Source organism: Bradyrhizobium sp. 149, assembly GCF_023073915.1.
GTDB lineage: Bacteria > Pseudomonadota > Alphaproteobacteria > Rhizobiales > Xanthobacteraceae > Bradyrhizobium.
The window spans coordinates 1-55084 of the sequence record NZ_JADPKK010000009.1; the positions used below are offsets into that span (position 1 = coordinate 1).

The following is a 55084-nucleotide window of genomic DNA, read 5'->3' on the forward strand; positions in this document are numbered from 1 at the left end:
GTTGTTGATGTAGTATTTCTGCGGGTCGCTCATGGACTCGCCGACGAGGCTAGCCGCCGCGAAATGCATCACCGCCGCGATGTTGTGGTCGGCGAAAGCATGCGCCAGCGCTGCGCCGTCGAGCAGGTCGCCGGTAATCAGCGGGCCGGCGACGAAGCCGCGATGACCGGTCGACAGATTGTCATAAACGACGGGCCGATAACCGGCGGCAGCCAGGGCGCGGCAGGCATGCGAGCCGATATAGCCCGCGCCTCCCGTAACGAGGACAGTGGGTCGGTCGGTCATGTCGTTGTCTACTCAGCGATTGAAGGGCCGGTTGCGACTGAACAGCAGATAGATTGCGCGCGGGTTGGTGGTCAAATAGCGCCAGAACAGGCGGCGGGGTTCGAGCAAGGTGCGCCAGGCCCACTCCAGCCCGATCTTCTGCATCCATTGCGGCGCGCGGGAGCGGCTACCCGACAAAAAGTTGAACAGGCCGCCGGATGTCTTGATGACGCCGACATTGGTCAGCAGCGGCGTGAATTCCTCGACGAATGCCTGCTCGGAGGGCACGCCGAGCGCGACCCACAGATAATCCGGCGCGAGCGCGTTGATCTCTTCGACTTTCGCGCGCAGGGCCTCGCCGCGCAGATAGCCATGGCTGTGCCCGACGATCTTCAGGTTCGGATAGAGGTTGCGGACATTCTCGACCGCTGCGGCGTTCTCGTCTTCGCTGGCGCCAAACATGTAGAAGGTGCGGCCGACCGCTTCAGCCTTGCGTGCAACGACGTGAAACAAGTCCGTCGTGGCGACGCGCTCGGGCAGCGGAAACCAGGATTGCAGCCTGGAGACCGCGACCAGCGGCTGGCCATCGGCGTTGATGAGGTCGGCGCCGCGGAACAGGCGTTCGGTCTCCGGTTCGGTCGAGCACCGCGCCAGCACCTCGCCATTCGCCGAGGTCAGGTGCAGCGGACGCCCGATGCGATGGCGCGGATCCGTTGCCTCGATCATGAAATCGGCGGTTGCTTCCAGGTCGAGCGCGGCCATGCGAAGGCCACCGACGGTGATCCGCGGCACGTCCGCGGTTGCGGCCCGGCCCTCCAGATTGATGCGGCGCTCAAGCATATTGTCTGCCTCGCTGGCGCGCTTGGGCCGTAGGGGTGAGTTCGTCGAGCACGACGCCGACGAGCTTCCGCTCGGCGCGGCCGAGCGTGTTCAGGATCTCTTCCAGGCCGTCGTTGATGTCGAAGCTGGTCGGCAGCACCGCCACCAGCGCATCGGCATCGTCGAGCAGCTTACGGCTGTCGGCCGTGACTGGAGCCGCGGGGCCGTCGAGGATCACGAGGTCATAGCCGCCGGCGGAGCGCGCCTGCTCGACGGCCTTACGGATGGCGTCAGTGGCCTTGCCGGCGTCGCCTTCGGCGGCCGGCAACACCGAGATGCCGTTGAGTGTCTTGATCTCGCGCGCGGCCTTGCTTCCGATCGAGAGCCAGCCGAGCTTGCTGGGTTCGCTCTTGCCAGGACGGTCGAGCTTGTTCGAAAGCGAGTGCGCCTGATGGTCGGCATCGATCATCAGCACGCGGGCGCCGTCGCGCGCGGCCGCGAGCGCGAAATTCAGCGCGGTCACGCTGCGCCCGGTGGTCTCACTGGCGCCGACCAGCGCGATGACCGGCATCGTCTTGCCGCCGGCGCGCCGCGCCACCGCGGCGCGCATGTCGCGCCAGGCGTTGAGCAGCGTCGTCAGCGGAAAGCCGGGGCGCAGCGTCGGCCAGCCCAGCCGGGTGAGGTCGACGCCACCGCCGGTGGCGAGAATGGCACCGAGCGTGTGGATGACGTCGGCCTCCTGGAGGCGGGCGATCAGCGGCTTTTCGATCGAGGGCATTTCGGCCATCGAAGGTTGCAGCGGTGGGGCGGCAAGTTCCGGCAGAGCCTCCGCGACTTCCGGGGTCCGGGAAACTTGCAGAGGCCGCGCAGTCTCCGGAGCCCGCGAAGGCTCTGGAGCTCGTGGAGCTTGTGGCAACGGAGTGCGATTGGGACGGGCTGGCGCGGGTGCCGGCGCGGACGCACCGGCGAACAGCAGTTCGGCCCCGACGAACCAACTCGAAGCAGCGATCGCGCCGAAGATGAAGCCGATCATGGCGAACAGGCTCATCGCCGGCGGGAACGAGCGCCGCTGCGGCACCGTCGCTTCGCCGATGATTCGGGCCGCCGAGGTGTTCAGCGTCTCCTGCTCCTCGGTCTCGCGCGAGCGCTTGAGGAAGGATTGATAGACGTCACGGCTGGCATCGGCTTCGCGTTCGAGTTCGCGCAGGCGCACGGCGGCCTGGCTGAGCTGGACGCTCTGCCGCTTCTGCGCCTCCAGCGCCCGACTGAGCGAGCCTTCAAAGTCGCGGGCGCGCGTCAAATCGTTCTTGGCGGACTGGGCGAAGCGATCGATCTCTTCGTTGATGGTGCGCTTGAGATCCTCGACCTGCTTCTCGGTCTGGCGCAGCGCCGGATGGCGCGGGCCGAGCTCGCCGGCCTGCTCCGCATATTTCTTGCGCGCGTCGGCATATTGCGCGCGCAAGTTCGCGATAGTCGGCGATTGCAGCGCCTCGGAGTTCGCGCCCGCATCTGCCGCGGTGCGTCGGCTCGCTTCGATCTGGTCGAGGCGCGCCTGCGCATCCATCGTCGCCGCTCGGGCGGCAGAAAGCCGCTGGTTGCTGGCGGAAAGCTGCTGGTCGCTGATCAGCGCGTCCTGGGTGCCGACGAAATTGTTCTGGGCCTTGTAGGTCGCAAGCACCGTCTCGGCGTTGCGCAGCCGCTCGCGCAGCTCCTTCAGGCGGCCGGAGAGATCGTTGGTGGCGCGCCGCGCGGCCGAAGCCTGTGAGTTGCGGGATTCCGCGAGGTAGGCGCTGGTCAGCGTATTGGCGAGCATCGCGGCCTTGGCCGGATCGATCGACCAGACCTCGATGTCGACGATGAAGCTCTTCTCGGTCTTTCGGATCGTGATGTGCCGGTTCAGCGCCTCGAGGGCCGCGAGCTGCACTTCCTTCTTCTCCGTGGCGGAGGGCGCGCCGGGCTGAAGGCCGATCAGGCCGAGTAGCGACGACATCAGGCTCTTGCCATCACCGCCGCCGCCGAATTCGGGATCCTTGACCAGATCAGCCTGCTGGATCACCTGGAGCAGCACGCTGTTGGAGGTGATCAGGCGCGCCTGGCTCTCGACCACCATCGACATGCCGGAGACGTCCTGCGCGCGGGGCGTTAGCTCGCGATCGACGAGCTGAAGCTCGCGGGGGTCGACATAGAGCTGGGCGGTGGCGGTGTAGCGGGGCGTGAGGCTCTTGCCCACGGCGACGGCAAGCGTCGCACCGAGCAGCGCGGCAGCGGCAATCGCGATCTTCCGCCGCCAGAGTAAATTGACGAGCTCCAGCACGTTGAAGCCGGCCTGAGGCCGCTGCTGCGGGGCCTCCGGTCTGGCTCGATCTATCGGCTGGTTATAGTCAAGCATGATCCCCAGCTTTCATTCCAACTGTCGCGTGCTGAGGGGTTACTCTTCGCTCTACGCCACGCACCTCAGATATAGGTGCCCACTCAACGCAACAGGGAAAATTAACCATACTCATTGAGGGACTATTCACCGAAATGGCAAACAAAGCGTTTAAGCGCATGCCACTCTTCGATGCGTCTCCCTGACGCGTGCGATGGCGGCGTCCTTCAGAGATTAACAGTTCGTTACGACGTGCGGCGTGGCTGCGAGGCTTCGCTCGTGTTGCGATCGGCAGCGCGCGCGACATGGCCGTCAATTTTTCCGCAGGATGACATGATAGTCACCGCGGCGGACGTCGGTCCCGCGCGGAAGCACGGCGTTCAGCACGGCTGCGCCGGCATCGACCAAGGCTGCGAACAGCGGCTTGCGCCGGCGCATCTCGGGATAGCGCGGGCTCTCGACCTCCCGCCGGTAGATCATCTCGAGGCCGTTGGCGGCGGCGAACGCTTCGAGCCTCGGCAGTGACACCAGGGGATGGAAGAAGGTCGGGAACGGCGGCTCGCCCGGCAAGCCGGCATCCTTGATGCCGCGAACGTGCCGGTAGAACCAGACGTGGAACCAGTGCGGCGAGTATTTGGTGACGACCCCGGACAGCGAGCGCGGATTGGGCGCGCCGATCAGGATCATCCCGCCGCGCTTGAGTGCATCGCGGAAGTTCAGCAGTGCGGCGTCGACGTTGGGAAGATGTTCGATCACGTTGTAGCAGATCACCAGATCGAAGGTTTCGCGCCCGAAGCGGTAGGTCTGGACGTCGCCGAGGATCGCTTCGTCCGCGTAGCTGTTGTTGCGGACCTGGTCCTCGTCGATGTCGACGACGGTGACCCTGCTGCGGCTCAGCAATTCCGGTGGCAGAACGCTGCACGAGCCGCCGCCGGCTTCGTAGGTGGCGAGTTGCCCCTGCGGCAGTTCGCGGCGCAGTACGTCGTGGACGGCGAGCAGACTGTCGCGCGCTTCACCGGGGACGAGATCGTGCAGCGCCTGAGTGTGGGGAATGTCCGCGGGAATCTGGATCGGCATGGCTGTCGCGAAATCGATCGTGGCTGGCTTGTTCATTGTTTCTGACCGCGCTTGTTCGACTCAAATTACAGGAAAAATCTCGTGTGCCCGTAGAGCTAATCCGGTGCCGCGGGGCTTCACCCGTCGCGGTGCTTACGGCCGGGTTAATGAACATGTGCGTTAACTAAGGTATCCGCCGTGGCGACCGCGATCGGAACGGTGGAGTGCGAATTGCAGTATCACGCGCACAAGGTTTCGCAGCAGAAACACACGAAAGCGGTTAAGCGTATGGTGTTGCACCGGGACGGCCAGAGATCGGCGGCGTGCCGCCGTCGCGATCCTCGGGCCGGCCGTTCATTTTGGGACGTGCCTGTCCCGGCGATGTGCCGTGGCGGGACGGCGCCGATCCGCAGGGTCGAAGCAGGGCTTTTTCAATCTATCTCGGACATCTAGAGCGTCATGACCTTGATCCCGACAGACCTGTCCGCCGCGCTTATCTCGGATGCCGTGCGCGATCCGGCCCGGGAGATCGCGGCGAGCTCCCGAATTATCGACCTGTCGGTTGGTATCGTCGTCTGCATCCCCTGCTTCCGCCGCCCACAACACCTGCGGCTGACGCTGGACTCGCTTGCCAGCCAGCGCACCCCGCGCTCCTTCGCGGTCGTCATGGTCGAGAACGACGCGGTACGGCGGGAAAGCGCACCGGTGGCCGCGGAGTATCTCGTCGATGGCAGGCTTCAGGGGGTCTGCCTGGTTGAGACAAGGCAAGGCAACGTCCAGGCGATCAACGCCGCTTTCGAGACGGCGCTGGCGCTGTTTCCCGCCGCGACCCGCTTCCTGATGATCGACGACGACGAGATCGCTTCGCCCGATTGGCTCGAACTGATGGTTCGCACCGCAGAGGCGACCGGCGCCGACGTCGTCGGTGGGCCGGTGCTGCCGCTCTTTGACGACGACAGCAAGCCCTGGCTTTCGCGTCATCCCGTTTTCTGTCCCGCCTATGATTACAGCGGGGCGGTGCCGCTGATCTATGGCTGCGGCAATTGCCTGATCACGCGTGCGGCGTTCGAGAGGTTCGCCCGTCCCGCCTTCGACCCGCGCTTCAACTTCCTCGGGGGCGGCGACTGCGATTTCTTCGTGCGATGTCGCGATGCCGACATGACGTTCCACTGGACGGCGGAGGCAGTCATTACCGAAACGGTGCCGCAAAGCCGCACCAGCTTCGGCTGGATCGTGAAGCGGGGCCTGCGCATCGGCGCGATCAACTATCGTGTGCAGTCCAAGGCCGCGCAGGGCGCCGCGGCGCGAGTGTGGGTGTTTGCGCAGACGTTCGTGCGGTTGCCGCTGTCGCTGGTGCGCGCGGCCGGTCTGCTGAAATCGTCGAAGGCCGTCGTCGCGATGCATCCCGTGATGGTCGCGCTCGGCTCGGTGCTCGCCGCGTTCGGCATCGAGCCGAAACCCTATAAGGCCTCGAAAATCGCGTCCTGACGTCGAGGTGGCGGACTAAATACCAAAGCGGGCGAGGGCGACCCTGACCGCGGAACGGGGCAGCGATTTGAGCGAGCGGCGCCCGACCATCGCGAGATAGGCGAAAGCCTGGCGATATCTGCCGAAGCGGACCGCTTGCATCGCCGAATACGTGACGAGATGAACCTCGGCGGCTTGGCGCAGCCCGGCCGCCATGCCCGCGGGCAGTCGCGCCACGATCAGCCCGTCGTCGAACACCCGCGCGATCGCCGGAAAGAAATCCTGCGGCGTCCGCACCGCGGCGTTCATTGTGTTGGCCGTGTGCAGGCGGTAGTCGAGCAGAAGGTTGGGCGCAAACTCGAATTCGCCGATCGCGGCAAGACGGCACCAGCAGTGCCAGTCCTCGCAATATCGGAGCGAGACGTCGAAGCCGCCGATGGCGCGGAAAGCCTCTGCACGCGCCAGCGCGATGCCGCCATTGACGATGAAGTTGCCGGCCGCGAGCCGCGCCAGCACGTCGCCCGAGGGTTTGCGGCGTCCTTTCAGCAGATCCCGACGGCCGATCTGCTGTCCCTCGCTGTCGATCGTGTTGTAGTCGCCGTAGACGAGGACCGCTCGCGGCGCACCCCGCGCAGCCGCCAGCAGCGCCGCGACCGCGCCGGGCCGCAGGCGATCGTCGGCATCGAGGAAGAGCAGCCATTGGCTGCTCGCATGCTGCGCGCCGAGATTGCGGGCTGCCGATACGCCGGCGGCGCCGTTGGTCATCAGGCGCAGTCGCGGATCACGAATGGCGCGGACGATGGCGGTGGTGTCGTCTGTCGAGCCGTCGTCCACGACGATCACTTCGCTGACCTCGGCTTGCGCCAGTGCGCTGGCGAGGGTTTCGCCGACATAGGCCGCAGCGTTCTTGGCCGGAATGACGACGGACACCGATGTGGTTGAGCCGACCTGCAGCGCCAGGCGCGCCGCCGGAGCGACGCGCGATGTGGCCGGCAAATCGAGAATTTCTTCCGCGGTGATCAAGCTAAGGCTCGCCTTTAAGGGTCTGTTAACCAGGGCGCGTCTGCCGAATTGGGATGCGATCGATCGCAGCCCTGGTCGTAGGAATGATACTCGTATTGGAAAAAAATCGTCGCCGCGAACACCGGCGCAGCGTCGGTTTCGTAGATTAGCGTTAAGCCGCCGGCATTAAGCCTGTGGCAAATTTGGAAGAGTGCGACAGCCGGTGCCATGCGAGAATGCGCACCGGACTGCCGCGGATGGACCAAGTGCCCGCAAAGACATTCGACTACGATCCCGACGACATGGTCCTCAACCTGTTCTACGAGGACAAGGACGATCGCTGGTTTCCCGGCGACCGGCATCTGCGGCGCATGGCGCGCCGCATGCTGCTCGGCGAGCCGCGCATGAGCGGGCAGCTCCGCGTGTTCCTCAATCTCTGTACGGGGCTCGATCGGCTCGGCATCCGCTATCGCGTCAACGACTATGGCTACATCGCTCAGCATCCGGGCGAACTCGCCTGCATCATCGGCCGCACCTTCCTGCTCGACAAGTTTGCGTGGAAAAATCCGATCCTGCTCGGCGTCGCCGCCCACAATCATCCGCTCGACGATCCCGACCTGTTCAAGCGCCTGCCGGTCAAGAAGGTCGTGGTGCCCGGCCCGTGGTACGCCGACATGTATCGGCCGCATTGGCCCGACACGGAAGCCTGGCCGGTCGGTATCGACACGGATCTCTGGGCGCCGTCGCCGCCGTCGCAAAAGACCGTCGACGTCCTGATTTACGACAAGGTCCACTGGGACCGCGAGCGCTACGCACCGGAGCTGATCGAGCCCGTCCGCGCCCGGCTCACCAGGGAGGGCCGCTCGTTCACGGAGCTGCGTTACGGCAGCTACAAGGAGGAAGACTATCAGGCCGCTCTGGCGCAATCACGTGCGATGATCTTCCTGTGCCAGAACGAGAGCCAGGGCATCGCCTATCAGCAGGCCTTGTCCTGCGGCGTGCCGGTGCTCGCTTGGGATCCCGGCGGCCCCTGGCGGGACCCCGACTATTATCCGCATCGCGTCCAGTTCGCGCCGGTGTCGTCGGTGCCGTACTGGGACGATCGTTGCGGCGCCAAGTTCATCGACATCGCGGGCTTCGAGGCGGGTTGGAACGATTTCTGGGCCGGGTGCGCCGCCGATACGTTCGATCCGCGCGGCTTCGTGCTCGACAATCTCACGCTGGAACAGCGCGCACTTCAATATTACGAGATCGCGCGGAGCATCGTGCGGCAGCAGGCGGTGCCGCAGAGCTCCGGCGGACTGGTTGACGGATGCTTAACAGGGACCGGCTAAGACTTGGAGCTTCCTCCGGCTTCACCAACAGCCCCGAGCCATGGATCGCAGCGCCACTGACATCACCGACGTCGAGGCCCGATCGTTCGGCTACGTCCTGCGCGATGGGCTTGCGGGGGTCAACGCCGTCGGGGCGGCCCGCTGCCTCGTCGCGGTCGCAGCCCTGCTCCTTGTGCTGGTGACGCTCGATCCGTTTCCGGACCTGCGCAGCGAGGATGTCACCACTATCGTCGGCGGGCGCATGGCGCTCACCTATGTCTCATGGGGCCTGCTGGCCGCGGTCGCGGTCCTGTTCGTCGCCGCAACGGATGCGCCTGCGCTGAAGACCTTGGTGACGCCGCTGCATCTTTGTTTGGTCGGCTGGCTGTTGATGAACATCGTCTTCTCCGAGAACCGCGGAATCTCGATGCAGCGCTTCGTGCTCGCAGCCAGCGTGATGTCGCTCGCGGTGCTGTTGCCGTTGCTGCCGCCGACGCAGCGCAGCTTCAACTTGTGCCTCGGCGGCGCCGCGCTCGTCCTGCTTACGCTCTGCTATCTCGGCGTCTTCCTCGCGCCGCAATATTCGATCCACACCGCACTCGACGTCACCGAGCCGCAGCTGGCCGGCGACTGGCGCGGCAGCTTCGGCCACAAGAACATCGCTTCGCCCGTGATGACCATCCTGGTCTATGTCGGCGTTTACCTGTCCGCTGTCGGCTCGTTCGTGATGGGCCCGGCGATCGCCGCGCTGGCCGGAATGTTTCTGATCTTCACCGGCGGCAAGACGTCGTCGGTGCTGTGCCTTGCGATCTACGCGCTCGCGTCCCTGGTCTGGGTCACGCCAAGCCTGTGGCTGAAGCGAATCATCTGCTTCGTGCCGCTGATCATGATGAACCTGCTGACGGTCGGCAGCGTCTTGAGCCCGGCGCTCGGAGCGATGACGCGGCTGCTTCCGCTCGATCCCACCTTCACCGGCCGTTCCGCCATCTGGGAGTTCGCGCTCGCAGCCGTCGCCGAGAAGCCGATCATCGGTCACGGCTATGCCGCCTTCTGGGACGATGTGACCGCGCGGCAGACCGCCCAGGGCGCCGAATGGGCGACGAGCGCGGCGCACAGCCACAACAGCTATCTCGACCTCGCGGTCACCATCGGCCTGCCGGGGCTGGTGCTGGTGATCCTCGTCTTCGTGCTCGCGCCGCTCGGCAATTTCCAGTCGGCCCGGACTCACAACCACAGCGGTGCGTTGGCAAAGCTGTTCCTGACCGTGTGGCTGTTCGGCCTGTACTACGGGGCCACCGAGACCTTCCTGCTCGAACGGCAGAACCCGATCTGGTTCATGTTCGCTGTCGCCGCCGCCGGCCTGCACTTCCTGGCTAGGTTCCAGTGCGTCGCGCAAATGGAACCGGAACCCTGACGGCGTATCGCAGGCGGCTCAGTGGCATCGGCTTAACGATAAGCAGTGACGCAACTTGTGGTCTGCGACAAAACATAATCTATCAGGAAACACTCAGTAATCGTATGTCCCGCGGATGACGTTCCTCAGTGTCGAGCAACCAGATGGTCTTGTGTTCAGCACGTCGGGAATCGCGATCGATTTCGTGCGTGACTGGCAGCAGGCCGCATCGCGCCTGAGCGCAGGCCATCGCACTGCATTCCAGCATAGTTACTGGCTCAGCGCCTGGTACGAAGCGTTTCACGACCTCGCGCCGCTGATTGCAGTGATCTCCGATGCCGCGACCGGCAGGGACATCGCGGTGGTGCCGATGATCAGCCATCTCAGGCGCGGCATCCGCGTCGTCGAATTCGCCGATTGCGGCGTCTCCGACAACAACGCGCCGGTCCTGGCGCTCGATGCCGTATTGGACGCGGCAGCGACGGATGCGATCGGCAAGGCGCTGATCGACGCATTGCGCGCATTGCCGGATCGTTTCGATCTGCTGCGCCTGAAGAAGATGCCGACCCATATCGCCGGCAATCCGAACCCGCTGGTGTCGCTCGGCCGGATCGGATCCTGCTCGCTCAACGGCAACCTCGTGCTGACGGGCGACGACTATGAGGACTACCAGGCCTCGATCAAGCGCATGCAGATGCCGCGCTGCTGGCGCGTCTTCAGCCGTCACGCCGGCGCGCGATTCGAGATCGCCACCGATGTCGCGCGTGTGCGCGAGCTGCTGGACGTGATGGATGTCCAGCAGCAGGCACGCATGCGAAAGCTCGGTTCGCGCTTCGTCCTCAACGACCAAGCCCATGCGCAATTCTATCGCGCGGTCGCCCGTCAGGGTGTCGCGGACGGTTACGCCGTCATCTCGGCGCTGGTGTGCGACGAGGCCGTCGTCGCCACCACGCTCGGCGTCAGGTTTGGTGCGACCTATTTTCTCTTGCGCATCAGCCACGCCGGAGATTCATGGTCGAGCTGCTCGCCGGGACTGCTCGTGACCGAGCGTACCATGGCGGCGCTGCATGCAGAGGGCGTGCGCCGTTTCGACCTCAGCATCGGCAACCAGGACTACAAGCGCCGCTTCGGTGCCGAACCGGTGCCGCTGACCGATGTCAGCGTTGCGCTGTCCTGGCGCGGCATGCCCTTCGCGTGGCGTGACCACGCCGCGCAGGGCCTGCGCCGTCACCCCAAGCTCGCCGCTCTCGCGGCGCGGGCCATGGGCAAGGGGACGCGCTGACGCCGCCTCCTCGCATCAGCCGTGCCGCTAGCCGTGCAGTTTCCTGGCGGTCTCCGCGATCTGGCGGCCCTGATAACGCGCGCCGGCGAGCTCGTTGGCGCTGGGCTGGCGGCTGCCGTCGCCACCGGTGATCGTGGTGGCGCCATACGGCGAACCGCCTGTGACTTCATCGAGCTTCATCTGGCCGGCGAAGCCGTAGTTCAGGCCGACCACGGTCATACCGAAATGGAGGAGGTTGGTGATGATCGAGAACAGCGTCGTCTCTTGGCCGCCGTGCTGGGTCGCGCTCGACGTGAAGGCGCCGCCGACCTTTCCGTGCAACGCGCCCTTGGCCCAGAGCCCGCCGGCCTGGTCGAGGAAGTTCGCCAGCTGCGATGCCATCCGGCCGAAGCGAGTGCCAGTGCCGACGATGATCGCGTCGTAGTTCGCGAGGTCCTCGATCGTCGCGACGGGTGCGGCCTGATCGACCTTGTAATGGGAGGCCTTGGCGACCTCGGCCGGCACCAGATCGGGCACGCGCTTGATGTCGACGGTAGCGCCGGCTTCGCGCGCGCCTTCGGCAACGGCATTGGCCATCGCTTCGATGTGGCCATAGGCGGAATAATACAGGACGAGAACTTTGGTCATGATGGTCTCCGTCGAATGATGAGTTGAGTTATTCTGTGAGATTGGCGCTTACGCCGCGTCGACGAGCACGAGCTCGGTGTCTTCCAGCGCGGTGATCTTCAGCCTCTCCTCGTCGCGAATCGCGGCGCCATCGCGGGCATTGACGCGCACGCCGTTGACCTCGACCGAGCCCGCCGCGGGCACGAGGTAGAGGTGCCGCGACTTTTGCGGCAGGTACTCCGCGCTCTCGCCCGCCTTCAGTGTGGTGGCGAGCACCCGCGCATCGGCGCGGATCGGCAGCGCGTCGGTATCATCCTCGAAGCCGCTCGCGATGGTGACGAGCTTGCCCGAGCGGTCCCCTTTCGGAAACGGCTTGGAGCCCCAGGTCGGCTGTCCCCCACGCGCGGTCGGCTCGATCCAGATCTGGAAGATGCGTGTCTTGGTCGGCTCGAGATTGTACTCGGAGTGGCGGATGCCGCTGCCGGCGCTCATCACCTGCACGTCGCCCGCCTCGGTGCGGCCTTCGTTGCCGAGGCTGTCCTGATGGGTGATCGCGCCCTCGCGCACATAGGTGATGATTTCCATGTTGGCGTGCGGATGTGCGGGAAAGCCGGTGTTCGGCGCGATCTCGTCGTCGTTCCACACCCGCAAGGCGCCGTGACCCATGTTGTTGGCGTCATAATGGCTCGCGAAGGAGAAATGATGCTTGGCGTTGAGCCAGCCGTGATCGGCGCCGCCGAGCTTTGCAAAGGGTCTGAGTTCGATCATCTGCGCCATTCCTTATGTTGGACGAGTGGCGCCTGGATCAGGCGCCGAAACCGCCGTCGACGTTGAGCACCGTGCCGGTGACGAAGGAGGCCTCCGGGCTTGCGAGGAAGACGATGCCGGCCGCGACTTCCTCGGGGCGGCCGAAGCGCTGCAGCGCGTGCTGCTTGCGCTGGGTCTCGGCGAACTCGCCGCCGTCCTTCGGATTCATGTCGGTGTCAATCGAGCCGGGCTGCACCACGTTCACGGTGATGCCGCGCGGGCCGAGGTCGCGCGCCGCGCCCTTGGTGTAGCCGACCACGGCCGCCTTGGTGGCGACGTAGTCGGCAAGGCCCGGGAACGAGGCGCGGTCGGCAAGCATCGAACCAACAGTGACGATGCGGCCGCCTTCACCCATCAACTGCGAGGCGGCGCGGATCGCCGCGATCACGCCATGCACGTTGGTGGCATCCTGTCGGGCGAGCGCTTCCGTGTCGGCATTGGCATCGTCGATCGCGCCGCCGCTCGCGACGCCGGCATTGTTGACGAGGATGTCGAGATGGCCAAACTCCTTGGCGACATCGTTGACGAGCTGCGTCACGTCCTTCGCCGAGGCCTGGTCCGCCTTGAAGGCGCGCGCCTTGACGCCCTTGGCCTTCAGCTCGGTGACGACCGCTTCTGCCTTTTCGGGAGAAGCGACGTAGCTGATGGCGACATCCGCACCTTCATCGGCGAGGGCGCGGGCAGAGGCCGCGCCGATACCGCGGGAGCCGCCGGTGACGAGGGCAACCTTGCCTGAGAGTTTCTTGGTCATTGGATTTCTCCATTCCTGAATTTCTGATGACCCTTGGATAAGCTTCCGCTTGTGGTATAGAAATAGAAACTGTTGAAACACATTGTTTCCGTTAACAGCCCAATTGGATCCGCTGTCATGGCCAAACTCCCGGATTTCGAGGCGCTCGCAATCTTCGCAAAAGTCGTGGAATTACGGTCGTTTGCAGGGGCCGCGGGGGAGCTCGCGATGTCCAAGGCGACGGTGTCCAAGGCAGTCACGCGCCTCGAAGAGCGGCTCGGCGCCCGGCTGTTCAACCGCACCTCGCGCCGGCTCGCGCTGACCGATGCCGGGCATAAGCTGGCCGAGCGTGCGACGCGCCTGCTGTCCGATGGCGAGGCGGCGGAGAACGAGGCGCTGGCGCAGTCGGTGGCGCCGCGGGGCCTGGTGCGGCTCGCGGTGCCCATGACGTTCGGGATCAAGGCGGTGGCGCCGCTGCTGCCGGAGTTCTTCGAGGCCTATCCGGAGGTCTCGGTCGATCTGCACTTGAGCGATGCGACCATCGATTTGATCGGTGAGGGCTTTGACATGGCGGTCCGGATCGCGCGGTTGCCGGACTCTTCGCTGATCGCGCGGCGGCTCTTTACCATGCCGCGTTTCACGGTGGCGGCACCGTCCTATCTTAGGCAACATGGGCGGCCGACGCATCCGATGCATCTGGCCGAGCACAAATGCTTCAGCTACGCCTATCTCTCGACGCCCAATGTCTGGCACTACACCAACTCGGCCGGCGAGCAGGCCAGCGTGCGCCCGGGCGGACAGCTTCGCGTCAACAACGGCGAAGCGGTGATGCCGGCCCTGATCGCCGGCCTCGGCATCGCTGAACTACCAGAGTTCATCGTCGGTGAGGCGATTTCCTCCGGCGAGGTCGAAGTGATCCTGAAGGACTGGAAGCAGGCAGAAGGCGCCGTGCATCTGGTGACGCCGCCCGGCGGCCCGCGCCCTGCCCGCGTCGAGGCACTCGGCGATTTTCTCGCGGCGAAGCTGCCGGGGACGTGCAAGCGGCGGACGCGCGGAAAGGCTAAGCCGTCGTAGAGCGAGCGGCTTCAACACCCTCGTCATTGCGAGCGCCGCGAAGCAATCCAGACTCCCTCTGCGGCGACACTCTGGATTGCTTCGCTGCGCTCGCAAGATGACGGAGTCTGAACTACGACACCTTCACGCCATCCTTCGCGACCATTCGCAAGCTCGGCTTCAACGTCTCTTCCAGTTGCGACTTCAATTCATGAACACGCGGGTCGCTCGAGCGCCTCGCGCAAACTGCGTATTGGTGAACGGATTGCGCCAAGGCGCGTCGCGCTTCCGGCGTCCGCGTCATTTCGGGCTTTGAAAGCCGCATCACGATCGCCGCGAGATTCACCAGCATCTCGTCCAACGCCACGTCGATGGTCCGAAGTCTATTCATCGCTCCACTCCCTGGGACGCAACGATGGGTCCAGGGGGACGTTCCTGACCGGGCGGAACATGGATAATGCTTCGTAAATCCCGCCGCGCGGCTTGTTCTTGCGGACGGCCACGCTAGGCTGGCAGCGAAACAAGAAAAACAGGGGGAAAGCTGCCATGGACCGACGCGACGTCCTGCGCGCCGCTGCCGCATTGCCGTTGTTGCCTGCGTTGTCGAGCCCGGCTTTCGCGCAAGCCTATCCCGCTCGCAACGTCACCATGATCGTGCCGTTTCCAGCTGGCGGCCAGGCGGATCTCGCAGCGCGCCCTGTCGCACAGGCGCTGGAGCGAATCCTCGGCAAGACGGTCATCGTTGACAACCGCGCCGGGGGCGGCGGTGGATCCGTCGGCAATGCCGCGGCGGCGCGCGCCGAGCCCGACGGCTACACGCTGCTGATGACGCTGTCCTCGCTTGCCGTGCTGCCCGAGGCCGATCGGCTGTTCGACCGTCCGGTCGCCTACGAGCTCTCGCAGTTCATGCCGATAGCGCGGGTGCTGGCCGATCCCACCCTGCTGGCGGTGCCGGCCTCGGCGCCCTGGAAGACGGCGCAGGATTTCGTCGAGGACGCCAGGAAGCGCCCGGGCCAGATCACCTACGGCTCGTCCGGGCCTTATGGCACGCTGCACGTGGCGATGGAGATGCTCGCAAACAGCGCCGGCATCAAGCTGCTGCACGTGCCATTCCGCGGCGCCGGTCCCGCGCTGACTGCGATCCTCAGCGGCACCGTGCAGGCGATCGCCGCGGCACCCGGCACGCTGAAGCCGCAGGTCGACGACGGCAAGCTGCGCGTGCTCGGCAATTGCGGTGCGCGGCGCATCGCGAGCTTCCCCGATGTGCCGACCTTCCAGGAGCTAGGCTACAAGGACGTCGAGATGTACATCTGGGCCGGCCTGTTCGCGCAGAGCACGCTTCCGGCCCCGATAGCGACCCGGCTGCGCGAAGCGATGGCGCAGGTGATGACGAGCCCGGACGTGCTCAAGGCATTCGAGACGTCGGGCAGTCTGGTCGCCTATCAGGACGCGCCGGCATTCGCCGAGTTCATTGCCACCGACAGCGCGCGGCTGATCGCGGCGGTCAAGAAGATCGGCAAGGTGGAGTAGGTTCCAAACACCGCTTTCACAATTTTTTGTTGGTCCAGAACCTCCCCACGTCTCATTGATTGAAGACAGTTCGAGAGACTGAAGAAGGATCGGGACATGCGGACAGAGCGGATTGTGCTGGGTGTAGCGCTCGCGATCGGCGGCATCGTCGCACAGAGTGCTGCGTCCGCCGAAGAATATCGCGGAACCATGGAACAGCAGATGGCCTGTACGCCCGACGTGTGGCGGCTATGCAGTGACCAAATCCCCGACGTGAGCCGCATCACGGCCTGCTTGCGGCAGAACACACCCCAGCTTTCCAGCGGTTGCCGCGCGGTGTTCCAGTCCAACAACCAGATGCAGCCGCAGCAGCAGGTCCCGAACAATCGCGTCGCGCCGGTGCCGCGATACAACAACGCGCCGCCGCCTCCTCCTCAGGCGCAACCGCGTCGCTATGACTATAGCGACGATTAGGCTCTGACGAGCGCATGATCCGGAGTGACCGTGGTAGGCGCGACGAGGCGGTCGTCCCGTCCAGTTCAGCGCTCTGTCCTGCTGTCTGATTCAGGCCGGTGTCCAAGCGCCATGCGCAAGACCACACTGAAGAGAATGGCTGCGACTGGCCAATGGAACCAGATCTTATGGCCAGTGAAAAGATTGATCATGATCAGGAAGGCCGACACCGTGAGGGCTGCTGCAACGGGGCGGGGCAGCTTTGCAAGCCAATCCGACACGACATTCATCGCGGAAGATGGCTCGCGCCTGTCGTCCAGCCGCGGAGCACGTGCTCTCTCTGAGAGAGTTGTGCTGCCCTCGATCGGGGATCTCCCTGGCCCGGCGGCCTGTCCGCCCAAGGTCAGGCGATAGCTGGTCAGGGGAGCAATGTTCTTCATAGGGCGCTGGCCGAGACAGTCGAACCCAACAGACAGTTTGTTGTGCACCTGATCGTAGACGGAGCTCGAGATCACGACGCCGCCGGGTTCAGCGAGCTCTTGCAGGCGCGATGCGATATTGACCCCGTCGCCATAGATGTCGGAGCCGTCCACCATCACATCGCCGAGATTGATGCCGATGCGAAACCGCATGGGGTTCGCCTGAGGTGCGTCCGAGTCCTGACCGGAGATTTCCTGCTGAATCTCGACCGCGCATTGCACGGCCTCGACGACGCTGGCGAACTCGGCAATCACGGCATCGCCCCAGGTGTTCACGATGCGGCCGTCATGGCGCTCGACCAATCGCGCAATGGCCGTGCGGTATCGGCGGAGCGCCTCCAACGTTCCGGTCTCGTCCGCTTCCATGAGACGGGAATAGCCGTACACGTCAGCGCACAGCACGGTGGTCAGTCGTCGTTTCACCTTGTCGTCGGTCATGGTCGCTAGGCTACCCTGCCTGACCGGCAAATGCATCAGGCATCCCGCAGGTGCCTTATGGCCTGACCTCGCAGACATCGACCCATTCAGCCGCGGTGAGTTCGGCCATCCTGTCGGGCGTGATGCGCACTGCGCTGTGGGTCGAGCCCGCGGCCGGCACGACCACGTCGAACGCCTTCAGAGACACATCGCAATAGACCGGCAGCGGCGACTTCAGTCCGAAAGGGCAGACGCCGCCGACCTCGTGGCCGGTGATCTCCGCGACCTCTTCCAGTCCCAGCATCTTCGGCTTGCCGCCGAACGCAGCCTTCACCTTCTTGTTGTCCATGCGCGAAGTGCCGGCGGCGACGATCAGGATCACGCGCTCGCCGATCCGCAACGACAGCGTCTTGGCGATGCGTCCGGGCTCGACGCCATAGGCCTCGGCGGCCAGCGGCACGGTCGCGGAGCTGATCGGTGATTCGATAACGGTGATGTCAGGGGCTTTTTCAGCGAAGAAATCGCGAACGGATCGAAGGCTCATTCCAAACGGCTCATTGCGGGCTTATGGGCGGGCGGCGATGCCGGGGAGCTCGGATAGGGCACGGACGCGGTGATCCGGCGCGAAGCCGAGTTCGTCCATCTGGGAGCGGATCGCCTTGAACATCGTCAGCGGTGCCACGAGTTCGTTCTCGACGCAAGCCAGCGCCATCGCTTCGGGCATCACCCGTTCGATCCAGGCAACGTTCAGTCCGAACGCCTTTGCGCCCGCGACATCCCAGGGATTGGAGGAGACGAACAGCACCTCGTCCGGCGCCGTGCCGAGCACCTCGCCGATCAGCTCATAGGCCTCCTGGCTCGGCTTGAAGATCTTCTTCGCGTCGACGCTGATCGTGGCGTCGAGCAGGGCGTCGAGGCCGGAGTTGCGCACGAGCGCATTCAGCATGTCCGGACTGCCGTTGGAGAGGATGGCGAGTTTTCGCGGTTTCAGAGCCGTGAGCGCGGCCGTCGCATCCGGATAGAGATCGAGATGCAGGTATTTTTCAATGACGCGCTCGAATGCCTCGTTCTCGTAGGCGAGCCCAAGCACGCGCAGCGTATAGGCAAGCGAGTCGCGCGTGACGGCTGCAAAGTCCTGGTAGCGCCGCATCAGCGAGCGCAACCAGGTGTATTCGAGCTGCTTGATCCGCCAGATCTGCGTGATGATCTCGCCGTAACCCGGAAACGCATCCTCGGTGGTCTCCGCGACCGACTGGATGTCGTAGAGCGTTCCGTAGGCGTCGAAGACGACGGCTTTGATCGTCACGCTGACCTCTTGGTTATATCCCCAGCAGCTTACGCGCGTTGGCCTTCAGCACCTTCGGCCGGATCTCGTCGCGGATGTCGATCTTGGCGAAATCCGACAGCCAGCGGTCCGGCGTGATCACCGGCCAGTCCGAGCCGAACAGCATCTTGTCCTGCAGAATGGAGTTGATGTAGCGGACGAGGATCGGCGGGAAATATTTCGGCGACCAGCCGGACAGGTCGATATAGACGTTCGGCTTGTGGGTCGCGACCGACAGCGCCTCTTCCTGCCAGGGGAAGGAGGGGTGGGCGAGGATGATCTTGAGGTCGGGGAAGTCAGCCGCGACGTCGTCCATGTACATCGGGTTGGAATATTTCAGCCGCATGCCCATGCCGCCGGGCATGCCCGAGCCGACGCCGGTCTGGCCGGTGTGGAACAGCGCGATCGCGCCGCCATTGTTGATCTCTTCATAGAGCGGATAGGCCATGCGGTCGTTGGCGTAGAAACCCTGCATGGTTGGGTGGAATTTGAAGCCGCGCACCCCGTATTCCTCGATCAGCTTGCGCGCCTCGCGCACCCCGAGCTTGCCCTTGTGCGGGTCGATCGAGACGAAGGGAATCAGGACGTCGAGATGGTCGGAGGCGATCTCCAGCATCTCCTCATTCTTGTAGCGGCGGAAGCCGGTCTCGCGCTCGGCGTCGACCGGAAAGATCACCGCGGCGATGTTCTTGGAGCGATAGTAGGCCGCGGTCTCGGGCACGGTCGGCGGATGCTTGTGCGGCGACTTGAAATAGTCGGCCATCTGCGCCTGAAAATCGTCATAGCCGTCGTCGAGATGGGTGCCGCAGGGCTCCTCGGCATGGGTGTGGATGTCGATGGCGACGACGTCGTCGATATTGGGCAGCTTCAACTTCGGCATTGGTTTCCTCCCGACGGGTTGTCGAATTGATTATATGATATAACGAACTTGGCAAGGCGTTGTGGGACAAGGCGTCGTCGGAGGTGCAGATTGGGACCGATCCGGCCGCTTCTACTGTGCATGGGGTTGTTTTCAAGAATTTGCTGGGTGGCAGCGGGGCAGTTAACATTGACATCCGGTCCTCCCATGCCTTAAGAACCGCCCCGTCCCGGGCGGTCGGTCCGCCAGCGGGAAAAATCTCATTTTGCCTCATTCGCGCGTGCCGAAACGGTAGTGCCGAACACGGCCTTTCGAACGTTCAGGATTCTGCCATGAAGGTCCGTAACTCGCTGAAATCGCTGCGCGGTCGCCATCGCGCCAACCGCCTGGTCCGCCGCAAGGGCCGGGTCTATGTGATCAACAAGGTGCAGCGCCGCTTCAAGGCTCGCCAAGGCTAATCTCAGCCAAGGCTGATCTGGCGGCTGATATTGCCGGACGCCCGCGCGCGCCCCCGCAAGACCACGGTTTCACACGAGTTTGACGCCGCCCTGCTTTGCAAGGGCGGCTTTGCGCGTTTACACTTCGACCATGGCAGTGAGATTCCTCTTCGCGCGCACCCTATGTCTGGCTCTTGTGCTGGGAGCCACTGGCCTTGCTCCGGCGCTCGCCCAGCAGATTGATCCGCCGGCCCCGCCCGGCAAGCAGAAGAAGCTTCCGGAAGCGCCGGCCAAACTGCCCAAGGTCGATCGTACCAAGAATCTCGATTTCCTGTTCGGCGCGCTGAAAGCTGCGCCCGACGAAGTCAGCGCCAAGCATGTCGAGGCGCGGATCTGGGCGATCTGGATCCAGACGCCGAGCGACACTGCGGCGCTGTTGATGGCGCGGGCCAAGACCGCGGTCGACGCCAAGAAGATCGAGGTTGCGATCAAGCTGCTGGATTCGGTCATCAAGCTCAGGCCCGACTACATCGAAGCCTGGAATCGTCGCGCGACGCTCTACTACATGCAGAACGATTATGGCCGCTCGCTCGCCGACATTCGCGAGGTGCTGATCCGCGAGCCCCGCCATTTCGGCGCGCTCGCAGGCCTCGGCATGATCATGCAGGAGGTCGGCGACGAAAAGCGCGCGCTCGAGGCCTACCGCAAGGCGCTCGCCGTCAATCCGCACCTGGAGAAGATCCCCGACCAGGTCAAGGCGCTGACCGAGAAGGTCGAAGGCCGCGATATTTAGCGGACAAGTCGATCATTGATCGAGCGAATGCGGCGCAGGCGGATTAACCACGATGACACGCGGCGCGTTAGAAGGGGTAGGGGTGGCGCCGCTGCAGGCCTACTTTCATGGCGGGAGCACAGCCATGAAGCGTTTGATCTTTGCAGGTATATTGCTGCTCGCGTCGGGCACGGTGAGCCTCGCCGACGGGCTGTTCTGGGTGGTCGGCAACCGCGCCACCGGGAAATGCAACATCGTGACCAGCAATCCCGTGATCATCGGCGACGTCTGGTTCGGTGACGGCCCCTACAAATCGAAGGCCGATGCCAAGCTTGCCCGTTCGACGATCCGCGCCTGTCCCGCACCCACGCCTGACGAAGAAAAGGACGAGGACGGGACAAACTAGGTCGAAGCGACCTAATGCAAAACGCTGCCTTCGCGCTCGGCGAGGCCGTGATCGACTGCTGCGGCGTAGGCCTTTGCAAGCTCCGTCTCGAGATGCTCGTTGATCAGCAGCAGCGCGCGCACGGCACCGCGCAGGTCGCCGTTGCAGCTTGCCACGATCTCGTCGATCGCAGTGTCGTTGGATCTCAAACTCATCGAAATTCTCCGGTTCAAATCAGGATAAATCCTGCCGGCTTCCCGCATCCCCTTGGAGTTGCGAGCAGGATCGGCGCCCACCCGCGTCTAAATGGCGGAACCGACCATGGCGATTATAAGGAAGCCGCGATGACGGCTGCATGAAGCTGTTCCGAAGCTTGCTTGCTGCGAGGAAGGGCATTGATTTTGCTGCTTTTTTCCTTCTGGAATTATGCACATATCCACAGCCCCTCCATTTCAGTGGAGCGCGGCGTCGCCCCGGGCGAAACTGCCGCCCGCACGCCCCGTAACTGCCCTGTGCCCTGGATCGCCCGGATTCCATCCATGATCGTGATGTCTGTCGTGACTGCGCTGGTTCTGCTGGCGCTGGTCACGCAGGCCGGCGTCCTCGCCGTGCAACGCGCCTTTCCACCGCAGGGCCGCATGATCGAAGTCGATGGTGCTGTACTTCACCTCGTCGATATCGGGCCGCGCGATTCGGGCCTGCCGATCGTGATGCTGCACGGCGCGAGCTCCAACCTCGAAGCGATGCGGCGGCCGCTCGGCGACCTCCTCGCCAGGAACCATCGCGTCATCCTGATCGATCGTCCCGGCCATGGCTGGAGCACGCGGGCGCGGCGGCAGGATTCGACGCCCGAGGTCCAGGCGCGGATGATCGATGAGGCGCTCGGCAAGCTCGGAATCGATCGCGCGGTCTTCGTGGTGCATTCCTGGAGCGGCGCGCTCGGCGCCCGGTTGGCACTCGATCATCCCGGCCGCGTCGCGGGCCTTGTGATGCTCGCGCCCGTTACCCATCCGTGGCGCGGCGGCGTCGGCCGCTACAACGAGGTCATCGCAACGCCCGTGATCGGCCCGCTGCTCGCCTACACCATAACCCTGCCGCTGGGGTATTTCCTGAGCGAGCCCGGCGCGCGCAATGTCTTCCTGCCGCAAACGATGCCGGATGGTTTCGTGCAGGACTCCGCGACGCCGCTGCTGCTGCGCCCGCGCGAGTTCATCGCCAATGCCTATGATCTGGTGACGCTGAAGGCGGCGGTTACCGCGCAGGTGGCGCGCTACGGCGAGATATCGGCGCCGGTCACGATCATCGCCGGCGAGCCCGACAAGACAGTGAAGACCAACATCCACGCGCGCCCGTTCGCCGCGACCGTACAGAATTCGAAGCTGATCGTGCTGCCTGATCTCGGCCACATGGTGCAGAACGCGGTGCCGGATCTCGTGAAGACGGAGATCGAGACGATGCTCGGGAAAATCGTCACGGCGCAGGCGGCCGCCGATTAGAGCGTTTCGAGCGAAGCGGATACCGGTTCGCGTGAAGAAAACGCGTCGAAACAACAAGGTGGAGCTTCGGTTCTGATTCCATCAGAACCGAAGCTCCAGCGGCCGCCGCTCACGCGCTTACTGCTTGATCTTGCCGTCCTTGTCGAACTGCGACAAGTAGGTCCAGAGATTGTTGATCTCGGTCTCGTTCTTGATGCCGGCGAACGCCATCTTGGTGCCGGGAATCTTGGCCTTGGGGTCCTTGATATATTCCTTGAAGGTGGCTTCGTCCCAGGTAATGCCGGAATTCTTGTTCGCGTCCGAATAATTGTAGTCCGGCGCGGTGCCGGACTTGCGGCCATTGAGGCCGTTGAGCTCGGGGCCGACCTTGTTCTTGGCGCCTTCGCCGATCGCGTGGCAGGCCAGGCATTTGTTGAACGACGTCTTGCCGGCCGCGGCATCCTGCGCCATCGCGGCGGGTGCGGTGGCAATCGCGGTAAGGATGGTCAGTGCGCCGAAAATCAGTTTTGTCATCGGATGCTCTTCGTCTCTTCCCTGGGAGGTCTGGTCAGTCTCTTGCCTGGTCGGCAATCGTCGGACCTTGCCGTTTTGGCAGGCCTGCTCGGATTGGACAAGCCGCCAAACCATGGCAGGTTTCACGATTTCCTACTTGTCCCAGAGCGAACTCGCGCAAGATCGTCGCTCCGACTTTCGGATGGCCTACCCAAACCACCGCGGACGTGGTTGATTTACCGCGACAAAATCGATCGTGCGGCGTCAGCCGGAAGGATATGCCATGAAGGAAATGTTATGGCCATCATGATGCCTGCGAGCGACCAGGCCGTGCTCGCGCGCCGCGCCGAGATCGTGGCTGCATTGCGCGCGATCGTACCCGGCGAAGGCGTGATCGACAGCGCCGCCGAGATGAGGGCCTATGAATCCGACGGATTGACGGCCTATCGGCAGCCGCCGATGGTCGTGGTGCTGCCCGACACGACCGAGCAGGTTTCGCTCGTCCTGAAATATTGTGCAGGGCGGGGCATCAAGGTGGTGCCGCGTGGGTCCGGCACCTCGCTGTCCGGCGGCGCGCTGCCGCTGGAAGACGGCGTGCTCCTGGGTCTCGGCAAGTTCAAGCGCATCCGCGAGATCGATTTCGACAACCGCGCCGTCGTCACCGAGCCCGGCGTCACCAACCTCGCGATCAGCCAGGCCGTCGCCCATGCCGGGTTCTACTACGCGCCCGATCCGTCCTCGCAGATCGCCTGCTCGATCGGCGGCAATGTCGCGGAGAACTCCGGCGGCGTGCATTGCCTGAAATACGGCATGACCACCAACAACGTGCTCGGCTGCGAGATCGTGCTGATGAGCGGCGAGATTTTGCGCATCGGCGGCAAATCGGCGGAGAACCCCGGCTACGACCTGATGGGCGTCATCACCGGCTCCGAAGGCCTGCTCGGCGTCATCACCGAGATCACGGTGCGCATCCTGCAAAAGCCGGAGACGGCACGCGCGCTGATGGTCGGATTCGCGCAAGTCGAGGCGGCCGGCGAATGCGTGGCGCGCATCATCGGCGCCGGCATCATTCCCGGCGGCATGGAGATGATGGACAAGCCTGCGATCCATGCCGCGGAGGCCTTCGTCCATGCCGGCTATCCGCTCGACGTCGAGGCGCTCCTCATCATCGAGCTCGACGGTCCCAAGATCGAGGTCGACGAGCTGATCACGCGAGTCGAAACGATAGCGAACGCTTGCGGCTCGACGACCTGCCAGATCTCGACCTCGGAGGCCGAGCGCAATCTGTTCTGGGCCGGCCGGAAAGCCGCGTTCCCCGCCGTCGGCCGCATCTCGCCCGACTATCTCTGCATGGACGGCACCATCCCGCGCGGCGCGCTGCCGAAGGCGCTGGCGCGCATCCGCGAGCTATCGGAAAAGTACCAGCTCGGTTGCGCCAACGTGTTCCATGCCGGCGACGGCAATCTGCATCCGCTGATCCTCTACGACGCCAACAAGCCCGGCGAGATCGAGCGCGCCGAAGCCTTCGGCGCCGACATCCTGCGCGCCTGCGTCGAGTTCGGCGGCGTGCTCACCGGCGAGCACGGCGTCGGCATCGAGAAACGCGATCTGATGCCGGAGATGTTTTCCGAGATCGACCTCAACCAGCAGCAGCGCCTGAAATGCGCCTTCGACGCGCAGGGCCTGCTCAACCCCGGAAAAGTGTTTCCGACCCTGCACCGCTGCGCCGAGCTCGGCCGCATGCACGTGCATGCGGGCAAGCTCGCGTTTCCTGACATTCCGCGGTTCTAGCCTCGCCTCGCCGCAACACGCCAAATTTGATTTCCGCTGCAAACTTCGCTACCGGCTCAGTCGTGGATACGCTCAAGGTACGAGACGCCAAAGACGTCGAAGAGGTGGTGCGCGCGGCGATTGCCAATGAGCAGCCGCTCGAGATCATCGGTCATGGCTCCAAGCGCGGCATCGGCCATGCGATGGCCACCAATGCCGTGCTCGACGTTTCCGCTCTGAATGCCATCACCGCCTACGAGCCCAACGAACTCATTGTCACGCTCCAGGCCGGTGCGCCGCTGGCCGACGTGCTGTCGCTGATCGATGCCAAGAACCAGCAATTCGCCTTCGAGCCGATGAACACCGCGCTGCTGCTCGGCACGCCTGCGCTCGGCACCATCGGCGGCATGATCGCGGCCGGGCTCGCCGGTCCGCGCCGGATCAGGGCGGGCGGGGCGCGTGACCATCTGCTTGGCGCGCATGCCGTCTCCGGTTTCGGCGACAGCTTCAAGACCGGCGGCAAGGTGGTGAAGAACGTCACCGGCTACGACCTCTGCAAGCTTCTCGCCGGTTCCTGGGGCACGCTGTCGGTCATGACCGAGGTCACGCTGAAGGTGATGCCGAAGCCCGAAGCCGAACGGACGCTGCTGCTGCGCGGGCTCGACGATGCCGCCGCCAACAAGGCGATGACCGCGGCGCTCGGCTCGCCCTTCGACGTCTCCGGTGCCGCCCACCTGCCGAACTCGGCGTTCCGAACCAAGACCGAAGGTCTCGGCGATATCGCGAGCCAGGGCGAGGCGCTGACCGTGCTGCGGCTCGAAGGCATTACCGCCTCCGCCGCCCACCGCGCCGGCTCGCTGCGCGAATTGCTGGCTCCGTTCGGAACCGCGACGCTGGTCGAAGACAGCGCGTCCGCGGCGCTGTGGGCTACGATCCGCGACGTCCTGCCGTTCGCGGCTGACGGCGCGCTGGGGGCCTGGCCGGTCTGGCGGATCGTCTGCCCGCCGGCGTCGGGCGCGGCGCTCGGGACGCTGCTGGCGCGCGAGACCGGCGGCGACGTGATTTACGATTGGGGCGGCGGACTGATCTGGGCGGCGTTGCCACCGAAGTCCGACGCGCATGCGCCTTCCGTGCGTCAGCGCGCGAATGCCGTTGGCGGGCACGCCACGCTGATCCGGGCGGCCGAGGACGTCAGGCGGACAGTCGATGTATTCCAGCCGCAAGCTCCCGGCATTGCCGCCTTGAGCGAGCGGGTCCGCGCCGGTTTCGATCCGAAGACCATCCTCAACCGGGGCAGGCTGACGCGGGGAGATGCGGCATGAAGACCGAATTCTCACTCGCGCAGCTCGCCGATTCCGACATCGCGGAAGCGGACAAGATCCTGCGCGCCTGCGTCCATTGCGGCTTCTGCACCGCAACCTGTCCGACCTATGTGCTGCTCGGCGACGAGCTCGATAGCCCGCGCGGCCGCATCTATCTGATCAAGGAGATGCTGGAGAAGGACCAGGCACCGACGGCCGAAGTGGTCAAGCATGTCGATCGCTGCCTGTCGTGCCTTGCCTGCATGACGACTTGCCCGTCCGGGGTGAATTACATGCATCTGGTCGATCAGGCCCGGGTCAGGATCGAGCAGCGTTACGAGCGGCCGCTGACCGAGCGGCTGCTGCGCCGGGTACTGGCCTTCGTCCTGCCGGACCCGCGGCGTTTCCGCGCCAGCATGTGGCTGGCGCGGCTGGCCCGCCCGCTGGCCGTGTTGCTGCCGACGCCCCGGCCGTCGGCGACGCCCGGCCTGATCCAGCGCCTCAAGGCGATGCTTGCGCTGGCGCCGGACCGGCTGCCGCCACCGGGCCCCGCCGCTGGCAGCGTGTTCGCAGCACTCGGCAAGAAGCGCGGCCGGGTCGCGCTGCTCCAGGGCTGCGCCCAGCAGGTGCTGGCGCCGCGCATCAACCAGGCCGCCATCAGTCTCCTCACGCGCCACGGCATCGAGGTCGTCCTGGTCAGGGACGAACAGTGCTGCGGCGCGCTGACCCATCATCTCGGCAACGACCAGGACGCATTGGCGCGGGCCCGCGCCAATGTCGCGGCATGGCGCGCGGAAGCGGCTAGCGAGGGGCTCGACGCCATCCTGGTGACGGCGTCCGGCTGCGGCACCGTGATCAAGGACTACGGCTATCTTCTGCGAGAGGACGCTACGTTTGCCGCCGATGCGGCGAAGATCTCCGCGCTCGCCAAGGACATCACTGAATACGTCGCCGGCCTTGGACTCGCGGCCACCGCGCGACAGGACAACATCGTCGTCGCCTATCACTCTGCATGTTCGCTGCAGCACGGGCAGAAAATCACGGGCCTTCCGAAAGAATTGCTTTCCAATCATGGATTCGTGGTGAAAGATGTGCCGGAGAGCCATTTGTGTTGCGGTTCGGCGGGGACCTACAACATTCTCCAGCCCGAGCTTGCGGGTCGGTTGCGCGATCGCAAGGTCGCCAACATCGCAAGCGTCAAGCCGGACATGATTGCCGCGGGCAATATCGGCTGCATGGTGCAGATTGCCAGTGGCACGTCAGTTCCGGTCGTACACACGATTGAGCTTCTCGATTGGGCTACGGGCGGGTCGCGGCCGGCATTGAACGCGCAAGTTTGAGCTTTCAAAGGCCCGAGCTTTCGTCCGGAGGTGACGGCTGAAGAGGCCCGATCCACCATTGTTCGTCGGCAACAGGAGGACCACGATGGCGAAAGCGAAGAAGAAGAAAAGCAAGAAGGCCAAAAAGGCCAAGAAGGCGGTAGCGGCGAAGAAGACCGCAAAGAAGGCAGCCAAGAAATCCGCGAAGAAGTCTGTCAAGAAAGCTACGAAGAAAGCCGCGCCGAAGAAGGCCGCCAAGAAGTCGGCCAAGAAGGCCGCCAAGCAGGCTGCTCCAAAGAAGGCAGCCAAGAAGGCTGCGAAGAAAGCGGCGCCGAAGAAGGCGAAGGCAGCTCCCGCGCCGAAGCCGTCAACGCCGGCTCCCGAGCCCGCCGCCGAGACAAGCTGGGCGATGCCTTCGTCTTCTGCGGAAGCGACGCCGGCCGAAGGACAAGGTTAGCCCGAAGGCTGGATCCAATCCGACGACCATGATCGACAACAGGAAGGCCGCAGTCGTGACGCTGCGGCCTTTTTGCATCGGCGCGGCCACTCGCGGAGCGCGTCATGTCAGGGGCAGCCTGATTCGTGGCGCGGACAGCACAGTACCGTCGCCCGTACTAACCCGGGCCTCTCTGTGCACTTTTGAATGCAGATAATGTGTTCGAGAAGACACACAGCCTGACAACCTTTCGTGGAATTGCCAGAACGCCCAAAAAGTCGGCAGATGCCCGCGTTTTTTGCTTCACGGTTTGCGTCACCCCATCCAAATTGCCGCAGTTACGAAATTTGCAATCAGGTCGTGCGTTCCGGGGGCTTCCGGGATCCGGCTGGGGTCTTAGAACTGGTGATGGGGATCGAAATGAAAAAAGTGGCTTTGTTGGCAACGGCGCTGGCAATGGTGACGGGCTCGGCTTTCGCGGCAGACATGCGTGTGAAGGCACTGAAGGCTCCGCCGGTAGTCGCCTTCGACCCCTGGGATATCGCTTTCGGCGGCGCGATCATGAGCGACTACATCTTCCGCGGTGTCACCCAGTCGAACCACAAGCCGTCGGTCGCGGCCTACTTCGAACCGCGCTACAACGTCAACAAGGACCTGCAGCTCTATGTCGGCGTGTCCGCGGAGAGCATCTCGTTCGCCAATCGCGCCGCTGCTGAAGTCGATATCTACGGCGGTATCCGCCCGACCTTCGGCGCCTTCGCCTTCGACATCGGTATCTGGGGCTACCTGTATCCGGGCGGCAGCTGCGCCGACAACGTGCTCACCGGCGGCATTCCCGGCGGCAACGTCTGCGGCGTCAGCACGACCACGATCTTCCTCGCCGACGGCAACGTCATGAAGAAGGACGTCAGCTTCGTCGAAGTCTACGGCAAGGTGAACTACACCATCAACGACAGCTTTACGGTCGGCGCGACCGAGTATTACTCGCCGAACTTCCTGAACTCGGGTGCTTGGGGCAACTACGCTTCGTTGACCGCCAAGTACACGGCGCCCAGCACGGCCTTCGGTGCCTCCGGCATGGGCATGTACGTGTCGGGTGAATTCGGTCGGCAGTGGTTCGGTACCTCGGACGCCTTCTACGGTACCGGTGTCGGCACCGTTTTCGCCAACGGTATCCCCTACAAGGACTACAACACCTGGAACATCGGCATCGGCTTCACCTACAAGGTGTTTACGCTGGACCTGCGTTACTCCGACACCGATCTGAACAAGGGTGATTGCAACGCCTTCACCAGCGCCTTCAACGCCACCGGCACCACCAACGTCACCGCGATCAACCCGGGCGGCGCTGGCTCTAACTGGTGCGGCGCGGCCGGCATTGCCAAGCTGTCGTTCGACCTGACCGCGATGAGCAACCTGAAGTAAGCTTCTTCCCGAAGCGATTTGATGAGGGCGGCAGGGCGACCTGCCGCCCTTTTGCTTTGGGGGGTGCGAAAGAGCGTGGACTTCATGGTTCGAGAGGCGGCGCAAGGCGGCGCTCCTCACCACGAGTGTCAGGTTTTCGCCGCGAGGCGAGACTTCATTCTGAGCCCACCAGAGGCGGGCGTCTCCAAGGATGGGCAGCATGGAAGCCGCCCATCGGTCCCTTGAAAGCGATAGCCCGCGGGCCGTCGCCGTTGCGCCTCAGCGCGCGGCGATCGGCTCCTTCTCGACCGGCGCGCCGTCCTTGCCGAGAACGTGGATCGCACCGTCCTTCGCCATCGTCACCTTGCGGGTATGGAAGGCGTCGAGCGTCGACCGGTGGCCGATCGAGATGATGGCTGCCTGCGGTAGCTTCTCCGTCAGCAGGCGGTACAGCAGGGCTTCGGACGGTTCGTCGAGGGAGGCGGTGGCTTCGTCCAGGAACAGGTAGTCGGGCGCGTGCAAGAGCGCGCGGGCGAGCCCCAGGCGCTGCTGCTCGCCGAGCGACAGCATGCGATTCCAGTGGCCGTCCTCGCCGAGCCTCTCGGCGAGGTCGGGCAGCCCGACCGCGATCACCGCGTCCCTGATCTGGGTTGCCTGGAACGCGCCGGGTGCTGCGGGATAGATCACGGCCTCACCCAGCGCGCCGACCGGGAAATAGGGACGCTGCGGCAGCATCATCAGCTTCGCCTTCGCGGGAATGAAGATGCTGCCGGTGCCGAACGGCCAAATGCCGGCGATGGCCCGGAACAGGGTCGACTTCCCGGAGCCGGACGGCCCGGTCACCAGTACGCGCTCCGGAGTGTGGACAGCGAAGGCGTCGGCAGCGACCAGGGGCGTGCCGTTAGGAAGGTTCACGCAGAGCTGGTCGAGGCCGACACTGCCGCCGCCAGCAGTCTTGAGGGTGATAGCCGACTCATGCGCCGGCAGGTTTGCCGCCGTATCGACCGACATCTCGAAGCCGTCGAGGCGCGCGACGATCGAGCGCCACTCCGCAAGCGACCGGTAGGCCGTGACGAAGAACGAGAGCGCGCCCTGCACGCTGGAAAAGGCGGATGCGGTCTGCATCATGTCGCCGAGCTGGATCTTCTTGGCGAAGAAGGCCGGCGCCACCAGCACATAGGGGAAGATCACGGCGGCCTGCTGATAGCTCGCCGTGAACGCGGTGAGGCGCTTGGTTCGGCTCATGATGGCGTACCAGTTGCCGATCACGAAGCCGAAGCGATCCAGCAGGCGGCCGCGCTCGGCGCCTTCGCCCTTGAGAAGCGCGATCTGCTCGGAATTCTCGCGGACGCGGACGAGGTTGAAGCGGAAGTCGGCCTCATAGCGCTGCTGCTCGAAATTGAGGTTGACCAGCGGGGCGCCGATCCAGTGCGTCAGAGCCGTGCCGAAGATCGCGTAGATCAACGCGCCCCAGCACAGGTAGCCGGGAATCATGAGATCGCTGCCGAACAGGTGCAGCGGTGCAGCGTTGGAGAGCCCCCAGAGGATGATGACGAAGGAGAACAGCGTCACGATCGACGAGAGCAGGCCGAGCCCGATCGTCAGTGTCTGCTCGACGAAGTTTTTGACGTCCTCCGTGATGCGCTGGTCGGGGTTGTCGGCCGCATCGCCCTTGAGCTGCATGCGGTAATGCGTCGAGCCCTCGAGCCATTCGCCGAGATAGTGCTTGGTCAGCCACTTCCGCCAGCGGATCTGAAGCCATTGGTTCAGGTAGAGCTTGTAGACGGCCAGGGCGATAAAAGTGAAAGCGAGGCCGACGAAGATCCAGATCTGCGTGACGAAGGCGTCCCAGTCGCTATTCTGGAGCGCACTGTAGAACCGGTTCTGCCACTGGTTTACCAGCACGTCGATGGCGACCAGCGCCAGCTCCATCGCGATCACCGCGGCCAAGAGGCCGCGGCCGGCCCATTTGTCCTCGGACCGGAAATAGGGGATGGCGATTCGCCAGACGATCGCGAGGGTGGCGCTGATGTTCTTCACAGAGTGGAGTCTCCTGCGGGGATGTGCACAACTGCCCGGCGCCAAAGACCTGGGGCGACGGCGGAAAGGGGCGCGCTTAGACTAAAGTCGCAAGTTCTGCAATTTGCGTTGGCTTGTCGCAGCTTGCAACCCTAGCATGGGGCTTAACGGCGCAGGGTGGGGGCCTTCGGGATTTCGCGAGCTTGTGAGCGGACGGGAACCGCTGCATTCGCGAGGAATTCGCGTCCAACTCGGGGGTTATCGCTTCAGCGTCAAGCAGGATCGGCTGTCCACGCGGGCCGCCTGCGGCACACATGCGTGGGGGAGGAAGATCATGTGGAATCAAGTTTATGACCCGTTGCACAGCCCCGTGCTGTCGACGATCGCGGCGGCAATACCTGTCGTCACACTGCTGGTCCTGATCGCGAGCGGTCGCGTCCAGGCTCATATTGCCGCCGTCATCGCCGTGATCGTGGCCAATTTGATCACGATCTTCGTCTTCACGATGCCGGCGAACATGTCGATCCGCGCCTCGGTGCTCGGCATCGTCACCGGCTTCTTCCCGATCGGCTGGATCGTTCTCAACGTCATCTTCCTCTACCAGGTGACAGTGACCACCGGACGCTTCGAATTGCTCAAGCGCGCGGTCGGCGGCGTCACCGAGGACCGGCGGCTGCAATTGCTGCTGATCGCGTTCTCGTTCGGCGCATTCTTCGAGGGCGCCTCGGGCTTCGGCACGCCGGTCGCGATCACAGGCGCCGTCCTGATCGGGCTCGGCTTCTCGCCGCTTGCAGCGTCCGGCCTGTCGCTGATCGCCAACACCGCGCCGGTCGCCTATGGCGCGCTGGGCACGCCGATCCAGGGCCTTGCCTCGGTCACCGGTCTCGACCCCTACATTTTGGGCGCGATGGTCGGACGGCAATTGCCGTTCTTCTCGCTCATCGTGCCGTTCTGGGTGGTGTGGGCGTTCGCGGGCTGGAAGGGCATGAAGGACGTCTGGCCGGCGATCCTGGTCACCGGCTTGTCATTCGCGATCCCGCAATTCGTGATCTCGAATTACGTCAATCCCTGGATCGTCGATATCGGCGCGTCGCTGATTTCGATGGGCGCTCTGATCCTGTTCCTGAAGGTCTGGCAGCCCAGGCAGCTCTGGCTCTCCCCGGCGCTGCGCGGCCGCGATGAATCGGCAGCCACCATGGCGGCGGCAAAACCGCTGGACAAGACGCCGCTGACGCAGAGCGAGCTGTTCAGCGCGCTGCTGCCGTGGATCATCGTCTGCATCGTGATGCTGATCTGGGGCAATGGCGGATTCAAGACCTGGGCAAACTCGATCTTCACCTGGAATTACCCCGTTCCCGAGCTGCATCAGATGATCAACAAGATGCCGCCGGTCGCACCAGGGCCGACGAAAGAGAACGCGGTGTTCGGCTTCACCTATCTCTCGTTCACCGGCACAGGCATGCTGATTGCGGCGATCATCTCCGGCTTCCTGATGGGCGTCGGGCCCGGCAAGCTTGCGATGCAGTACGGCCGCACCATCCGGCTGTGCGCGATCTCGCTGATCACGATCTCGGCGATGCTCGCGATCGGCACGCTGACGCGGCTGTCCGGCGTCGACGCGACCCTCGGCCTCGCCTTCGCGGCGACCGGCGTGCTCTATCCCTTCTTCGGCACGCTGCTCGGCTGGCTCGGCGTGGCCCTGACGGGATCGGACACCGCCTCCAACGTGCTGTTCGGCAATCTGCAGAAGATCACCTCCGAGCAGCTCGGCCTGTCGCCGATCCTGATGGGCGCGGCGAACTCCTCCGGCGGCGTGATGGGCAAGATGATCGACGCGCAATCGATCGTGGTCGCATCCACGGCCACCAACTGGTACGGCCATGAGGGCACCATCCTGCGTTTCGTGTTCTGGCACTCGATCGTGCTGGCCTGCCTCGTCGGTGTGCTCGTGACATTGCAGGCCTATGTCTATCCGTTCACGGCGATGGTCCTGAAGTAGCAGGTTACGCCCGTCTCAACACAAATCCCCGCGAGGTTTGTCCTCGCGGGGATTTTTTGCGTCGCGCATGGGCGAACCTTCTCAACGGCGCCGCCGTCTTATAGAAGGTGCCGCAAATCAGGTCGGTCGAGAGGTCTCATGGTTTCATTCAGGCAGATAGTGTGTGCGGCGGTTGCAATGCTCGCAATATCCACGCTTGCGCGTGCAGAGGACGGTTTTCCGTTCGGCACCGAGATGACGCTCGAGGCGCTGCCGCATCCGGGCTCGAAGCGGATTCCGAACATCGAGATCGGCGACAATGGCGAGGTCGTGCTGGAGCTCTGGTGTAAGGGCGGCAAGGGCCAGTTCTCGGTCGCCGGCAACACTGTGATCTTCGTCCCCGGCCCGCTCCAGGATCGCTCCTGCCCGCCGGCCAGGGCCCAGGCCGACGACGATCTCGTCGCGGCGCTCGGCAGCGTCGAGACCTGGAAGCGTCAGGGCGACGTGCTGACGCTCGTCGGCCCCAAGCCGCTGCGCTTTCGCGTCAACGGGAATTAGCTTTGCTGTCATTCTCCGCGAAGGCGGGGAATCCAGTACGCCGCGGCCTATCGACTTAACCACAGGCGTCTCGGAGTACTGGATCGCCCGGTCAAGGCCGGGCGATGACCAAGATCAGGTGGCTACGTTACTTCCACAGCGACTTGTCGGCGTCCCAGCGCTGGCCTTTGAGCTCTTTGGCGAGCGCCTCGATCGAGCCGTTGTCGTCGGGCTGATCGCCTTCCTCGTCGGCCGAGGCGTCATCCGAGAGATTGAGCTTGGCGCCGCTGCTCTCATCAGAGGTCGTGGTCGTGGGACTGCCGACCCAAAGCATGAGCTTGTCGGTGGTGCCGGGTTTGTCGGGCGAGACGAGACCCGCCACCTCGATTGTGTCGGTGAGCTCGAGCGCCGGGAAATCCTGGTTCGGTCGCTTGAACACCAGCTTGAGCTTGCCGGTCGCCGGGTTGAAGCTTTGCGAGACCGGCCTTGCCGCCAGCGTCCTGCTCAGCACGCCCGCCACGGCTGATGCGAGCTTGTCGCGGTTGATCTTGTCGCCGTCGCGCCAGTCTGCGGCGGGAATGCGGATGGTGCGGTCCATCTCGGTCATGCCCGCGGTCCAGCCCCCGGCGGTGACGCCGGGCGTCGCCTTGAACTTCGCCAGCAGGGCGCCGGCGCGCTCCGGATCGACCGACATGTTGATGGTCTGCTCGCCCGCGCGCAGCGCGTCGCAGCCGACATTGAGGCTCGCCAGCGTGACCTCGACGTCCTGGCCCTTCAGGCTCTTCAGGAACTCGGTCGCGGCATCGAGCTTGACCTTGACCGCGATCGCTTCCGGCGAGACGTCGGTGAAATCCTTCGGCTGCGGCGTGATGCCGTCGTCGGAGGTCTGGTTGTCCAAAAATTCCTTCTCGCTGAGATCGGAATTGTCGGGCGAGGTGACCTCGGTCACGGCTTGGCCAATGCTGATCTGGCCGCGGAATTCGAACGTGTCTCCGGCCTGTTTGCGCAGCAGCTTGACGGTGACGGGTGCCTTGGCGCCGAGGCTCTGCGTCGTGCCCGTCAGGTTCTGGCCCGCGACCTGGAGATTGACGACGAAGCGGTCCTTGCGATCGGAATTCTTCGCGACCGGATAACAGACGTCGAGCACGGCTGCGGTGACGGTCTTGCCCTGACGTGTCTCCTTCAGGATCACGTCGGCATTGCCGTCCATCAGCCCGTCGATCGAGGTGAAATAGCGCGTCTCAGCGCCGCCGGGCGCCGTGGCCTTCGGCGACAGCTTCATCTGGGCGGATGCGACCTCAGGCGAAACTGCAAGCAGAGCCGCCAACAAAACCGTCGGGCAAACCAGAAGCGCGCGCATCGGCGAAATCCCCAGGCAATAGGGCATGATCCGGAAAAGTGTGAAGCGGTTTTCCGATAAGATCATGCCCAATAATTCGAATCGGGCGTCACCGTAGTGGGTTTTGGCCGCCGGTTGAATTGGAAAGCAGGGGCCATGATCGGCAAAAAAGAAGGCCGCCCGGAGGCGGCCTTCGCAACACTGCCAGGCGCGGATCGGCCTTAGAAGCCGCCCATGCCGCCACCGCCGCCCGACGTCGCGGGCGCTTCCTTCTTCGGCGACTCGGCGACCATGGCCTCGGTGGTCACCAGCAGGCCGGCAATCGAGGCGGCGTCCTGGAGTGCCGTGCGGACCACCTTGGCGGGGTCGATGATGCCCTTCTCGACCATGTCGACATATTCCTCGGTCTGGGCGTCGAAGCCGAAGGTCTCGGACTTGTTCTCCAGGATCCGGCCGACGACGATCGAGCCTTCCACGCCCGCGTTCTCGGAGATCTGGCGGATGGGGGCTTCCAGCGCCTTCAACACGATGTTGATGCCGGCCTGGACGTCGGCATTGGCGTTGGTGAGACGGCCGACCGCCTTCTTGGCGCGGAGCAGCGCGACGCCGCCGCCGGGGACGATGCCTTCCTGCACCGCGGCGCGGGTGGCGTTGAGCGCATCCTCGACGCGGTCCTTCTTCTCCTTGACCTCGATCTCGGTGGCGCCGCCGACGCGGATCACCGCGACGCCGCCTGCGAGCTTGGCGAGGCGCTCCTGGAGCTTCTCACGGTCGTAGTCCGAGGTGGTCTCCTCGATCTGGGCCTTGATCTGGCCGACGCGGGCCTCGATCTCCGGCTTCTTGCCGGCGCCCTTGACGATCGTGGTGTTCTCCTTGTCGATCACCACCTTGCCGGCGCGTCCCAGCATCTTCACCGTGACGTTCTCGAGCTTCATGCCGAGGTCTTCGGAGATCAGCTGGCCGCCGGTGAGGATCGCGAGGTCCTCGAGCATGGCCTTGCGGCGGTCGCCGAAGCCCGGCGCCTTGACGGCGGCGACCTTCAGGCCGCCACGGAGGCGGTTGACGACCAGGGTGGCCAGCGCCTCGCCCTCGACGTCCTCGGCGATAATGACGAGCGGCTTGCCCGACTGCACCACGGCTTCCAGCACCGGCAGCATGGCCTGCAGGCCGGACAGCTTCTTCTCGTGCAGGAGGATGTAGGCGTCCTCGAGTTCGGCGGTCATCTTCTCGGGGTTGGTGACGAAGTAGGGGCTGAGATAGCCGCGGTCGAACTTCATGCCCTCGACGATGTCCACTTCGGTGTCGAGCGACTTGTTCTCCTCGACGGTGATGACGCCCTCGTTGCCGACCTTCTGCATCGCCTGGGCGATCATCTTGCCGATGGCGGCATCGCCGTTGGCCGAGATGGTGCCGACCTGGGCGACCTCGGAGGAGGCGGCGACCGGCTTGGCGCGCTTCTCGATGTCCTTGACGACGGCGGCAACCGCGATGTCGATGCCGCGCTTGAGGTCCATCGGGTTCATGCCGGCGGCAACCGACTTGGCGCCTTCGCGCACGATGGACTGGGCCAGCACGGTCGCGGTGGTGGTGCCGTCGCCGGCGAGGTCGTTGGTCTTGGAGGCGACCTCACGGACCATCTGGGCGCCCATGTTCTCGAACTTGTCCTCGAGCTCGATCTCCTTGGCGACGGTGACGCCGTCCTTGGTGATGCGGGGCGCGCCGAACGACTTCTCGATGAGGACGTTGCGGCCTTTCGGGCCGAGCGTCACCTTGACGGCGTTGGCGAGAATATCGACGCCGCGCAGCATGCGTTCACGCGCGTCTCCGGAAAACTTGACGTCTTTGGCAGCCATGGTCTGCAATTCCTCTTCTTTTTTCGTGATGTGTCTTGCTTATTGGGTCGCGTCATTCCGGGGTCCGCGATCGAACTCGGCGGAATGATGCATGCCCGGATCGCGTGACCCGGGCATGCATTCAGCGGCCGTTCAGGCGTCTGGCCTTAGGCCATCACGCCCATGATGTCCGACTCCTTCATGATCAGGAGCTCATCGTTGTCGATCTTGACCTCGGTGCCCGACCACTTGCCGAACAGCACACGGTCGCCGACCTTGAGGTCGATCGGGATCAGCTTGCCGGCCTCGTCGCGGCCACCGGGGCCGACGGCGACGACTTCGCCCTGGGAGGGCTTTTCCTTGGCTGTGTCCGGAATGATGATGCCGCCCTTGGTCTTTGACTCGGCGTCGATACGTTTGACCACGACACGGTCATGCAGCGGACGAAATTTGGATTTAGTCATGACGTTTCCCTTTGGAGGCTCGCTTCGGAAGTAGTGGAAGTGGGCGGGGCGGCGCTTCCGTCCACCCTGCCCGAGGATCGAACGGCGCGCGTTAGCAATCCGTCTTTCGGAGTGCTAATGGTCCGCCCGGGAATATGGCTTGGCCGCGATCCTGTCAAGCAAAGGTGGTTAAGCGATTGGTGAGACGGATATAGGATGGTGACATTGGAAACTTGTTCGGGGCGCCGACGTATTAAAGGACGTCATTGCTCCGGCAGCGGTTTTGCGCTTGGCTGCGGAAGGGGTGCGGCCATGGTCTTGCTCGGGGGAATGCCATGATCAGTTCAGCTCACGCGCGCACGGTCGCCAATCTGGCGGCAGCCTCTTGCCTCGCGCTGCTGCTGGGCGCTTGCGGCGGCGGCATGAGCCTGCCGTCCTTTTCTTCGTCCTCGCCGCCCCCCGAGGCCGAGCCCGGCGCCGGTCCGGAAATGCCCGCGTCGATCCGCGCCGACGAGATCGTCGGGCGCTGGGGTCTCGCCTCGTTCCAGAACCCGGCCGACCGCGCCCGGACCGAGGCTGCCGCCCGGGCCCAGTGCAAAAATCCTTACGTGATCACGGCCGGCGCCTCCGGCGGCGTCATCATGCATCTGGCGGACCAGGCGACACCGCAGGAGCTGCGGCTGAAGGGCTCGCCCAGCGGCAAGAACTATATCGGGCCGGCGGGGCCGACGCCCGGCGAGCAGGACCGCGAGATCGTCTCCTTCGACGGCCGCGTCCTCATCACCCGCTTCATCGACAAGGACGCCGCCACCCGCTACGGCAACATGGTCTACGTCCGCTGCGCGCCGAGGGCGTAGGGCGGCCCACGCTCTAACCGCTCGTCATTGCGAGCGAAGCGAAGCAATTTCCTCGGCGACAGTCTGGATTGCTTCGCTTCGCTCGCAATGACGTCCAAAAACAAAAAAACGCCGGCTCGCGCCGGCGTTTTGTTTTCGTAGTGTCGCGTCCGCTCAGTCGAACAGCGCGTCGATGTCGTCCTGCGAGGCGTGGCCGACGTCGCCGGCGAGCTTCGGGCCATTGAGGAGTTTTTCGTCCTCGCTGCGGGTGTCGGCCGGCGCGGGCACATGGGACTTGATCGCGTCGACGCCGCCCCAGATCTCCATCATGGAATTGATGTGCTGCTCGATGAATTTCATCGTGCTCATGACCTTGCTGATTCGCTGGCCGGTCAGGTCCTGGAAGTTGCAGGCTTCGAAAATCGAGATGACGCGTTCCTGGATATCGTCGGCGAGCCGCTTCTGCTGATCGGCCGATTGCACCTTGGCCATCGCGCTAGCCGCCTGGTCGATCGACTCGGCGGCTTCGAGGATCTGCTGGGTCGCCTGTTCGGTGCCGCCGACGACCGCGCCGAGCTCGCCATTGACCTTGGCCATTTCGCCGCCGTCAAAGCTCTTGCCGTGCAGCGTCGCGATCTCGCGCTTGGTGCGGTCGATGGCGTCGTGGATGAGGTCGAGCTCGACCTTCAGCTTCTCGCACTGCTCGATCTGCGCCCGGTACGTATCGAGCATGGTACGAGCTTCGGAGAGCTCGTGGGCGGTGGAGGCATCGATCGCCGCCATGGCAGCGCTGCCGGACAACGGCACGGGCACAGTGCCCTTCGCCATCTGTGCACGGATCGCACGCAACTCGGCCATGATCTCGCTATGCATCGGCGCAGCCTCCTCAATCATTTCGGGGCTGGGCATTTCGCCGACAATAGCCTCTTCGACACGAAAACGTTTGCGGTGAATAGCCATCAAGAACTCCCCCCACCTCACTCACGCGTCTTTGTAGGCAGAAGCGATTTAACACGAAGTTCACAGCAGGAACTGTCGCGCGGCCGCGCGCGACGGCGTGCAAACGGGCGATTAACCATGCGTGCGCGGCGTTCATCGAAAATAAACGCTGATCGCCAAATTGCACCGCTGCCGACGACGTGGTGAATCGAAACGCCGTTTCCGTTTACCAAACAAAACGGCTTTTGCTCTTTATTGACCACGTCGCGGGGTGCGGATCAGCCACCAGCTTCCACGACGCATGTGATCTAGACGAAACAGTACAGAGTACGTCGATGTTCAAGAAAATGTCTGTCGCGCTGCTTGGCAGCGCTTGCACCTTCATTGCCGGCGCCAACAGCGCCGGCGCCTTCGATAACAGCGTGCCGAACGATCCGCCCACGGTGCTCTACCAGCCGCAGGTGCCGCCAGCGCCGGTGCGCGTCGCCTCCAATTCGAACATGGGCGGCGGCTTCATCGAGTTCATGTTCGGCGATGGGCCCGGCCGCGGTCCGGCCTACGCGCCGCAGCAGCCGGTGTACCAGCAGCAGCCGGGCTATTACGACCAGCGCCGCCTGCCGCCGATGGGCGAGCCGCAGATGCAGGGCGCAGGTCTCCAGCAGGAGCCGGTCGACCCGCGACAGCGTCAGTTCGATCCGAGATTCGAGAAACAACTCGTTGACTATAGCGGCAACGAAAGCGCCGGCACGATCGTGGTCGATACGCCGAACAAGTTCCTCTATCTCGTCGAGGGCAACGGCCGCGCGATGCGCTACGGCATTGGCGTCGGACGTCCCGGCTTCACCTGGTCCGGTGTGAAGTCGATCACGGCCAAGCGCGAATGGCCGGCCTGGACGCCGCCGGCCGAAATGATCGCGCGCCGCCCCGACCTGCCCAGGCACATGGAGGGCGGCCCGGAAAACCCGCTTGGCGCGCGCGCGATGTATCTCGGCTCGACGCTCTACCGCATCCACGGCTCCAACGAGCCTTGGACCATCGGCACCAACGTCTCCTCCGGCTGCATCCGCATGCGCAACGAGGACGTCATCGATCTCTACGGCCGCGTCAATGTCGGCACCAAGGTCGTGGTGATGTAGGGCATCGCGCTCGAAACTGAAACGGCCGCCTCATCGGCGGCCGTTGTCGTTTGGAGCAAGACAAGAAGCCTCACGCGTAATCGCTGCCGCCATCGTCTCCGCCGCCGAAGTCGCTGTCGTCGGCCAGGTCTACTGGATCGTCATTGTCGTTCTGATCGTTGTAATTCTGGTCGTCGTTCGAGGCGTGGTCGGCGAAGCCTTGGCGGGAAGCATCGCCACGATCGCGGTTCGAGCCGATATCGTCGAGGCCGGCATCGCGTGCGAGCGATCCGCCGGACTGGTCGCTACCGCTCCAGGGGCTGCGGTCGCCCAGTGCGTTGGTGTCGCCGAAGGCCTGCTGGTGCGATCCGCCCATCATGCCGCGAATGCTGGAGAGCAGCAGCGAGCCGCCGACGACGCCGGCTGCGGCTGCCGCCGCCGTGCCGAGGAACGAGCCGCCGCCACCGCCGACCGGCGGGGCACCATAGCCCTGACCTGGACCTTGATTTGGGCCTTGGCCGTAAGCCTGCCCGTAAGGCGGCTGGCCATATCCCGGTTGGCCCTGCTGCATCGCCTGGCCGCTGTTCCAGACCGGGCGCGAGTCGCGCGGCGGCACGTTAGGAACCGAGCCGCGCGAAGGACTCCCGCCGAACAGCGTGTCGCGCATGGTATCCAGGAAACCGCCGGACTGGGCCTGCTCGGGTGCCTGCCCCGCCTCCAGCTCCTGGATGCGGTCATGGGCGCGCTTCAGCGCTTCGTCCTGCAGCAGGACGGTCTGCACCAGCGCATAAATCGCGCCGGGCGCCTTGCGCAGGCCGTCTGAAATCGCGGCGATCGCGTCGGGATCGCGCGGTGCGTTTTCCAGCTTCGAAAGCCGGTCGAAAAGCTCGTCGACAAGTTGGCGTTCCTGCGGCGTCATGGTCTGTCTCCCTCGCGCAAAACAAGCGCGAGGCAGATGTAGGGTTCCATTGTGGCCCCAACAGTGCCGGCTGGATTAAATTTCGGTATGCGACAAGCTGCCTAGCAGGGTCAGCTTTTCGCCGATTTCATCCCAGCGTGACGCCGCTGTCCGTCAGCAGGCGCGCAAAGGCTTCACTGGCGAGATAAGCGTGTTCGCGCTCGCGGACATCCGTCATCGGGTCGAGGCCGGTGAGGATGTCGTCGACGAAGCCGGGATGACACATGATGAGGCCGCCATCCGGCAGGCCTCCAATGAATTGCCGCATCAATGCACCGAAATCGGCCGCTTGCGTGAAATCATAGGCGCCGGCGAAGCCGGGATTGAAGCTGAGGCCCGCGCTGGCGGCACGGCGGCGGAATTGCGCGCTGAGGATATCGAGCACCAGCGCTTTTGGTGAGGCCAGCCGCTGCATCAGCGGCAGGTCGCGGCCGCCCTGGCGCACCCAGGCTTTTGGCGCGGCTTCGGCGACGGCGTCGACAAATCCGTCGCGCACCTGCGGATAGAGCTGCACATGCTGATGGCCGTCGACGAAGTCGGGCGCGCGGCCGAACGCTTTCGCGAAAGCCGCCAGCTGCGCCTTGACCTCGTTGCGAAAGAATTCGCGGTCGAGCCTTCGCGCAAGGCCGGCGCGCAGCAGCTTTGGAAACGGGAGAAACATGTCGCCGTCGAGCGGACGGAAATGCATGGTGAGCGGCCGGAACGGCGCCGACAATGTCACGTGCAATCCGATCGCGCAGCGCGGGCTCGCTTGCGCTGCCGTCTGAAGTGCCTCGATCTCGCTGCGCTCGATCGCAGGTCCCACCATCATCACCGAGGTGGCATTGAGACGGCCGCGCTCGATCAGGTCGCGGATGGCGCGATTGACGCCCGGGCTGATGCCGTAATCGTCGGCGCAGAGCCAGATCCGCGGCGGCGGCGCGGCGACGCTCATTCGGCCGCCGTCCGCTTCGAGGCGTCGCCAGCCTTGTCGGACTCGAAATGCTTTTCGCTGTGCTCGGCGACGAAGTAGATCGGGCGCGCCTTCAGCTCGGAGAGGATCTTGCCGATATATTCGCCGACGATGCCGATCATGATGAGCTGCACGCCGCCGATCGTCATCAGGCCGATCACGAGCGAGGGATAGCCGGGCACCTGCTTGCCCGTGGTCAAGACCTCCCAGAGGATCGACAGGCCGAACAGGAACGCTCCGCCGGCGAGGATCACGCCGAGCAGGCTGGCAAAGCGCAGCGGCGCCACCGAGAACGAGGTCACGCCTTCGATTGAAAGACCAAGCAGACGCGCGGCACTGAAGGTGGTCACGCCATGGGTGCGCGGCGCGGGCTCGTAATCGACACGGATCTGGCGGAAGCCGATCCAGCTCGCCAGGCCTTTGAAGAAGCGGTTGCGCTCCGGCAGCTGCCTGAGTGCCGCGACTGCGCGCGGTGACAGCAGGCGGAAATCGCCGGCGTCCGCCGGGATTTTCTGGCGCGCGCCCCAATTGATCAGCGCGTAGAAGCCGCGTCCGGCGAGCCGCCGCAGGAAGGGCTCGTTGTCGCGATGCGCCTTGGCGGTATAGACGACGTCGTAACCGTCCTCGATCCAGTGCCGCACCAGTCGCTCGACCAGTGACGGCGGATGCTGGCCGTCGCCGTCCATGAACAGCACCGCGCCAAGCCGGGCATGGTCGAGGCCGGCCATCAGCGCGGCCTCCTTGCCGAAATTGCGCGACAGCGAGACGACCTGGACGTCGACCGCCTCGGCCGGCAGCGAGCGAGCGATCGATAGCGTCGCGTCCGCGCTGCCGTCGTCCACATAGACGACCTCGCAAGGCAAGCGATAGCGCTGCCGCAACGTCTTTGCGAGATCGCAGATGCGCTGGTGCAAGGCGGCGAGGCCCGCCGCTTCGTTGTAGAGGGGGACAACGATCGACAGTCCCTTCGCGGCGACGCCCGCCGCGGTGGTCGTCATGCCGGAAACGTCAGAGCCCAGCGTCATCGATCAAGGTTCCAGAGGCGTGCGAGGTCATCTCAACAGCATATGGTAGCTGCCGTTTGCTGTCGCTATGCTGAACGGACCTGAGGCTCACTGCCGCAGGAACGCCTCGAGCTTTGCGAACAGCGGGTTCTCCCGGTCGAACACGTAATCCAGCGAAACCACCGAGACCGTCTCGGCGCCATGCGCGCGCAGGAAGCTTGCGAGCGCATAGAGCTGACCGGAGGGGCAGTGCAGCGTGAGCATGCCTGACGAGGTCGGCCCGCCGAAAGGGGCTTCGACGCCGAAGCGCTCGTGGGCCTCGGCGAGCATGGCCGCGTCGCACTGGCGGAAGCGGGTGCGGACCTCGCGGTATTTGTTGGCCCGTGCCCGCGCGGCGATGTGATCGAGGATGATTCGCGCGGTCTCTCGCGCCTGCGGCGACCAATCGGCGTCCCTTGAGGCGACCAGGTTGGCCTGGCTGCGCAGGATCACGCCGTCGTCGAGCACCCGCAATCCGTTGGCGGCGAGCGTCGCGCCGGTCGTGGTGATGTCCACGATCAACTCGGCGCTGCCGGCGGCAGGCGCGCCTTCGGTCGCGCCTGTGCTTTCGACGATGCGGTAATCGGTGATGCCGTGGCTCTGGAAGAAGGCGCGGGTGAGATTGATGAACTTGGTCGCGACCCGCATCCGCATGTGATGCTGCTCGCGGAAGCCGGTGGTGACGTCGTCGAGGTCGGCCATGGTGCGGACGTCGATCCACGCCTGCGGCACTGCGACGACCACATCGGCATAGCCGAAGCCGAGGCCTTCGATCAGGGAGACGCGCTTGTCGGCGTCCGCGATGGTCTCGCGCACCAGATCCTCTCCGGTGACGCCGAGATGCGCCAGGCCGCGAGACAGTTGCGAAGCGATTTCGCTCGCCGAGAGATAGGCGACCTCGACATTGTCGAGGCCTGCGAGCGTGCCGCGATAGTCGCGCGCGCCGCCCGCCTTCGACAGCTTGAGCCCGGCGCGGGCGAAAAAGGCTTCGGTGTTTTCCTGAAGGCGGCCCTTGGAGGGAACGGCCAGAACGAACGGCGCGCTCATGACTTAAGCTCCCACCTTGCGGCCGATCCGGGTCAGCGCATCCACCCAGACCGAGAAACCGACCGCGGGGATCGGCTCGGCCGATCCAAGCTGGGTCATAAGTCCGTCATAGCGGCCACCCGCAACCAGCGGCTCGGCGCCATTGCCCCTGTGGTGCAGCTCGAATTCGAAGCCGGTGTAGTAGTCGAGCCCGCGCCCGAACGCAGTTGAAAAGCGTGTCCCCTTCACGTCGATGCCGCGCGCCGCCATGAAGCCGACCCGGCTTTCGAACTGGTCGATCGCAGCACTGAGGTCGAGCCTTGCCTCATGGGTCAGGGCGCGCAGCTCGGCGACGGCGTCGTCGGGATTACCTGATATCGATAGGAAGCGCTTGAGCACGGCGATGGCCTCGCGCGGCAGTGCGCCGCCCTTCAACGTCGACTGCTCGAGGAAGCGGTCGGCAATCTCGGCCGTGGTGCGGCCGCCGACATTGGTGGTGCCGGCGATCGACATCAGATCGGTGACGAAAGCGAGTGCCGCCTTGCGGTCGGAGCCGGCGAGCGCCGCGAGCACGCCCTCATATTCGCTGCGGGTCGCGGTGGTCGCGGCGGCCAGCCGCTCCAGGTCCTGGTCCAGGCTGATCTTGCGGTTGAAATCCTTGACCAGGCGGCGGCGCCAGACCGGATAGAGGTCGAGCGCGTCGAGCAGGGCGTTGAACAGCGCCACGTCGCCGGTGCGGATCTCGACGTCGCGGACGCCGAAGGCGGCGGTCGCCTCCAGCGCGAGCGCCAGCATCTCGGCATCTGCGGCGGCGCGGTCCTGGCGGCCGAACGATTCGATGCCGGCTTGCAGGAATTCGCTGGTCTGGCCGCTGCGGTAGCGGAACACCGGACCGAGATAGCTGAATCCGGCCGGCTGGCCGGCACGACCAGAGGCGAGGTAATCGCGCGCCACCGGAATGGTCAGGTCCGGACGCAGGCAGAGTTCCTCGCCGGACAGGTCCGTGGTCAGGTACAGGCTCTTGCGGATGTCCTCGCCGGAGAGGTCCAGGAACGGCTCGGCCGGTTGCAGGATGGCGGGCTCGGCCCTGACATAGCCGGCCTGCGCGAACGACAGCAGCAGCGTATCCGCCCAGGCGGAGCCGGCAGCATTTGAGGTGGCAGTCGCGGTCATCTCGGGGTCCATCGTCCCGGTGGAACCGGGCAGGGCAAGGAAGGGAAGCGAATTGCCGCAGGCCTTAGCATGGCCCGGAAGCGGTTTCGACCTCCAAAGGATCAATCGCTTAACGGCCGGCCAACACCGGGATCAAGCCGTCTTGCCACCCCAATCGCCCAGCACCGCCTGCACCAGCGCCAGCGCGGCCACCGCGGCCGTGTCGGCCCGCATGATCCGGGGTCCCAGCGCCAGCCGCAGGATTTTCGGCTGCCGCAGCAGCAGCGCCCGCTCTTCCTCGGCAAAGCCGCCTTCAGGGCCGATCAGCACGTCGATGCCTTCCGCCGCGTGTGCGCCTTGCAGGCTCTGAATGGGGCTTTCGACCTCCGCCGCCTCGTCGCAGAAGATCAGCAGCCTGCCGGCGGCGCGCTGGTTCAGGAAGCGCTCCAGCGGCGCCGGCTCGGCAACGGTGGCGATGCTGAGAATGCCGCATTGCTCGGCGGCTTCGACGACATTGGCGCGCATCCGCTCGGTATTGACGCGGGAGGCCTGGGTGAACCGGGTCAGCACCGGCTGAAGGGTGGCGGCGCCCATCTCAATCGCCTTCTGCACCATGTAGTCGAGCCGGGCATGCTTGAGCGGGGCGAAGACGTAAGCGAGGTCGGGCAGCCGGTCCTGCGGCCGGGTCTGCTGGAGGATGACCAGGCCGTCCGGCCGCTTGCGGCCTTCAATGGCGGTCTGCCATTCGCCGTCGCGGCCGTTGAACGCCAAAACCTCCGCCCCGGCGGCAAGCCGCAGCACATTGCCGAGATAGTTGCTCTGGTCGCGGTCAAGCTCGACCCTGCCGTCCTGGGCAAGGGGGGCGTCGACGAACAGGCGGGGGCCGCGAAAATCGTGGGAGGGCATCGTTCAGGGGTCCAATTTGCCGCCGTTCTTAACCGAAAGCAGTAGTTTCCGGGTAAATATTGCCAAAATGGTGCGTCGGCGCGCCGCGCTCTTGCCCTATTCAACGGGTTGTTAAGGGCCGGCGGGAATCGTAAAATCGCGAGCACGCTGGTTGCGCTTCAATTGGGAAGACGCCGAGCCCCGCAAGCTCCTGCCGGAGAGACTGCCTGATGATCCGTCATTTGATGGTTCCGATCACTGCCGCCATGATCACGATGGGGGCCGCTAATGCCTATGCGCAGGGTTTCCCCGCGCCGCTGCCCGGGCAGGCCCCAACCAGTTCTGCATTCCCGCCCGTGAACGGCTCGGCGCCCGTCGCCTCCGTCGGCGGCGCGCCGCAATCCTCCTTCCCCGTGAACGGCGCCGCGCCCGTCGGTGGCGCCGGCGCTTTCAGCGCGGCCCCGCCGACGCAAGGCGGTCCCGGCGAGGACTGCATGAAGGCGTTCATGCCTCTGCGTGAGGAAGCTGAAAAGCGCGGCAAGCTGATCAAGGCTGCGAGCGACCGTCACGCCCCGCCGGACGAGGCCTGCAAGCTGATCCGCAATTTCAGCCAGGCTGAGACCAAGATGATCAAGTACATCGAGGCCAACGCCTCGAAGTGCGGGATCCCGGCGCAGGTCGGCGCGCAGATGAAGGACGGCCACAAGAACACCGAGGCCATGACGGCGAAGGTCTGCAACGTCGCGCAGCAGATGCAGAACCAGCCGCGCGGTCCGGCCGGTCCGTCGCTGAGCGAGGTGCTGGGTTCGGGCTCGGCACCCGAGGCCAATGCCGGCAAGAAGGGCGGCAGCACCTTCGACACACTCAACGGCAACGTCCTGACCCGATGAACGACACATCCGCCCGCGTTGCCGATTCTACCGGCAACTGGGTCGATACGCGCGCGCCGCAATGGGCGCGGCCTTATCTGCGCTTGTCCCGCTTCGATCGTCCGATCGGCTCCTGGCTCCTGTTGATGCCGTGCTGGTGGTCGGCAGCGCTCGCAGCCGGCATGGTCCACGACGTTCGCGGCCTGCCGCTCACCATCGTCCTGTTCTTCATCGGCGCCTTCGTCATGCGGGGGGCAGGCTGTACCTGGAACGACATCACCGACCGCGATCTCGACGACAAGGTCGAGCGCACCCGCTCGCGGCCGCTGCCTTCGGGGCAAGTGAGCGCGAAGCAGGCGCTGGCGTTTATGGTCGCGCAGGCGCTGATCGGGCTCGTGGTGTTGCTGCAGTTCAACCGCTTCGCGATCCTGACCGGCATCGCCTCGCTGCTGATCGTCGCGATCTACCCGTTCATGAAGCGCATCACCTGGTGGCCGCAGATCGTGCTCGGGCTCGCGTTCTCGTGGGGCGCCCTGATGGGATTTGCCGTCACCTTCGGGCGCATCGACCTCACCGCGCTCGTGCTCTATGCCGGCGCGATTTCATGGGTGATCGGCTACGACACGATCTACGCGCATCAGGACGCCGAGGACGACGCGCTGATCGGCATCAAGTCCACCGCGCGCCTGTTCGGCGCCCATACCCATCAGGCGCTGATCCTGTTCTACGGCCTTGCGGTGGTGCTGATCGGCGTGGCGCTGGCGTCAGGCGACGCGCGCTGGCCGGCCTGGCTCGGACTCGCGGCCTTCGCCGTGCATCTGGCCTCGCAGATCGCGCGGCTGAATATCAGCGACGGCGAACTCTGCAGGCGCCTGTTCTATTCGAACCGCGATGCGGGATTTCTGTTGTTTGCGGGTTTGCTGGCCGACGCGGTGATGCGGGCTGCTTAATCGCGCGCGATGATCTCGCGCTCATCGCGATGCACCGACAACTCGCGTGCGACACCGGTGCGGCGGCGCATCAGAAATTTCGGACGGCGGTCGCGGATCGCGTTGGCGCGACGGCGGCGCGGTGCGGGCTTGCGTGCGCCTTCGTCGAGCTGCGGAAGCGCGAACAGCTCGCTCCAGACCGCCCAGGCCTCAACGAGTTCGTCGCCATCGGCGCTGACCAGCAGCGGAACGGAGAGCGAGGGATCGCGGTGCACGAGCACGAGGCTCTGAGCCTCGTCGTTGCCGCGCAGCGCGACGCCGGTGAAGTCGCTGACGCGGACGTTGATCGCCATCCGCATGCCGCGCACGGCACGCCGCAGCACGACGCGTTCGCGATGAAGCTCGATCTGCCGGACATATCCGTCGGCGCGCGGATCATGCGCATCGAAGCGGACCGGAAGGGAAAGGGGGTCGAGCCGCAGGCTGCGGCTCGACCCGGCGGGAGTGACCCCGCTTGTTGCTGTTTGACGCCTCACGGCTTTGGTTCTCCCCGCCGGGATTATGTTCCCGGTCGATGCGAGGACCTTAGCGCGGGCCTTTCCGAAACCGCTTAAAAAGGCTGGTTAATCCAACCTCACCGCCGCGCATGATTGACAAGACCTTGGCGCGCATGATTGACGAGACGTTGCGCACAAGGTGCGAATCTGAGCTTTTGGTGGGCTGAAAATGCTTGAAGTCCGCGCTATCAGGGCACATCTGTGGGTTCCAGTCCCGAACCCCGCCCCAACAGGATTTCGTTTGTGAACCCTTCACCAAGCTCGACGCTTTCGCCCAAGGATTCGTCCACAGCCGGTCGCGACCTGCTCGACCAGTCTGCGCTCTCCGATCTCGCGCAGCGGCTGGTGGAGGCTGCGAGGCGCGCCGGCGCGGATGCGGCCGATGCGGTCGCGGTGCGCGGCGTCTCGCAAGGCGTCGAGGTGCGCGACGGCCGCGTCGAGGAATCCGAACGTTCGGAGGGTGACGATGTCGGCCTGCGTGTGCTGGTCGGCCAGCGCCAGGCGGTGGTCTCGACCAACGACGCCAGCGGCGATGCCGTGACCAAGCTTGCCGAGCGTGCGGTTGCGATGGCACGCGTCGCGCCCGACGACAAATATGTCGGCCTTGCCGATCCCGCGCTGCTCGCGCGCGACTTCCCCGATCTCGATCTGCTCGACCCTGACGTGCCCGCGACCTCGGAGCTCGAGCGCCGCGCGCTCGAAGCCGAGGCCGCCGCGCTCAGCGTCAAGGGCGTGACCAAATCCGGCGGCGCGTCGGCCTCCGCCGGCATGGGCGGCATGGTGCTCGTCACCAGCACCGGCTTCCACGGCTCTTATCTGCGCTCCAGTCAGGGCATCTCGGCCACCGCCATTGTCGGCGACGGCACCGGCATGGAGCGCGACTACGACTTCACCTCGGCGCCGCATGGTGCGGACCTCTTGTCGCCGGAGATCGTCGGCCGTTCCGCGGGCGAGCGCACGGTTGCGCGCGCCAATCCGCGCAAGGTGGAAACCTGCAAGGTGCCTGTGGTGTTCGATCCGCGCGTCGCGGGCTCCCTGGTCGGTCACCTCGTCGGCGCCATCAACGGCGCGTCGATCGCGCGCAAGACCAGCTTCCTGAAGGATAAGCTCGGCCAGCAGCTGTTCGCCAAGAACATCCGCATCATCGACGATCCCCTGCGCAAGCGCGGCCTGCGCTCGCAGACGTTTGACGCCGAGGGCGTTGCCGTGAAGAAGATCGCGCTGATCGACGAAGGCGTGCTGACGACCTGGCTGCTCGACTGCGCCACCGCGCGTGAACTCGGCCTCACCACAACCGGCCACGCCCATCGCGGCGTCTCCTCCTCGCCGTCGCCCGGACCCTACAATCTGCATCTCGAACCCGGCACGCCGACGCCGGCCGAGTTGATCGCCGACATCAAGCAGGGGTTCTACGTCACCGATTTGATCGGCTCCGGCGTCAACGGCGTCACCGGCGATTACAGCCGCGGCGCCTCCGGCTTCTGGATCGAGAACGGCGAACTCACTTATCCCGTGAGCGAGGTGACGATCGCCGGCCATCTCTTCGAAATCTTCAAGTCGATGCAGCCGGCGAACAATCTCGAGTTCCGCTATGGCGTCAATGCGCCGACGGTGCGCATCGAGGGTTTGACGCTTGGCGGACGCTGACGCGAACTCAACTGGCGAAAGCATCCTGACGCGCGATGCGGCGTTGCTGCAAGACACAGTGCGGGAGGCGGGCGCACTGGCGCAGTCGATGTTCCGCACCGAGCTGAAGAAGTGGACCAAGGGCGCGTCCTCGCCGGTCTCGGAAGCCGACATTGCCGTCAACGATCTTCTGGAAGCGCGCCTGCGCGCGGCGACGCCCGACTATGGCTGGCTGTCGGAGGAGAGCGCCGACGACGAGGTGCGGCTGTCGCGGCGGCTGACCTGGATCGTCGATCCCATCGACGGCACCCGCAACTATCTCAACGGTCATCATGACTGGTGCGTCAGTGTGGCGCTGGTCGAGGATGCCTCGCCCTTGCTGGCCGCGGTGTTCGCGCCGACCAGCGACGAGTTCTTCTTCGCCGCCCGTGGCCGGGGCACGACCCTCAACGATGGGCCGGTGCGGGCGACGGCTGGATCCGAGCTCGACTTCTCGCGTGTCGCGGGCCCGAAGCCCCTGGTTGAGCGCCTGAAGCCTTCACTGGGCGAGATCAAGCTGCATCCCCGAATCGGTTCGCTTGCGCTGCGGCTCTGCCGGGTCGCCCATGGCGCGCTGGACGCGGCTTTTGCCGGCGGCAACAGTCATGATTGGGACCTTGCGGCGGCCGATTTGATCGTGCAGGAAGCGGATGGTAGGATGAGCGACCTCTCCGGAGATCCCATCCTCTATAACCGCCGGGAAGTCACGCACGGGGTGCTGGTGGCAGCGGGTCGTGATCGTCATGCGAACATTGTCGCGCATTTTCGAAACCGCCCCTTGCCGTGAAGCGCTTTCTCGTGCTTGTCGAATACTGCTTTGCCGGGCAGCCCGTTAGGAACAGAACTCATGCCAGATAGTGCCCCGCAACAACTGCTCCATCTCGTCATCGGCGGCGAGCTCGTCGACCTCGAGCACAACACCTTCAAGAACCTCGACGATGTCGAGGTCGTCGGCCTCTATCCGAACTATGCGACGGCCCACGCCGCCTGGCGCGCCAAGGCGCAGAGCACGGTCGACAACGCGCAGATGCGCTATTTCATCGTCCATCTCCATCGGCTGCTCGACCCGAATCAAGAACCGGCGCGTTGAAAAAGCTGCTTCGCAATGCGCTGAGAAGCAGCTTCGTCCAGCGTGCCGTCGGAACCCTGGCGGCCGAGTATCTGCGTCTGGTCTGGCGGACCAACAAATTCACGTTCGATCCGCCTGACGTCTATGACCGCGTCGAGCCGCAGATCCCGGCGATCTTCGCCTTCTGGCACGGCCAGCATTTCCTCACGCCTTTCATCAAGAACAAGGACTGGTACAAGGCCAGGGTCCTGATCTCCCGGCACCGCGACGGCGAGTTCAACGCGATTGCCGCCGAGCGGCTCGGCATCGGCACCATCCGCGGGTCCGGCGACCATGGCAGCGCTTTTCACCGCAAGGGTGGGGTCGGCGCCTTCAAGGAAATGGTGCGAACGCTCGAGGACGGTTGTAATGTCGCGCTGACCGCCGACGTCCCCAAGCGCTCGCGCGTGGCCGGGCTCGGCATCATCATGCTCGCACGGGAATCGGGACGGCCGATCATGCCTTTTGCGATGGCGACCAGCCGCTTCGTCCGGCTCAAGAACTGGGACCGCACCACCATCAACCTGCCGTTCGGGCGGGGCGCATTGGTCGGCATCAAGGAAATCCACGTTCCGCCGGATGCGGACGCCGCCGCCATGGAAGTGCTGCGGCTCGAGCTGGAAGAGACCTTGAACGAGGCCACCCGCCGCGCCTATGCGCAACTCCGCCGCCCGGGACCTGCAGATGCCTAAATCGCCGCCCGGCTCGCTGCCGATGACGCTGCGGATGTATCGGCGCCTGGCTCGTGGCCTGGTGCCGCTTGCGCCCGCGCTGATCAAGCGTCGGCTGAAGCAGGGCAAGGAAGATCCCGCGCGCGTGGGCGAACGGCGGGGCCTGTCCCGGGACGTGCGGCCGCACGGTCCGCTGGTCTGGATTCACGGCGCCAGCGTCGGCGAGGTCCTCGCCGCGGCGGCGCTGATCGAGCGCTTGCGCGATCTGAACCTGCGCATTCTGCTCACCTCGGGCACCGTCACGTCGGCTGCCATCGTGGCAAAGCGCTTTCCGCCCGATGTCATCCATCAATACGTGCCGTATGATTCCCCGCGTTATGTCGCGCGCTTTCTCGACCATTGGAAGCCGTCGCTGGCGCTGTTCATCGAATCCGACCTCTGGCCGAACCTGATCCTGGCGGGCGCCGCGCGCCGCGTGCCGATGGTGCTGATCAACGGGCGGATGTCGCCGCGCTCGTTCCCGCGCTGGCGCCGCATGCACGGCACCATCTCGGCGCTGCTGTCGCGGTTCGACATTTGTCTGGCGCAGTCGAAAACCGATGCCGAACGGTTCTCGACGCTCGGCGGCCGCGACGTCGTCACCACGGGCAATCTCAAGCTCGACGTTCCCGCGCCGCCGGCCGATCCCGCCAAGCTCGAACGGCTGATGGCGATGACGCGCGGGCGTCCGATCATCGTCGCGGCCTCGACCCATCCGGGCGAGGAGGAGATGCTGGTGACGGCGCATCGCAGCCTCGCTGGTTTCTTCCCGCAGCTCCTGACCGTGATCGTGCCGCGCCATCCCGATCGCGGCTCCTCGATCGCAGGCCTGATCACGGCGTCCGGCCTGAAGCCGGCCCTGCGCTCGCGCGACGAACTGCCGACGGCGACCACAGACGTTTATGTCGCCGACACCATGGGCGAGCTCGGCCTGTTCTACCGCCTCTCGGACATCGTGTTCATGGGGGGATCGCTGATCCGCCATGGCGGCCAGAATCCGATCGAGGCGATCAAGCTCGGCGCGGCCATCGTCCATGGTCCGCACGTTTTCAATTTCGCCGATGTCTACGAGGCGCTCGATCACAGCGGCGGCGCGCGCCAGGCCGAGACGCAGGAGCTGCTGATCAAGCAACTCGGGCAGCTGCTCGCCGATCCCACCGTGCGCAACAAGATGCAGCGGTCGGCTGCCGACGTGGTCGAGGATCTCGGCGGCGCGCTCAATCGCACCATGGCCGCGCTCGAGCCTTATCTTTTGCAGCTGCGGATCGAGATGGGGGCCGCCAATGCGTGAGCCGGCCTTCTGGTACCGGCCACGTTCGCTCAAGTCGCTCGCGTTATCGCCGCTGGCCATGCTCTATGGCGCGATTACCGAACGGCGTATGCTGCGCCAAGGCGTCGACGCCGGCATCCCCGTGATCTGCGTCGGCAATTACCATGTCGGCGGCGCCGGCAAGACGCCGACCGTGCTGGCGCTGATGAAGCTCTTGCGCGAGCTCGGCGAGACGCCGGTGGTGCTCAGCCGCGGCTATGGCGGCAGCCTCAAGGGCCCGGTCATGGTCGACCGGATGCGTCACACCGCGTCCGACATCGGCGACGAGCCGCTGATGATGGCGCGCGACGTCCCTGTCACGGTTGCGCGCGACCGCCTCGACGGCGTCGCGTTGGCGAAGTCACAAGGCGCGACCGTGATCCTGATGGATGACGGTTTCCAGAACCCGGGTCTCTTGAAGGACGCTTCGCTGATCGTGATCGACAGCGAGCGCGGCCTTGGCAATGGCAAGGTGTTTCCGGCCGGCCCCCTGCGCGCGCCGCTCAAAGCGCAGCTCGCGCGCACCGACGCGCTGGTGCTGATCGGCGGCGGCCGCGCCGCCAACGATGTCGCGTCCGAGCTTGCCAAGCGCAACAAGCCGGAGCTGCGCGCGCGGCTGAAGCCGGACGCCGGGTCGGTCGCAAGATTGTTGGGCAAGCCGGTGTTCGCGTTCGCCGGCATCGGCGATCCCGAACGATTCTTCCGCACCCTGCGTGCCAGCGGCGTTGAGGTCGCGCGCACGCGCGCCTTCGCCGATCATCACATGTTTTCAAGCGACGAGATCGCAACCCTCGTCGCGGAGGCGCAGCGCGAGCAGCAAACCCTGGTGACGACGGAAAAGGATCTCGCACGCCTGCACGGCCGCGACGGCGTGCCCGATGGCATCGTGCCTTTCGCCGTCCAGCTCGAGTTCGATGACCCGGCTGCGCTCCGGCAATTGATCAGCGACCATCTCTACAAGGCGCGCGAGCGGCGCTTTTCAAGCCGCTGAAACCCACTGTCGTCCTCGTCAGGGCGACGAGGATATTCAGGCGCCATTCATCGCAAGCTCCTATCGTTTTCAGACGCTCGGGAGAATCCGATGAAGTTGCCGTCCGCCGCCGCCAGCCTAAATTGCCTGAAGCAGGCGATCGATCAGAAGATCGTGGGCGAGACCAGGAAGAGTTTCATCAAAACCTGCGTGGGCGCGGATGGCGCGGAGCAGCGATAAAAACGCGCCCGCGGCCTCAGGCTTGCGGCTTGGGCGCGCCCGGGTAATGCCGCTCGAGCACGGCGGCGGGCGTGGCGTAGGCTTCCTGCAGGTCCACGCTCCAGTATTTCAACTCGTCGAGCGGGATGCGCGTATCGGTGATCGCGCAACGCACGAAGGTCCCCGGCGAGATCACGCGGAAGTCGCCGTCGAGATATTGCACCTGCGCTTCGCCATGGCCCGAGGGGCCGAACTTGTTCAGCACGGTCGAAAGTCTCCGTGGAAGGCCGCTCCGTGGAAGAACCTGGAGGGCACGATATGTTGGACGGGATGTAGCATAGATAGGGTGGCTTGTCCGCCCGGTAAACCCACCGGTTTGTGATGTTTTGGCGCCGTTCCCGCGTGATAGTGCTTGGGCGAAGGATTTTACGGCAGTGTCCGATGCGCCTTCCGTTAACCGCCCTGTTCCTGACGTTCCTGATGTCGGCCGCGCACGGCTCGCCGGCGCCGCAGCCGGTCGAGATTCCGCTGGCGTCCGGCGTGCTGCATGCGCAGCTCTACAAGCCCGAGGGCGCGGGTCCGTTTCCGACCGTGATCGCGCTGCACGGCTGCGGCGGCCTCGCTGGCCATCCCGATTCCGTGCTGCCGCGCTATCGCGATTGGGCCGAGCGGCTGCTCAAA

58 protein-coding genes (1 of these 58 cut by a window edge) are annotated in these 55084 nt (G+C 64.8%); 30 read left to right on the forward strand and 28 right to left on the reverse strand.

All coding sequences use genetic code 11. From position 1 onward, the window contains the following. From IVA88_RS02445 to IVA88_RS02460, 4 genes are all read right to left on the reverse strand, one after another. A partial coding sequence (locus IVA88_RS02445) for an NAD-dependent epimerase/dehydratase family protein (RefSeq protein ID WP_247495711.1) occupies window positions 1-285 on the reverse strand: 285 nt, incomplete at its 3' end. A 12-nt stretch (window positions 286-297) separates the two neighbouring features. Beyond that, the gene (locus tag IVA88_RS02450) at window positions 298-1104 is read right to left on the reverse strand and encodes a WecB/TagA/CpsF family glycosyltransferase (protein ID WP_247495712.1); all 807 of its coding nucleotides are present in this window, start codon (window positions 1102-1104) and stop codon (window positions 298-300) included. Next, complete coding sequence (locus IVA88_RS02455) at window positions 1097-3472, reverse strand: exopolysaccharide transport family protein (protein WP_247495713.1); 2376 nt, start codon at window positions 3470-3472, stop codon at window positions 1097-1099. Before IVA88_RS02455 ends, IVA88_RS02450 begins: the two co-directional genes overlap by 8 nt. 291 nt (window positions 3473-3763) lie before the next feature. Continuing rightward, the gene (locus IVA88_RS02460; RefSeq protein WP_247495714.1) at window positions 3764-4564 is read right to left on the reverse strand and encodes a methyltransferase; all 801 of its coding nucleotides are present in this window, start codon (window positions 4562-4564) and stop codon (window positions 3764-3766) included. Between the two features lie 402 nt (window positions 4565-4966). Here IVA88_RS02460 and IVA88_RS02465 point away from each other — a divergent pair, with 402 nt between their 5' ends. Continuing rightward, a complete protein-coding gene (locus IVA88_RS02465) occupies window positions 4967-5995 on the forward strand; it encodes a glycosyltransferase (RefSeq protein ID WP_247495715.1) in 1029 nt (342 codons plus the stop codon). A gap of 15 nt (window positions 5996-6010) precedes the next feature. Here the strand turns inward: IVA88_RS02465 and IVA88_RS02470 are convergent, their stop codons facing one another. Further along, complete coding sequence (locus tag IVA88_RS02470) at window positions 6011-6997, reverse strand: glycosyltransferase (RefSeq protein WP_247495716.1); 987 nt, start codon at window positions 6995-6997, stop codon at window positions 6011-6013. 245 nt (window positions 6998-7242) lie between these two features. Between IVA88_RS02470 and IVA88_RS02475 the strand changes: the two genes are divergently transcribed. The 3 genes from IVA88_RS02475 to IVA88_RS02485 all read left to right on the forward strand — a co-directional run bounded on the left by IVA88_RS02475 (window position 7243) and on the right by IVA88_RS02485 (window position 10964). Further along, a complete protein-coding gene (locus IVA88_RS02475) occupies window positions 7243-8310 on the forward strand; it encodes a glycosyltransferase family 1 protein (protein WP_247495717.1) in 1068 nt (355 codons plus the stop codon). A 40-nt stretch (window positions 8311-8350) separates the two neighbouring features. Then, window positions 8351-9703 carry an O-antigen ligase gene (locus IVA88_RS02480; protein ID WP_247495718.1) on the forward strand — a complete coding sequence of 451 codons (1353 nt, stop codon included), beginning with the start codon at window positions 8351-8353 and terminating at the stop codon, window positions 9701-9703. Window positions 9704-9818: 115 nt separating this feature from the next. After that, entirely contained in the window at window positions 9819-10964 is a 1146-nt protein-coding gene (locus IVA88_RS02485; RefSeq protein ID WP_247495719.1) for a GNAT family N-acetyltransferase, read from the forward strand. 27 nt (window positions 10965-10991) lie between these two features. On the opposite strand, the gene wrbA is transcribed toward IVA88_RS02485, so the two are convergent. The 3 genes from wrbA to IVA88_RS02500 are packed head-to-tail and all read right to left on the reverse strand — an operon-like array spanning window position 10992 to window position 13128. Continuing rightward, window positions 10992-11591 carry an NAD(P)H:quinone oxidoreductase gene (gene wrbA / locus IVA88_RS02490; RefSeq protein WP_247495720.1) on the reverse strand — a complete coding sequence of 200 codons (600 nt, stop codon included), beginning with the start codon at window positions 11589-11591 and terminating at the stop codon, window positions 10992-10994. 48 nt (window positions 11592-11639) lie between these two features. After that, the gene (locus tag IVA88_RS02495) at window positions 11640-12338 is read right to left on the reverse strand and encodes a pirin family protein (protein WP_247495721.1); all 699 of its coding nucleotides are present in this window, start codon (window positions 12336-12338) and stop codon (window positions 11640-11642) included. Between the two features lie 37 nt (window positions 12339-12375). Continuing rightward, window positions 12376-13128: an SDR family oxidoreductase gene (locus IVA88_RS02500; protein WP_247495722.1), complete on the reverse strand. Its 753-nt coding sequence runs from the start codon at window positions 13126-13128 to the stop codon at window positions 12376-12378. Window positions 13129-13245: 117 nt separating this feature from the next. Here IVA88_RS02500 and IVA88_RS02505 point away from each other — a divergent pair, with 117 nt between their 5' ends. Then, window positions 13246-14181: a LysR family transcriptional regulator gene (locus IVA88_RS02505; RefSeq protein WP_247495723.1), complete on the forward strand. Its 936-nt coding sequence runs from the start codon at window positions 13246-13248 to the stop codon at window positions 14179-14181. 112 nt (window positions 14182-14293) lie between these two features. Here the strand turns inward: IVA88_RS02505 and IVA88_RS02510 are convergent, their stop codons facing one another. Then, window positions 14294-14551: a hypothetical protein gene (locus IVA88_RS02510; RefSeq protein WP_247495724.1), complete on the reverse strand. Its 258-nt coding sequence runs from the start codon at window positions 14549-14551 to the stop codon at window positions 14294-14296. A gap of 155 nt (window positions 14552-14706) precedes the next feature. Here IVA88_RS02510 and IVA88_RS02515 point away from each other — a divergent pair, with 155 nt between their 5' ends. Both IVA88_RS02515 and IVA88_RS02520 read left to right on the forward strand, forming a co-directional pair. Beyond that, window positions 14707-15690 (forward strand): tripartite tricarboxylate transporter substrate binding protein, encoded by a 984-nt coding sequence (locus IVA88_RS02515; protein WP_247495725.1) that lies wholly within the window; start codon window positions 14707-14709, stop codon window positions 15688-15690. A gap of 96 nt (window positions 15691-15786) precedes the next feature. Next, complete coding sequence (locus IVA88_RS02520) at window positions 15787-16143, forward strand: hypothetical protein (RefSeq protein ID WP_247495726.1); 357 nt, start codon at window positions 15787-15789, stop codon at window positions 16141-16143. 65 nt (window positions 16144-16208) lie between these two features. On the opposite strand, the gene IVA88_RS02525 is transcribed toward IVA88_RS02520, so the two are convergent. From IVA88_RS02525 to IVA88_RS02540, 4 genes are read right to left on the reverse strand one after another with little or no spacing between them, the layout of a single operon-like run. Next, window positions 16209-17039 carry an adenylate/guanylate cyclase domain-containing protein gene (locus IVA88_RS02525; protein WP_247495727.1) on the reverse strand — a complete coding sequence of 277 codons (831 nt, stop codon included), beginning with the start codon at window positions 17037-17039 and terminating at the stop codon, window positions 16209-16211. Between the two features lie 55 nt (window positions 17040-17094). Continuing rightward, window positions 17095-17562, reverse strand: a complete 468-nt coding sequence (locus IVA88_RS02530; protein WP_247495728.1) for a YbaK/EbsC family protein — start codon at window positions 17560-17562, stop codon at window positions 17095-17097. Window positions 17563-17583: 21 nt separating this feature from the next. Further along, entirely contained in the window at window positions 17584-18324 is a 741-nt protein-coding gene (locus IVA88_RS02535; RefSeq protein WP_247495729.1) for a haloacid dehalogenase type II, read from the reverse strand. Window positions 18325-18337: 13 nt separating this feature from the next. Continuing rightward, on the reverse strand, window positions 18338-19222 hold the full coding sequence (locus tag IVA88_RS02540) for an amidohydrolase family protein (RefSeq protein ID WP_247495730.1): 885 nt from the start codon (window positions 19220-19222) through the stop codon (window positions 18338-18340). Between the two features lie 311 nt (window positions 19223-19533). Between IVA88_RS02540 and ykgO the strand changes: the two genes are divergently transcribed. The 3 genes from ykgO (at window position 19534) to IVA88_RS02555 (ending at window position 20816) form a co-directional block, all read left to right on the forward strand. Further along, window positions 19534-19659 carry a type B 50S ribosomal protein L36 gene (ykgO, locus tag IVA88_RS02545; RefSeq protein WP_006611362.1) on the forward strand — a complete coding sequence of 42 codons (126 nt, stop codon included), beginning with the start codon at window positions 19534-19536 and terminating at the stop codon, window positions 19657-19659. Window positions 19660-19789: 130 nt separating this feature from the next. Further along, on the forward strand, window positions 19790-20431 hold the full coding sequence (locus tag IVA88_RS02550) for a tetratricopeptide repeat protein (RefSeq protein WP_247495731.1): 642 nt from the start codon (window positions 19790-19792) through the stop codon (window positions 20429-20431). Window positions 20432-20555: 124 nt separating this feature from the next. Then, window positions 20556-20816 carry a hypothetical protein gene (locus IVA88_RS02555; RefSeq protein ID WP_247495732.1) on the forward strand — a complete coding sequence of 87 codons (261 nt, stop codon included), beginning with the start codon at window positions 20556-20558 and terminating at the stop codon, window positions 20814-20816. Window positions 20817-20827: 11 nt separating this feature from the next. On the opposite strand, the gene IVA88_RS02560 is transcribed toward IVA88_RS02555, so the two are convergent. Beyond that, a complete protein-coding gene (locus IVA88_RS02560) occupies window positions 20828-21010 on the reverse strand; it encodes a hypothetical protein (protein WP_247495733.1) in 183 nt (60 codons plus the stop codon). A 324-nt stretch (window positions 21011-21334) separates the two neighbouring features. Between IVA88_RS02560 and IVA88_RS02565 the strand changes: the two genes are divergently transcribed. Then, window positions 21335-22291 (forward strand): alpha/beta hydrolase, encoded by a 957-nt coding sequence (locus IVA88_RS02565; protein ID WP_247495734.1) that lies wholly within the window; start codon window positions 21335-21337, stop codon window positions 22289-22291. Between the two features lie 117 nt (window positions 22292-22408). On the opposite strand, the gene cycA is transcribed toward IVA88_RS02565, so the two are convergent. Continuing rightward, window positions 22409-22804 (reverse strand): cytochrome c-550 CycA, encoded by a 396-nt coding sequence (gene cycA / locus IVA88_RS02570; protein ID WP_247495735.1) that lies wholly within the window; start codon window positions 22802-22804, stop codon window positions 22409-22411. Between the two features lie 276 nt (window positions 22805-23080). Between cycA and IVA88_RS02575 the strand changes: the two genes are divergently transcribed. The 5 genes from IVA88_RS02575 to IVA88_RS02595 all read left to right on the forward strand — a co-directional run bounded on the left by IVA88_RS02575 (window position 23081) and on the right by IVA88_RS02595 (window position 29034). Beyond that, on the forward strand, window positions 23081-24574 hold the full coding sequence (locus IVA88_RS02575) for an FAD-linked oxidase C-terminal domain-containing protein (RefSeq protein ID WP_247495736.1): 1494 nt from the start codon (window positions 23081-23083) through the stop codon (window positions 24572-24574). 62 nt (window positions 24575-24636) lie between these two features. Further along, window positions 24637-25875 (forward strand): FAD-binding protein, encoded by a 1239-nt coding sequence (locus IVA88_RS02580; protein ID WP_247495737.1) that lies wholly within the window; start codon window positions 24637-24639, stop codon window positions 25873-25875. After that, window positions 25872-27194, forward strand: coding sequence for a glycolate oxidase subunit GlcF (glcF, locus tag IVA88_RS02585; protein ID WP_247495738.1), 1323 nt, complete (start codon window positions 25872-25874; stop codon window positions 27192-27194). Before IVA88_RS02580 ends, glcF begins: the two co-directional genes overlap by 4 nt. Before the next feature lie 85 nt (window positions 27195-27279). Next, entirely contained in the window at window positions 27280-27630 is a 351-nt protein-coding gene (locus tag IVA88_RS02590) for a histone (RefSeq protein ID WP_247495739.1), read from the forward strand. 399 nt (window positions 27631-28029) lie between these two features. Next, a complete protein-coding gene (locus IVA88_RS02595) occupies window positions 28030-29034 on the forward strand; it encodes a TorF family putative porin (protein WP_247495740.1) in 1005 nt (334 codons plus the stop codon). Between the two features lie 258 nt (window positions 29035-29292). On the opposite strand, the gene IVA88_RS02600 is transcribed toward IVA88_RS02595, so the two are convergent. Further along, window positions 29293-31053, reverse strand: coding sequence for an ABC transporter ATP-binding protein/permease (locus IVA88_RS02600; RefSeq protein ID WP_247495741.1), 1761 nt, complete (start codon window positions 31051-31053; stop codon window positions 29293-29295). Window positions 31054-31366: 313 nt separating this feature from the next. On the opposite strand from IVA88_RS02600, the gene IVA88_RS02605 reads away from it, so the two are divergent. Continuing rightward, window positions 31367-33031 carry an L-lactate permease gene (locus tag IVA88_RS02605; protein ID WP_247495742.1) on the forward strand — a complete coding sequence of 555 codons (1665 nt, stop codon included), beginning with the start codon at window positions 31367-31369 and terminating at the stop codon, window positions 33029-33031. Window positions 33032-33169: 138 nt separating this feature from the next. Beyond that, window positions 33170-33568 (forward strand): META domain-containing protein, encoded by a 399-nt coding sequence (locus IVA88_RS02610; RefSeq protein ID WP_247495743.1) that lies wholly within the window; start codon window positions 33170-33172, stop codon window positions 33566-33568. 127 nt (window positions 33569-33695) lie between these two features. Here the strand turns inward: IVA88_RS02610 and IVA88_RS02615 are convergent, their stop codons facing one another. The 3 genes from IVA88_RS02615 to IVA88_RS02625 all read right to left on the reverse strand — a co-directional run bounded on the left by IVA88_RS02615 (window position 33696) and on the right by IVA88_RS02625 (window position 37182). Continuing rightward, window positions 33696-34907 (reverse strand): hypothetical protein, encoded by a 1212-nt coding sequence (locus IVA88_RS02615; RefSeq protein WP_247495744.1) that lies wholly within the window; start codon window positions 34905-34907, stop codon window positions 33696-33698. A gap of 200 nt (window positions 34908-35107) precedes the next feature. Beyond that, window positions 35108-36739, reverse strand: coding sequence for a chaperonin GroEL (groL, locus tag IVA88_RS02620; protein ID WP_247495745.1), 1632 nt, complete (start codon window positions 36737-36739; stop codon window positions 35108-35110). Window positions 36740-36885: 146 nt separating this feature from the next. Beyond that, entirely contained in the window at window positions 36886-37182 is a 297-nt protein-coding gene (locus IVA88_RS02625; RefSeq protein WP_007596954.1) for a co-chaperone GroES, read from the reverse strand. Between the two features lie 314 nt (window positions 37183-37496). On the opposite strand from IVA88_RS02625, the gene IVA88_RS02630 reads away from it, so the two are divergent. Next, on the forward strand, window positions 37497-38018 hold the full coding sequence (locus tag IVA88_RS02630; protein WP_247495746.1) for a hypothetical protein: 522 nt from the start codon (window positions 37497-37499) through the stop codon (window positions 38016-38018). 153 nt (window positions 38019-38171) lie between these two features. On the opposite strand, the gene IVA88_RS02635 is transcribed toward IVA88_RS02630, so the two are convergent. Further along, window positions 38172-38957, reverse strand: a complete 786-nt coding sequence (locus IVA88_RS02635) for a protein phosphatase CheZ (RefSeq protein ID WP_247495747.1) — start codon at window positions 38955-38957, stop codon at window positions 38172-38174. Between the two features lie 314 nt (window positions 38958-39271). Between IVA88_RS02635 and IVA88_RS02640 the strand changes: the two genes are divergently transcribed. Next, a complete protein-coding gene (locus IVA88_RS02640; protein WP_247495748.1) occupies window positions 39272-40072 on the forward strand; it encodes a L,D-transpeptidase in 801 nt (266 codons plus the stop codon). A gap of 70 nt (window positions 40073-40142) precedes the next feature. Here the strand turns inward: IVA88_RS02640 and IVA88_RS02645 are convergent, their stop codons facing one another. The 6 genes from IVA88_RS02645 to IVA88_RS02670 form a co-directional block, all read right to left on the reverse strand. Then, window positions 40143-40970: a DUF2076 domain-containing protein gene (locus IVA88_RS02645; protein ID WP_247495749.1), complete on the reverse strand. Its 828-nt coding sequence runs from the start codon at window positions 40968-40970 to the stop codon at window positions 40143-40145. 127 nt (window positions 40971-41097) lie between these two features. Beyond that, the gene (locus IVA88_RS02650) at window positions 41098-41943 is read right to left on the reverse strand and encodes a ChbG/HpnK family deacetylase (RefSeq protein WP_247495750.1); all 846 of its coding nucleotides are present in this window, start codon (window positions 41941-41943) and stop codon (window positions 41098-41100) included. Then, window positions 41940-42986 (reverse strand): glycosyltransferase family 2 protein, encoded by a 1047-nt coding sequence (locus IVA88_RS02655; RefSeq protein ID WP_247495751.1) that lies wholly within the window; start codon window positions 42984-42986, stop codon window positions 41940-41942. Before IVA88_RS02655 ends, IVA88_RS02650 begins: the two co-directional genes overlap by 4 nt. 87 nt (window positions 42987-43073) lie before the next feature. Beyond that, window positions 43074-44051 (reverse strand): ATP phosphoribosyltransferase, encoded by a 978-nt coding sequence (gene hisG, locus IVA88_RS02660; protein WP_247495752.1) that lies wholly within the window; start codon window positions 44049-44051, stop codon window positions 43074-43076. Between the two features lie 3 nt (window positions 44052-44054). Beyond that, a complete protein-coding gene (locus tag IVA88_RS02665; RefSeq protein ID WP_247495753.1) occupies window positions 44055-45203 on the reverse strand; it encodes an ATP phosphoribosyltransferase regulatory subunit in 1149 nt (382 codons plus the stop codon). A gap of 132 nt (window positions 45204-45335) precedes the next feature. Next, window positions 45336-46088, reverse strand: coding sequence for a 16S rRNA (uracil(1498)-N(3))-methyltransferase (locus IVA88_RS02670; protein WP_247495754.1), 753 nt, complete (start codon window positions 46086-46088; stop codon window positions 45336-45338). Window positions 46089-46297: 209 nt separating this feature from the next. Here IVA88_RS02670 and IVA88_RS02675 point away from each other — a divergent pair, with 209 nt between their 5' ends. Both IVA88_RS02675 and ubiA read left to right on the forward strand, forming a co-directional pair. After that, window positions 46298-46957: a hypothetical protein gene (locus IVA88_RS02675; protein WP_247495755.1), complete on the forward strand. Its 660-nt coding sequence runs from the start codon at window positions 46298-46300 to the stop codon at window positions 46955-46957. Then, complete coding sequence (gene ubiA, locus IVA88_RS02680) at window positions 46954-47886, forward strand: 4-hydroxybenzoate octaprenyltransferase (RefSeq protein WP_247495756.1); 933 nt, start codon at window positions 46954-46956, stop codon at window positions 47884-47886. The genes IVA88_RS02675 and ubiA overlap by 4 nt, the downstream gene beginning before the upstream one ends. Here the strand turns inward: ubiA and IVA88_RS02685 are convergent. Next, entirely contained in the window at window positions 47883-48401 is a 519-nt protein-coding gene (locus IVA88_RS02685) for a DUF6101 family protein (RefSeq protein ID WP_247495757.1), read from the reverse strand. The two genes, ubiA and IVA88_RS02685, sit on opposite strands and share 4 nt — an antisense overlap. A gap of 264 nt (window positions 48402-48665) precedes the next feature. On the opposite strand from IVA88_RS02685, the gene IVA88_RS02690 reads away from it, so the two are divergent. From IVA88_RS02690 to IVA88_RS32385, 7 genes are all read left to right on the forward strand, one after another. Then, complete coding sequence (locus IVA88_RS02690) at window positions 48666-50069, forward strand: TldD/PmbA family protein (protein WP_247495758.1); 1404 nt, start codon at window positions 48666-48668, stop codon at window positions 50067-50069. Continuing rightward, entirely contained in the window at window positions 50056-50874 is an 819-nt protein-coding gene (locus IVA88_RS02695; RefSeq protein ID WP_247495759.1) for a 3'(2'),5'-bisphosphate nucleotidase CysQ, read from the forward strand. Before IVA88_RS02690 ends, IVA88_RS02695 begins: the two co-directional genes overlap by 14 nt. A 60-nt stretch (window positions 50875-50934) precedes the next feature. After that, entirely contained in the window at window positions 50935-51177 is a 243-nt protein-coding gene (locus IVA88_RS02700; protein ID WP_091958722.1) for a DUF4170 domain-containing protein, read from the forward strand. Further along, window positions 51174-51887, forward strand: a complete 714-nt coding sequence (locus IVA88_RS02705; protein ID WP_247495760.1) for a lysophospholipid acyltransferase family protein — start codon at window positions 51174-51176, stop codon at window positions 51885-51887. Before IVA88_RS02700 ends, IVA88_RS02705 begins: the two co-directional genes overlap by 4 nt. Then, a complete protein-coding gene (locus IVA88_RS02710) occupies window positions 51850-53196 on the forward strand; it encodes a 3-deoxy-D-manno-octulosonic acid transferase (RefSeq protein ID WP_247495761.1) in 1347 nt (448 codons plus the stop codon). The genes IVA88_RS02705 and IVA88_RS02710 overlap by 38 nt, the downstream gene beginning before the upstream one ends. Then, entirely contained in the window at window positions 53189-54205 is a 1017-nt protein-coding gene (gene lpxK, locus IVA88_RS02715; RefSeq protein ID WP_247495762.1) for a tetraacyldisaccharide 4'-kinase, read from the forward strand. The genes IVA88_RS02710 and lpxK overlap by 8 nt, the downstream gene beginning before the upstream one ends. Before the next feature lie 90 nt (window positions 54206-54295). Then, complete coding sequence (locus IVA88_RS32385) at window positions 54296-54424, forward strand: hypothetical protein (protein WP_256466742.1); 129 nt, start codon at window positions 54296-54298, stop codon at window positions 54422-54424. 16 nt (window positions 54425-54440) lie between these two features. Here IVA88_RS32385 and IVA88_RS02720 read toward each other — a convergent pair whose 3' ends face one another. Continuing rightward, window positions 54441-54668, reverse strand: coding sequence for a DUF2093 domain-containing protein (locus tag IVA88_RS02720; RefSeq protein ID WP_007596922.1), 228 nt, complete (start codon window positions 54666-54668; stop codon window positions 54441-54443). Between the two features lie 176 nt (window positions 54669-54844). On the opposite strand from IVA88_RS02720, the gene IVA88_RS02725 reads away from it, so the two are divergent. After that, a protein-coding gene (locus IVA88_RS02725) for a dienelactone hydrolase family protein (protein ID WP_247495763.1) crosses the window boundary here: on the forward strand, window positions 54845-55084 show its beginning. It continues 585 nt past the right edge of the window; only the first 240 of its 825 coding nucleotides appear in the window; it begins with the start codon at window positions 54845-54847; its stop codon lies beyond the right edge, outside the window.

Bases quoted from the DNA above. Each gene is read 5' to 3' on its own strand.
- IVA88_RS02450 (WP_247495712.1), bottom strand. From the start codon at position 1,104: ATGCTTGAGCGCCGCATCAATCTGGAGGGCCGGGCCGCAACCGCGGAC.
- IVA88_RS02455 (WP_247495713.1), bottom strand. From the start codon at position 3,472: ATGCTTGACTATAACCAGCCGATAGATCGAGCCAGACCGGAGGCCCCG.
- IVA88_RS02460 (WP_247495714.1), bottom strand. From the start codon at position 4,564: ATGAACAAGCCAGCCACGATCGATTTCGCGACAGCCATGCCGATCCAG.
- IVA88_RS02465 (WP_247495715.1), top strand. From the start codon at position 4,967: ATGACCTTGATCCCGACAGACCTGTCCGCCGCGCTTATCTCGGATGCC.
- IVA88_RS02480 (WP_247495718.1), top strand. From the start codon at position 8,351: ATGGATCGCAGCGCCACTGACATCACCGACGTCGAGGCCCGATCGTTC.
- IVA88_RS02485 (WP_247495719.1), top strand. From the start codon at position 9,819: ATGACGTTCCTCAGTGTCGAGCAACCAGATGGTCTTGTGTTCAGCACG.
- wrbA (WP_247495720.1), bottom strand. From the start codon at position 11,591: ATGACCAAAGTTCTCGTCCTGTATTATTCCGCCTATGGCCACATCGAA.
- IVA88_RS02495 (WP_247495721.1), bottom strand. From the start codon at position 12,338: ATGATCGAACTCAGACCCTTTGCAAAGCTCGGCGGCGCCGATCACGGC.
- IVA88_RS02500 (WP_247495722.1), bottom strand. From the start codon at position 13,128: ATGACCAAGAAACTCTCAGGCAAGGTTGCCCTCGTCACCGGCGGCTCC.
- IVA88_RS02505 (WP_247495723.1), top strand. From the start codon at position 13,246: ATGGCCAAACTCCCGGATTTCGAGGCGCTCGCAATCTTCGCAAAAGTC.
- IVA88_RS02510 (WP_247495724.1), bottom strand. From the start codon at position 14,551: ATGAATAGACTTCGGACCATCGACGTGGCGTTGGACGAGATGCTGGTG.
- IVA88_RS02515 (WP_247495725.1), top strand. From the start codon at position 14,707: ATGGACCGACGCGACGTCCTGCGCGCCGCTGCCGCATTGCCGTTGTTG.
- IVA88_RS02520 (WP_247495726.1), top strand. From the start codon at position 15,787: ATGCGGACAGAGCGGATTGTGCTGGGTGTAGCGCTCGCGATCGGCGGC.
- IVA88_RS02525 (WP_247495727.1), bottom strand. From the start codon at position 17,039: ATGACCGACGACAAGGTGAAACGACGACTGACCACCGTGCTGTGCGCT.
- IVA88_RS02530 (WP_247495728.1), bottom strand. From the start codon at position 17,562: ATGAGCCTTCGATCCGTTCGCGATTTCTTCGCTGAAAAAGCCCCTGAC.
- IVA88_RS02540 (WP_247495730.1), bottom strand. From the start codon at position 19,222: ATGCCGAAGTTGAAGCTGCCCAATATCGACGACGTCGTCGCCATCGAC.
- ykgO (WP_006611362.1), top strand. From the start codon at position 19,534: ATGAAGGTCCGTAACTCGCTGAAATCGCTGCGCGGTCGCCATCGCGCC.
- IVA88_RS02550 (WP_247495731.1), top strand. From the start codon at position 19,790: ATGGCAGTGAGATTCCTCTTCGCGCGCACCCTATGTCTGGCTCTTGTG.
- IVA88_RS02555 (WP_247495732.1), top strand. From the start codon at position 20,556: ATGAAGCGTTTGATCTTTGCAGGTATATTGCTGCTCGCGTCGGGCACG.
- IVA88_RS02560 (WP_247495733.1), bottom strand. From the start codon at position 21,010: ATGAGTTTGAGATCCAACGACACTGCGATCGACGAGATCGTGGCAAGC.
- IVA88_RS02565 (WP_247495734.1), top strand. From the start codon at position 21,335: ATGATCGTGATGTCTGTCGTGACTGCGCTGGTTCTGCTGGCGCTGGTC.
- cycA (WP_247495735.1), bottom strand. From the start codon at position 22,804: ATGACAAAACTGATTTTCGGCGCACTGACCATCCTTACCGCGATTGCC.
- IVA88_RS02575 (WP_247495736.1), top strand. From the start codon at position 23,081: ATGGCCATCATGATGCCTGCGAGCGACCAGGCCGTGCTCGCGCGCCGC.
- glcF (WP_247495738.1), top strand. From the start codon at position 25,872: ATGAAGACCGAATTCTCACTCGCGCAGCTCGCCGATTCCGACATCGCG.
- IVA88_RS02590 (WP_247495739.1), top strand. From the start codon at position 27,280: ATGGCGAAAGCGAAGAAGAAGAAAAGCAAGAAGGCCAAAAAGGCCAAG.
- IVA88_RS02595 (WP_247495740.1), top strand. From the start codon at position 28,030: ATGAAAAAAGTGGCTTTGTTGGCAACGGCGCTGGCAATGGTGACGGGC.
- IVA88_RS02605 (WP_247495742.1), top strand. From the start codon at position 31,367: ATGTGGAATCAAGTTTATGACCCGTTGCACAGCCCCGTGCTGTCGACG.
- IVA88_RS02610 (WP_247495743.1), top strand. From the start codon at position 33,170: ATGGTTTCATTCAGGCAGATAGTGTGTGCGGCGGTTGCAATGCTCGCA.
- IVA88_RS02615 (WP_247495744.1), bottom strand. From the start codon at position 34,907: ATGCGCGCGCTTCTGGTTTGCCCGACGGTTTTGTTGGCGGCTCTGCTT.
- groL (WP_247495745.1), bottom strand. From the start codon at position 36,739: ATGGCTGCCAAAGACGTCAAGTTTTCCGGAGACGCGCGTGAACGCATG.
- IVA88_RS02625 (WP_007596954.1), bottom strand. From the start codon at position 37,182: ATGACTAAATCCAAATTTCGTCCGCTGCATGACCGTGTCGTGGTCAAA.
- IVA88_RS02630 (WP_247495746.1), top strand. From the start codon at position 37,497: ATGATCAGTTCAGCTCACGCGCGCACGGTCGCCAATCTGGCGGCAGCC.
- IVA88_RS02635 (WP_247495747.1), bottom strand. From the start codon at position 38,957: ATGGCTATTCACCGCAAACGTTTTCGTGTCGAAGAGGCTATTGTCGGC.
- IVA88_RS02640 (WP_247495748.1), top strand. From the start codon at position 39,272: ATGTTCAAGAAAATGTCTGTCGCGCTGCTTGGCAGCGCTTGCACCTTC.
- IVA88_RS02645 (WP_247495749.1), bottom strand. From the start codon at position 40,970: ATGACGCCGCAGGAACGCCAACTTGTCGACGAGCTTTTCGACCGGCTT.
- IVA88_RS02650 (WP_247495750.1), bottom strand. From the start codon at position 41,943: ATGAGCGTCGCCGCGCCGCCGCCGCGGATCTGGCTCTGCGCCGACGAT.
- IVA88_RS02655 (WP_247495751.1), bottom strand. From the start codon at position 42,986: ATGACGCTGGGCTCTGACGTTTCCGGCATGACGACCACCGCGGCGGGC.
- hisG (WP_247495752.1), bottom strand. From the start codon at position 44,051: ATGAGCGCGCCGTTCGTTCTGGCCGTTCCCTCCAAGGGCCGCCTTCAG.
- IVA88_RS02665 (WP_247495753.1), bottom strand. From the start codon at position 45,203: ATGACCGCGACTGCCACCTCAAATGCTGCCGGCTCCGCCTGGGCGGAT.
- IVA88_RS02670 (WP_247495754.1), bottom strand. From the start codon at position 46,088: ATGCCCTCCCACGATTTTCGCGGCCCCCGCCTGTTCGTCGACGCCCCC.
- IVA88_RS02675 (WP_247495755.1), top strand. From the start codon at position 46,298: ATGATCCGTCATTTGATGGTTCCGATCACTGCCGCCATGATCACGATG.
- ubiA (WP_247495756.1), top strand. From the start codon at position 46,954: ATGAACGACACATCCGCCCGCGTTGCCGATTCTACCGGCAACTGGGTC.
- IVA88_RS02700 (WP_091958722.1), top strand. From the start codon at position 50,935: ATGCCAGATAGTGCCCCGCAACAACTGCTCCATCTCGTCATCGGCGGC.
- IVA88_RS02710 (WP_247495761.1), top strand. From the start codon at position 51,850: ATGCGCAACTCCGCCGCCCGGGACCTGCAGATGCCTAAATCGCCGCCC.
- lpxK (WP_247495762.1), top strand. From the start codon at position 53,189: ATGCGTGAGCCGGCCTTCTGGTACCGGCCACGTTCGCTCAAGTCGCTC.
- IVA88_RS32385 (WP_256466742.1), top strand. From the start codon at position 54,296: ATGAAGTTGCCGTCCGCCGCCGCCAGCCTAAATTGCCTGAAGCAGGCG.